The sequence below is a fragment of the Thioalkalivibrio sp. AKL6 genome, from assembly GCF_000376905.1.
GTDB classification, from domain to species: Bacteria; Pseudomonadota; Gammaproteobacteria; order Ectothiorhodospirales; family Ectothiorhodospiraceae; genus Thioalkalivibrio; species Thioalkalivibrio versutus.
In genome coordinates, this window is record NZ_AQXS01000010.1 from 1 (window position 1) to 56,648 (window position 56,648).

A 56,648-nucleotide genomic window follows, 5' to 3' on the forward strand; every position below is an offset into this window, starting at 1 on the left:
TTACGTTCCTGTCGTTAGGATAGTGAATGCCTTGGGGTTTTTCAGGGCGTAGCGAAACCGCGTTCCAGGGTTCCGTTAGAGCGGGGCGAGCAAGGTGGGTTTGCCCGAGGTTCGGGGGACGGGTTGCAGACGCGGGGCTTGCGGCCGATTGCTTTGGCGAATCCGGCTTATGTCAACAAAGTGGGTGTCCCAAGGGATCGCTTACAAACGAAAAGCCCCGGCACGATGGCCGGGGCTCCAGTACTGAGTGGGTGTCCTTACCCTTTGATGTCAACAAAGTGGGTGTCCTAAGGGATCGACAAAGTGGGTGTCCCAGAGGATTGCCGCCGAGCTTCTACAAAGTGGGTGTCCCAGAGGATTGTTAGGTGTCCCAGAGGATTTCTAAGTGGGTGTCCCAAGGGATCGAACGAAAAAAGCCCCGGCACGATGGCCGGGGCTTTAGTCCTGAGTGGGTGTCCTTACCCTTTGGCGATGTCGACAAAGTGGGTGTCCCAGAGGATCGCGCGGCTTATGACAAAGTGGGTGTCCCAGAGGATTCCCACCAACAAAGTGGGTGTCCCAGAGGATTACCAAGTGGGTGTCCCAGAGGATTGGCGCTTCTTGCCACCGTCGCCGATCGGTGTCCCCGAGGTTCGCGGTTAAACGAAAAAGCCCCGGCACGATGGCCGGGGCTCCAGTACTGAGTGGGTGTCCTTACCCTATTACCCTACGGTGAGGAAGTGAGGGGGGGTTAACCCTCTTCGCCGCCGCCGCCGCCGCCGCCGGCATTACCGCGGCAGTTAGCCGGCAGGTAGTTGGGCGCAACGTTGGTGCCGGTGCCGCCGCAGACCCACTCTACGCCGCCACCAGTGGCATCGTTTCCTTCGAACACGAGCGTCTCGCTGCCGGCCTCAATCGGGCCAAAGGTCTGGAAGGTTACGGTGATGAGGCCGGGGCCATCATCAGCATTCTCCGTGGAGATTTGGATTTCGTTCACGATGTCAGTGGAGGGAGTGGTGAAACCAGCAGCTGCATTGCTGGCCGGCCATTCGCCTTCGGTGATGTAGTGTTCGCTAACCGCCGTGCGAGCAGAGGCGGCCAGCGTGATGCCCTCGGAAATCTGCGCCCGAGTCGTATAATCCTGATAAGCCGGCAACGCAATCGCCGCCAGAATCCCGATAATCGCCACAACGATCATCAGTTCGATCAGCGTGAAGCCCTTCTGGACACTCTTCACTTTTTGCATGGTGCTTCTCCCTTGATGTGATAAAAGCTGGGCCTTCGGCCCGGCCACCCCGTGGGCAGCTGTCTGAGTAGATGCATTGGGCGTGCCAAGAGTGCGGGAATGCGTGAAAACGGCGCCCGGGCGCGGTGTGGTCTGTGGCATGGGTCACGCCCACACGCTTCCCGGGTGTGTCACGTGACAAAAATGGTCATGTGATGTGACGCACGTTGTCACTCTGGGGGCTGGGGTGCCCCTGGTTGTCATGGCCGGGGGTCTTGATCTTGGGGTGTTCGAACGGTGGAGATCCCGGCTCTTCGCTGCGCTACGGCCGGGATGACGGGGTTTCGGCGCTGGGGCCGGGATCACACTCTGGCGGGGGCTTCGCGGGCAGGCCCGCTCCCACAGGCGTTGGGGGTGGGGCAGAGTTGATGCGATTCGCTGCGCTCATCGCATCCTACGGGGCCGGGAAGCTAGAGGCCGAGGATGGCGACGGCGGTGGCGAAGTAGATGGTGATGCCGACGACGTCGACGACGGAGGTGATGAGCGGGGCGCTGGCGACGGCGGGGTCGACGCCCAGGCGGGTGAGGGTGAACGGCAGCAGCAGGCCGAACAGGGAGCCGAACAGGACGACCAGGAACATGCCGAGCGCGATGGCGTTGGCGACCTCGAGGCTGCCCAGCCAGTTGCCGGAGAGCCAGATGGCGCCGGCCAGGGTGGCGCCGAGGGCGGAGGCGACCAGGATCTCCTTGCCGCCCAGGCGCCACCAGTCCTGGGGTTTGATGTCGTTGGTGGCAAGCGAGCGCACGACCAGGGTGGAGGCCTGGGCGCCGGCGTTGCCGCCGGAGGCGATGACCATGGGCAGGAAGAAGATCAGTGCGACGACGGTCTCGATGGCGGCCTCGAAGTGGGCGATGGCCAGGCCGGAGAGGATGTTCACGGCGACCAGGATGACCAGCCAGCCGATGCGCTTGCGATAGAGCAGCTGCATGCTCGCGTCGCGCAGCGAGAGCACGACGTCGCCCACCGCGGCCATGCGGTGGAAGTCCTCGGTGGTCTCGGCGCGCAGTACGTCCATCACGTCGTCGACGGTGATGATGCCGAGCAGGTGGCCGTTGTCGTCGACCACCGGGAGGACGTCGAGATCGTAGTGGCTGATGCGGTGGGCGGCCTCTTCGCGGTCTTCCTCCGCACTGATGCTGACGACATCGGTGTTCATGCGCTCGCGCACGCTGGTGGTGGGGCGCGACAGCAGCAGCCCCTTCAGGCGCACCCAGCCGAGCAGCTCGCCGGTGGGCGTGACCACGAAGATGGTGTTGATGGTCTCGGCCAGGTCGCTCTGTTCGCGCAGGTGGTCCATGGCCTCGGCCACCGACCAGTCCGGCTGGACCGTGGCGAACTCGGGCGTCATCAGGCGCCCGGCGCTCTCCTCCGGGTAGCCGAGCAGGGTCTCCAGGGCCTCCTGGTCTTCGTCCGGGAGGGTCTCCAGCAGGGATTCGGCCTGTTCGTCCTCCAGCCCGTCGATCACCGAGACCGCGTCGTCGTAGGACAGGGCCGCGACCAGGCGGCTGGCGTGCTCGTCGTCCAGCGCCTGAAACACGCGGGACTGGTGGTCCGATTCCAGATGGGCGTAGATATCCGCGGTGCACTCGACATCCAGGCGCTGGAAGAAGGCCTCCATCTGTTGGGCCGGCAGGGCCTCCAGCGCGTCGGAGAGATCCGGCGCCGCGTGCTCGGCGCACAGGCTCTGCAGGGCCTCGGCGGTGGGTGCGGTCAGCGCGGTCTGCAGGGCCTGGGGCAGGGTGTCGAGATCCGGTTCCGTGGGGCTCATCCGGGAGGTCCTATGGGATTGCCAGGCCGAGCAGGGCCGTGGCCAGCGTGAAGTAGATGAGGATACCGCCGATGTCGGCGAGCGAGGTGACCAGCGGTACGCTGGCGGTCGCCGGATCGAGGCGGAACTTGTTCAGGACCACCGGCAGCAGCATGCCGAGGATGCTGGCCACGGTAACGATGATGGTCATCGACAGCGCGACCAATAGCGCGATCTCCGGCCCGCCGCGCCACAGCCCGACCAGCGAGACCGCGACACCCATGCTGAGCCCGAGGGTCAGGGACACGCCCATCTCCTTGGCCCACAGCCGGAGCCAGTCCCTGGCCGTGACCTCGCCGGTGGCCATGGCGCGCACCATCAGCGTGGAGCTCTGCGCGCCCGCGTTACCGCCGGATGCGATCAGCAGCGGCAGGAAGAACACCAGCACCACCACCGCCTCGATGATGTCCTCGTACTGCGAGATCATCAGCGCGCCGATGGTGTTGAAGGCGACCAGACCGAGCAGCCAGCCGATGCGCTTGCGATAGAGCAGGAACGGGCTGGCCTCCTGCGGGGACAGCGGCAGGGTGCCCACCGAGCCCAGCTTGTGGAAGTCCTCGGTGGACTCGGCCTCGATCAGGTCCATCACGTCGTCGACCGTGACCACGCCCAGCAGTTCGCCGATCTCGCCGACGACTGGCAGGCTCTCCAGGTCGTAGTGCTGGATGCGGCGGGCGGCCTCCACCGCGTGTTCGGAGACCGCGATGGTGATCGGGTCGGCTTCGCCCAGCAGTTCGCGCACCGGGCTTTCGGCGCTGGCGCGCAGGAAGTGGCGGATGGGGATGGCGGCCAGCAGTACGCGGTCCTGATCGACCACGAAGATCACGTTGTTGGAGTGTTCGTCCGCGTTGCGGCGGATGAAGGCCAGGGCGCGCTTGAGCGTCCAGTCCGGGTCCACCGCGACGACATCCGGCGACATCACGCGGCCGACCGAGTCCTCCGGGTAGTTGAGCTGCTTGAGCGCGCGGCGAATCGCGCGAAACGGCAGCAGGCGCAGGTAGCCGCGCAGGGTGTCCGGATCCAGGGTCTGCAGCAGGGCGGTGAGGTCGTCCGCCTCCATCTCGGAGAGGATGAAGCGGGCGTCCTCGCGCGGCGAGGCCTCCAGCAGGCGGATCTGGTGCCCGGTGTCGAGGTAGGCAAAGACGTCCGCCTTGCGCCCGGGGGGCAGCAGGTTGAAGACGGCGATGAGGTCTTCCTCGCCCAGCTCCATCAGCGCGTGGGCGATATCCTGCACGCGCATGTAGTCGAGCAGTTCGTGGAGCCCGTCGCGGTCGTCCAGACGCAACAGCTCCTTCAACTCGATGATGGACTGCTCGAGGTGAAGCTCCATGCCCTTCTCCCGGCGGCATCGGGGCAGCGCGCGGACTGTGCACGGGCACAGGCCATCGCGGCGCCGCACGAATGCGGTGAATGGTGCAGGTTCGGGTCGGGCGGGGCCCGGCCGTTCCCGGCTCTTTGATCAAAGAGGCCTGACGGGAAGCGACCGGTTAGGGAACGGACGCTTGCCGCTAGGCGCAGATAGATCGGCTGCGTGATCGGCGTGTCAAGGCGCGTTCCCGTGTGTGGAGATGCTGCTTATTCTAACGGATGGCGGCCGTCAATCAACCGCTTGTGCAGGGTTTTGAAACATTCATCTACTCTTCATGGTCTGTGATGGGCCGGAGAGTGTGGGGCGTTCGGTGAGCGCTGTTCGCCTGCGAGCAGGCGCCTACGGTGGGCTTTTCCTGCCGTGTAGAGGCGAAGATTCGTGTGATTGAAAAGGTGTATGCGATGGAGCATCAAGGCTCGGTAGAAGGCGTGGTGCTGTCTCTGACCGATGTGGCGTTTGCCTACCCCGGCGAGGGCGAGGTGCTGCACGGCTTGAACTTCGAGCTGGCCCCCGGCGAGCGCGTGGCGATCGTGGGCGAGAGCGGGAGTGGCAAGTCCACCCTGCTGCATCTGGCGGCCGGGCTGGAGGCGGCGGATCGCGGCGCGGTGCATCTGGCGGGCGAGGCGCTCGCGGGGCTGGACGAGGCGGCACGCACGCGGCTGCGCCGGGCCCGCGTGGGGATTGTGTTCCAGTCGTTCCATCTGATTCCGACGCTGACGGTGCTGGAGAACGTGATGCTGCCGCTGGAGCTGGCAACGGGGGACGCTGCGGCCGCCCGCCGCGAGCGCGCCGGACGCCAGCTGACGGCGGTAGGGCTGGGGGACAAGGGTGAGCGGTATCCGGAGGCGCTGTCGGGCGGCGAGCAGCAGCGGGTCGCGATCGCGCGGGCGCTGGTGCACGAGCCGGCGCTGATCCTCGCCGACGAGCCGACCGGCAACCTCGACTCGCGCACTGGCGAGACGGTGTTCGGGCTGCTGCTGGAGCAAGTACGGGCGACCGGGTGTTCCTTGTTGCTGGTGACCCACAGCAATGAACTGGCGGGGCGACTGGATCGGGTGCTGACGATGCGCGACGGGGTCCTTCAGCCTCCGGAATCGGTGGAGGGGTTGCCGGCGTGAGCGGTCTCGTTCTGCGTGCGTGGCTGCGCGACTGGCGTCGGCGGCCGCTGCAGCGGGTGCTGACGCTGGTCGGTGTGATCATCGGCGTGGCGGTGGTGCTGGCGGTGGATCTGGCGAACCAGTCCGCCCAGCGGGCCTTCGACCGTTCGATGGACGAGGTGGCCGGGGCCGCTACGCATCAGGTGCTGGGGCCTGCGAGCGGCTTCGACGAGGCCTTGTACCGCGACCTGCGCATGGCCGGGTGGCGGGATACGGCCCCGATCGTGGAGGGCCCGGCGCGACTGCCGGATGGGACGACCATCTACGTGCTGGGCGTCGATCCGCTGGCCGAGGGGCCGTTTCGCGGGGCGGCCTCGGATATCGGCGATGCCCCGGTGCAGCGCCTGGTGACCGAACCGGGGACGATCCTGCCGCCCGCGGGCGGGTTCCGGGCGAGCGGGGAGGCGCATGGGGCTCGATTGGCGCTGGAGGCGGCCGGGGGCGAGCGCGAGGTCACGCTGATCGACCGTGCCGCCGAACGCGACGAGGACCCGAGTGATGATGGGGGGGATGGCGCGTCCGAGGATGCGGGCGCCGCGCTCTGGGTGACGGATATCGCCACGGCGCAGGTATTGCTCGACCGGCTGGGGCGGCTGGACCGGATCGACGTGCGGCTGGCCGATGACGAGGTCGAGGCCCTGGCCGACGTATTGCCCGCGGAACTGGAGCTGGTGGCGGTCGAGAGCCGGGGGCAGGCGGCGCGCCAGCTGGCGCAGGCGTTCCGCATCAACCTCACGGCGATGAGCCTGCTGGCGCTGCTGATCGCGGCGTTTCTGATCTACAACACGCAGACCTTTGCGGTGCTGCGCCGGCGCGAGGTGATTGCCAGTCTGCGCCTGGTCGGTGTCGGGCGCCGGGCGATCTTCGGGGTGGTGCTGCTGGAGGCCCTGCTGGTCGGCGTGATCGGCACGCTGCTGGGTGCGCTGCTGGGGGTGGCCCTGGCGCAGATGCTGGTCGCGCAGGTCGCGCAGACGGTGACGGATCACTTCTTCGCGGTGGCGGTGACCGGGGTGACACCGCGGCCATTGGCGCTGGCCGCGGTGCTGCTGCTGGGCGTGGGGCTGTCGCTGGCGGCCGCACTGGCCCCGGCCTGGGAGGCGGCGCGGGCGGCCAGCCCGGCCGGCACCGGGCGCGGGGGGCTGGAACGGCGTGCCCGTGGTTGGGCCGCGTGGCTGGCGCTGGCGTCTATCGTTCTGTTGCTGGCGGGCGTCGGGTTGATCGTGACCGGTGCCGGGGCGCTGGTGGGCGGGTTTGTCGCACTGTTCCTGCTGATTGCGGGCTTCGTGTTGCTGTTGCCCTGGGTGCTGGCGTGGACGCTGCGCGGCCTGGCGGTGCTGGTGCGCGGGGCCGCCCTGCCGCGCATTGCGGTTCGCAGCCTGGAGCGCAGCTTGTCGCGCAGCGCGCCCGCCACCTCGGCGCTGACGCTGGCGCTAGCGGCGGCCATCGGCGTGGCGGTGATGGTGGGGAGCTTTCGCGGAAGCGTCGAGCAGTGGCTGGGGCAGGCACTGACCTCGGACCTGTACGTGGTGCCGGCGGCCCCGGCCTCGGCGCGCGGTGGGGCGCGCCTGCCCGAGGACTGGACGGCCGACCTGGTGGCCCGGTCGGGTGCCGTGTCGGTCAGTTCCGGCACCAGCCAGGAGGTCGTCAGTGACCGGGGACTGGTGGACCTGTACGTGGTGCGTCCGCATGCCGACTGGCTGGACTACCTGCCGCTGCTGGAGGCGGCCGTGCCCCGCGAGGCGCTGGGGGCTCGGCTGGCCGCGGACGATGCCGTGCTGGTGACCGAGCCGTTTGCCGCGCATCACGATGTCGGCGTGGGGGATCGGCTTTCGCTGGCCGCGGCCGGGGGGCGGCGGGCATTCGAGATCCTAGGGATTTATCGCGACTACGGGAACCCGCAGGGCACGGTGCTGATGACGCAGGCGGCGTTCGCGCGCGGGGGCGTGTCCGCGGACGGGGTGGGCTCATTCGGGCTGCGCCTGCCGGATGGTGCCGACGCCGAGCAGGCGGTGGAGCACCTGGAGGCGTGGCTGGCGGCGCAGGACCACGCGGCGTTGGTGACGCGGCCGGGGGATATCGAGCAGGAGTCCATGGCGATCTTCGATCGGACCTTTGCGATCACGCACCTGCTGCGGGTGATCACGCTGGTGGTCGCGTTCATCGCGATCCTGGGGGCGTTGATTGCGTTGCAGATGGAACGGGCGCGCGAGTTCGCCACGCTGCGCAGCCTCGGCCTGTTGCCCGGCGGCGTGCGCGGGCTGGTGGTGCTGCAGGGCGGTGTGCTCGGGGTATTCGCCGCCCTGGCGGCGATCCCGCTCGGGCTGGGGATGGGCTGGTTGCTGATCGAGGTGATCAACCGCGAGGCCTTTGGCTGGGGGATGGACCTGCGCCTGCCCTGGGTCGAGGTCGGGGAGACCGTACTGCTGGGCGTGGGGGCTGCATTGCTGGCGTCGGTGATCCCGGCCTGGCGGATGGCGAGGATGCGGCTGGTGCCGGCGCTTAGGGAGGTACCGTGATGGACTGGATGGGGTATTGGATGACATGTCTGGGAGCCCCTGTGGGAGCGGGCCTGCCCGCGAAGCCCCCGCCCGCGCTGGATTCTGGCGAGAGGCATTCGCGGGCAGGCCCGCTCCCACAGGGGCTCCTACAGGGGCTTCTGGTCATGTTGTTGGTGGGGTTACTGGCCGCATGCGGGGGTGTGGAGCCGCCGGAGGCGGACGATTCGGGGGTGACCGGACTGCGGGTGAGTGAGGCCCTCGGGGGCGAGGACACTACGGGCTTTCGCCGCGCTGACGCGCCGCGGGCGTTCGAGTTTCCGCGCGATCATGGGCCGCATCCGGGGTTTCGCAACGAGTGGTGGTACCTGACGGGGAATCTGGACGGGCCCGAAGGCGCGCGTTTCGCGTTTCACGTGACGTTCTTCCGCGTGGGGCTCGCGCCCGGGCTCGCCGGGGATCCGGCCTGGCACGAGTCGGCCTGGGCCAGCCCCGATCTGTGGATGGTGCATACGGCGGTGTTGGACCGTGACGCGGGGTTTCACGCATCCGAGGAGCGGTTCGTGCGCGATGGCGGCGGGCTGGCCGGGGCCACCGAGCCGGTGGGGCGTGTCTGGGCCGAGGATTGGGAACTGGCCGGGCTGGAGGGGGCGCGCTGGACACTGCGCTTCACGGTCGAGGACTACGTGCTGTCCCTGGAACTGGAGCCGGCGCGCGAGCCGGTGTTGCAGGGCGAGGCCGGCCTGAGCCAGAAGGGGCCGGAGCCGGGCGATGCCTCGTATTACTACTCGATGCCGCGTATCGCGGTGGCCGGCGAGGTGCGCCGTGCTGCCGGGGCAACGCTGGACGTGACCGGGCAGGCGTGGATGGACCGCGAATGGAGTACCAGCGCGCTGGCGGAGGATCAGGCGGGCTGGGACTGGTTTGCGCTGCAGCTGGATGACGGGCTGGACGTGATGTATTACCAGTTGCGCCGCCCCGATGGCACGCCGCATGAGTTATCGAAAGGTCGCTGGATGCCGTTGGATGCCGAGGACGCCCTGCTGGAGCCGGAGCAGGTGCAGCTCGAACCCACCCGCTACGCCACCCAGCCGTCCGGTAACCGCTATCCGGTGGAATGGTCCCTGCGTATCGAGCCTCCGGGTGGCGGGCCTGTGCGCGAGTGGACCGTGGTCGCGGTGCGCGACGAGCAGGAGATGGACACGGTGGTCCGCTATTGGGAAGGGGCCGTGGATATCCTCGACGCGGATGGCGAGCCGGTCGGCCGGGGCTTCGTGGAGTTGACGGGGTATGAGGACGGGTGAGGGCCTTGGGTTGGGGGTGCCTCTGCCTGCGGGGTGATGCGATTCGCTTCGCTCATTGCATCGATGATGTGGGGCGTTTCGGAAATGGGGTGGCGGGGCGCGCCACCCCGGGGGTTACCACTCCAGGGCTTCGTGGGCGGGGGCCAGGTCGAAGTCGTCCTCGAGGTGGGCGCGCAGGGCGCGTTCTTCCATCAGGCGTTCCAGGGCGCGGCGAGCGGCGTGGCGTGCCGGGCCGCGGTCATTGACGAGCTGGTTGTCGAACAGGCTGGCGATTTCGTCGGCACCATCGGCCACGTCGTCGATCGTCGGATCCATTGTCGGGTCTCCTGACAAGCCGGCCGGGCCACCCCGGACTGCGGTATCAGAAAAGCCTTATATATCGTTCCCGGCGCTGCGCAAGCAGAAAATTCTTATTGTTCGGCGGATTGTCTTATGGGCATGGCGCGCCGAACTCGGGACGCTGCTTCTGGTCCATCGTGCACGAGTGGCAGCGCTTCTCACTGTCATCCCAACCAGTCGCGAGGGCAGGCCATGCTGATCCGCACCCGACGTCGTTCCGAGTGTTCCCATAGCGAGATCACCCCGCCGGAGGTCTACGCGCGGCGGCGCGAGTTCCTGCGTGCCGGGGTCGGGTTGGGCGCCGGTCTTGCCCTGGGGGGACTGGGCATGGCGTTGCCGACCTCGGCCGCGCTGCGCGGCTACCCGCTCGAGTTCGAGGGCAGTGATTACTCCACGGACGAGTCGAAGACCGCGTATGACGAGATCACCAGCTACAACAATTTCTTCGAGATGGGGCCGGGCAAGAGTGACCCCAAGACCTACGCCGACCAGCTGAAGACCGACCCCTGGACCATCACCGTGGACGGGCTGTGCGAGAACCCCGGCGAGTATGCGGTCGAGGATTTCATCAGCCCCTGGTCACTGGAGGAGCGGATCTATCGCATGCGCTGTGTCGAGGGCTGGTCCATGGTGATCCCGTGGATCGGCTTCGAGCTGAATCGCATCATCGAGAAGGCGCAGCCGCGCGGCGGTGCCCGCTATGTCGCCTTCGAGAGCATCTACGATCCGGACAACCTGCGTGGCCAGCGCCGCCGCCGCGGCAGTAGTGGCGGGCTCGAGTGGCCCTATACCGAGGGGCTGCGCCTGGACGAGGCGATGCATCCGCTGACGATTCTGGCCGTGGGGTTGTACGACGAGGTGTTGCCGAATCAGAACGGGGCGCCGATCCGCGTGGTGGTGCCGTGGAAGTACGGCTTCAAGAGCATCAAGTCGATCCAGCACATCCGCTTTGTCGAGGACCAGCCGCCGACCCTGTGGAATCAGGCGCAGTCCGACGAGTACGGTTTCTACAGCAACGTGAATCCGGACGTGGACCATCCGCGCTGGTCACAGCGCACCGAGCGCCGGATCGGCGAGTTCCGCCGCCGGCGCACGGAGATGTTCAACGGCTATGCCGATGAAGTCGCCTCGCTGTACGAGGGGATGGACCTGACGCGGTACATCTGACGCGGTGACGGCATGACGGCCTCAACGCGCCGGGCGCGCACCCGGCCACCGCGTGGCGTCTGGTGGGCGGTGCTGCTGGCCTCGCTGGTCCCGGCGGCCTGGATCGGCCTGCGTACGCTGGGCTGGTTCGACGGGCTGGGCGTGAACCCGATCGAGAAGCTGCTGGAACTCTCCGGCACCCACGCGATGATCGCGCTGCTGATCGCGCTGGCGGTCACACCGCTGCGACAGATGACGGGGCTGGCGTGGATCGTGCGGCTGCGGCGGATGCTGGGGCTGGTGGCGTTCGGCTACGTGACCGCGCACGCCCTGATCTGGCTGGGGGTGGATCTGTTCTTTGACTGGGAACTGGTGCTCTACGACCTGACCGAGCGCCCGTTCGTGATGGTCGGCTTCGCCGCCTGGCTGATCCTGCTGGCGTTGACGCTGACCTCCACCGACGGCGCCCAGCGCTGGCTCAAGAAGAAGTGGGTCTGGCTGCACCGTGGGGTGTACCTGGCCGGCGTGCTGGCGGTGCTCCACTTCCTGTGGCTGGCCCGCGCTGACTACGTGGAGGTCGCCCTGTACGCGGCGATACTCGCCTTCCTGCTCGGCTGGCGTGTCGTCTACCGCTGGCGGAGCCGCCGGCGCTTCCATGCCCGCCGCCGCACCCCCGCCTGAGCGTCCGGCTCAATTACCTTTTGTTGACCACGAAGGCACGAAGAAGGGTCGGGTCAAGGGCGTTCCTGATGAGCAACGAGCTTCCGCCCATTGCCGGGAACGTTCGTCCAGGGGTTGGCTCCGTCCGCCGCGGGGAGCTGTTGGGCTCCGCGAGTCGCATCGTTTCCTGCGTCGTGCCAGTTCCTTGATGGGATTCGCTGCGCTCATCCCATCCTACGACTGCGGGAGGGCAGCGGTGCGCGTCATCCCGGAAACCGCGTAGCGGTTATCCGGGATCTCGGCGGCTGGGGTTGCCCCGACGGGGGAGATCCCGGCTCTTCGCTTCGCTTCGGCCGGGATGACAGTGCAGGGGCCAGGGCCGGGGAGGGTGACATTCCCAAAAGGCCCGGATTAGGGCGACCTGCGGCGGGCCATTTACGTCCCCGGATGATCCCCGTGACTGGCTGACTCTCGTCGCTAATCAGGCGATTTTTTAACCCTGGACCTGCTCTGTTTCCTATGTGCCTTTCGTCGTCAACCGCCCTTGCCCTTCTTCGTGTGCTTCGTAGTGGATAAAAGGGGGCCCGAAGAACGTTAGCTGGCGTTAAGGGTGATCAGGAATTCGAGCAGGGCCTTCTGGGCGTGCAGGCGGTTCTCGGCCTCGTCCCAGACGACGCTTTGCGGGCCTTCCAGGACGTCCGTGGAGACTTCTTCTTCGCGGTGCGCCGGCAGGCAGTGCATGAACAGGGCGTCGTCGTTGGCGAGCCGCATCAGGTCGGCATCGACGAAGAAGCCGGAGAAGGCCCGGCGCCGCGCGCTCTTTTCCTGCTCCTGGCCCATGCTCGCCCAGACATCGGTGACGACCAGATCCGCACCCTCGGCCGCGGCACGGGCGTCGCGCGTCAGCTCGAAGTGTTCCTGCGTGGTCTCGACCACGCTGGGCTCCGGGTCGTAGCCTTCCGGACAGGCGGCGACCAGCTGGAAATCCAGCTGGCGGGCGGCGTACATGTAGCTGTGGCACATGTTGTTGCCGTCGCCGATCCAGGCCACGCGCTTGCCGCGGATGTCGCCGCGGTGCTCGACGTAGGTCTGCAGGTCGGCGAGCAGCTGCGCCGGGTGCTCCAGATCGGTCAGGCCGTTGATCACCGGGACCGAGGAGTGCTTGGCGAACAGTTCGATCTTCTCGTGCTCGTAGGTGCGGATCATCACGCAGTCGACCATGCGCGAGAGTACGCGGGCGGTGTCTTCGATCGGCTCGCCGCGGCCCAGCTGGGTGTCGCGCGGGGACAGGAACAGGGCGTTGCCGCCCAGCTGCTGCATGCCCACCTCGAACGACACCCGGGTGCGGGTGGAGGACTTCTCGAAGATCATGCCGAGCGTCTTGCCGCGCAGCAGGTCGTCGTGGTGTCCGCCCGACTTCAGCTGCTGCTTGAGCTCGATCGCCCGTTGCAGCAGGGCACGGGTTTCATCCCCGGAGAGATCGAGGAACGAGAGGTAATGGCGAGGGTTCATGCAGAGACCTCCTTGGGGACAGAGGATGACAGGAAGGCATCCACCAGGTCGGCTACGGTGGCGGCGATCTGTTCCACCTGGTCGTCGTCGATGATGAGCGGCGGCAGCAGGCGGATCACGCGGTCCGCCGTCACGTTCAGGATCAGGCCGCGTTCCAGGGCGGCCATCACCAGCTCGCCCGCCGGGCGGTCCAGCTCGACGCCGATCATCAGGCCGCGGCCGCGCACGGCGACCACGCCCGGGTGGTCGCTCAGGCGGTCGCGCAGGCGACCCAGCAGGAATTCGCCCTGGCGCGCGGCTTGTTCGCACAGGGCCTCGTCCTGCATCACGTCGAGCACGGCCAGCGCCGCCCGGCACACCAGCGGGTTGCCCCCGAAGGTGGTGCCATGCATGCCGGGACTGAACAGATCGCGCGCCGCACCGGCGACCAGATTGGCGCCAATGGGGATGCCGTTGCCGAGACCCTTGGCCAGGCTGACCACGTCCGGCGTGATGCCCTCGTGCTGGAAGGCGAACCAGTATCCGGTGCGCCCGATGCCGGCCTGGATCTCGTCCAGCATCAGCAGCCAGTCCTTGCGGTCGGCCAGCTCGCGCAGGCGGCGCAGGTAGCCAGGGGGCGGGACATGGACCCCGCCTTCGCCGGTGACCGGCTCGACCAGGATGGCGACCACGTCGGGGTCTTCGGTCAGGGCCTCTACCGCATCGAAGTCGCCGTGCGGGACATGCACGAAGCCCGAGACCAGCGGTTCGAACCCGGCCCGCACCTTGGGGTTTCCGGTGGCGGACAGCGTGGCCAGGGTGCGGCCGTGGAAGCTGCCCTCCATCACTACGATCTTGGGCTCGGCGATGCCCCGGGCGCGGCCGTGCAGGCGGGCGAGCTTGATCGCCGCTTCGTTGGCCTCGGCTCCGGAGTTGCAGAAGAACGCGCGGTCCATGCTGGCCAGCTTGCACAGACGCCGGGCCAGCTGTTCCTGCAGCGGGATGCGGTACAGGTTGGAGGTATGCACCAGCGTGCCGGCCTGGTCGCAGATGGCCTGTGCCACCTTGGGGTGGGCATGTCCGAGACCGCACACGGCAATGCCGGACAGGGCATCCAGATAGCGCTTGCCGTCGGTGTCCCACAGCCAGGCGCCTTCGCCGCGTTCAAAGGCGACGGGCAGGCGCTTGTAGGTGTTCTGCAGGGCGTCGTTCATTGGGTTCTCCGAAACCAAAGAGCCGGCGGAGGACCGCCGGCTCGATGAAAGGCGCAGCCGCATCATGCGGCCAAAGGCGCCTAGTATATAAACCCTTTGGGGTTTACTTCATCTGCTGGGCAGCAAAGTCCCAGTTGACCACGGCCCAGAAGTTCTCGAGGTACTTCGGGCGCGCGTTGCGATAGTCGATGTAGTAGGCGTGCTCCCAGACATCGCAGGTCAGCAGCGGGGTCTTGCCGTCGCGCAGCGGGTTGGCGGCGTTGGAGGTGTTGACGATCTCCACCGAGCCATCACTGTTCTGCACCAGCCAGGTCCAGCCGGAACCGAAGTTGCCGACGGCGGATTCGTTGAACTTCTCCTTGAAGGCATCGAACGAACCGAAGGCGCTGTTGATCGCGTCCGCGAGCTTGCCGGAGGGTTCGCCGCCGGCGTTCGGGGCCATACAGTTGAAGTAGAAGGTGTGGTTCCAGACCTGGGCGCCGTTGTTGAAGATGCCGCCGGCCGGGGCCTTCTTGATGATGTCTTCCAGCGAGGCATTTTCGAACTCGGAACCCGGCAACAGGCCGTTCAGCTTGGTCACGTAGGTCGCGTGGTGCTTGTCGTGATGGTATTCCAGCGTCTCGGCGGAGATGTGCGGTTCCAGCGCGTTCTTGGCGTAGGGCAGATCGGGCAGTTCGTAGGCCATGAAAGACTCCTTGTACGGTGTCGTGAGAAACTGAGGCGGCGGCGCACCCGAACCGGGAGCGCTGCTTAACAGGACAACGATAGTCACGTTGCCCGGGCGATGCAATTTCCGATGACGCCGGTTGGTTTTCACCCCGGCGGATTTCCCACAAGACGAGGCGCATGGCGGATACCGACAAGACGGGGCAGGAAGGCGAAGCGGCGGTGGCGAAGCGCTCGACGGTGGACTGGCGGGCCCGGATCGGCCTGATGCTGGGCCCGGCGATCTTTGTGCTGTTCCTGCTGGTGCCGGCGCCGATGGGGTTCGATCCGGCGGCGTGGTGGGTGCTGGGGCTGACGCTGTTCATGGCGACCTGGTGGATCAGCGAGGCGTTGCCGCTGCCGGTCACGGCGCTGCTGCCGATCGCGATCCTCCCGGTCCTCGACATCACCTCGATGGAGAACGCGACCGCGCCCTACGCGAACCCGATCATCTTCCTGTTCATGGGCGGCTTTGCGATCGCCTTGGCGGTGCAGCGCTGGGATTTGCACCGGCGCATGGCGCTGGCGATCGTGGCCCGTTCCGGGAATCGTCTGCACGCCCTGGTGGGGGCCTTCATGCTGGCCACGGCCGGGTTGTCCATGTGGGTCAGCAATACCGCGACCGCGGCGCTGATGCTGCCGATCGCCCTGTCGGTGCTGGGCCTGATCGAACGTGGTGCATCGCCACGGGGTCCGGGGGCGACTGCGGAGTCGCGGCGCCCGGCCCTGGCATTGTTGCTGGGGATCGCCTTTGCCGCGAACATCGGGGGCATGGCGACCATCATCGGCTCGCCGCCGAATGCCCTGACCGCGGCCTATCTCGGGGATCGCCACGGGATGGAGATCGGGTTTCTGGAGTGGATGACCTTGGGCCTGCCGCTGGCGGCGGTCCTCCTGGCCCTCGCGTGGTGGCTGCTGACGCGCTGGGTGTTCCCGGTGCACCGGGTCGAACTGACCGGCCTGCGCGCCCTGCTGGACGAGCAGCGCGCCACGGTCGGGCGCTGGTCGACCGCAGAGAAGCGGGTGGCGGCGGTGTTCGTGCTGGTCGCGCTCGCCTGGCTGACACGGCCGCTGCTGGAGGGCTGGTTGCCCATCTCGCTGACCGATGCCGGCATTGCGATCCTGGGCGCCGGCTTGTTGTTCCTGATTCCCTCGGGTTCCATGGAACAGCGCAGGTTGTTGGCCTGGGATAACACCCGCGAGCTGCCCTGGGGTGTGCTGCTGCTGGTCGGAGGCGGCCTGAGCCTGGGGGCGGCCATCGAGTCCAGTGGTCTGGCGGAGCTGGCGGCCGATGCCCTGGTGATCGCGCAGACCTGGCCGCTGATCCTGATCATGGCCGGGGTGGTGTTGCTGACCATGACGCTGAGCCACGTAACCAGCAATACGGCCACGGCCGCGACGCTGTTACCCCTGGTCACCGCGTTTGCGCTGAGCATGGACGTGCCGGTACTGATGCTGGCACTCCCCGTCGCCTTTGCCGCTTCCGTGGCCTTCATGCTGCCAGTGGCGACCCCGCCGAATGCCATCGTGTTCGCCAGCAACCGCCTGCAGGTGCTGGACATGGTGCGGGGCGGGGCACTGCTTTCCGTGGTGGCGCTGGTGCTGATCAGCCTGGCCGTCTACGTCTTCGCCGAGGCCCTGCTGGTGTAGCCGCGGCGCGGATTCGTTCTGTGATGGCCGTGTCCCCGACGTTCTTGTGGGGATGAAAAGCCTTCCATGCTCAAGTTCTAGGATTCGCCGCCGCTAGGGAGGGCGAACGGCCCATTATTTTGCGAGCTGGCGCTGACCGGCGGACCGAAGGACGCACAGACATGTTCAACAATATTCGAATTGGCGTACGGCTCATGGTGGGCATCATCGGCGTGGTGGTCCTCGCCGTGGTGCTGACCCTGGTCGTGGTGATGAATGCCCTGGGTACGATGGCGGACAGGGCGGAGCAGCGTGAGCTGAACGACTTGGCTGGCCAGTTGCTGGACCGGCTGGACCAGGAGTCGGCGCGCGCGACCGCGATGGCGGAGACCGTGGCGCGCATCCCGGATGTGCAGGAGGCCATGGCCGATGGGGATCGCGATCGGTTGGCCGCACTGACCGTTCCGAGTTTCGAGTCCCTGAGCGCCGATTACGGCGTGCGCCAGTATCAGTTCCACACGCCGCCGGCGACCTCCTTCCTGCGCGTGCATCGCCCGGATCGTTATGGCGACGACCTGTCCGGTTTTCGCCAGACGGTCGTCGACACCAACGACCGCCGGGCCCCGATCTCGGGCCTGGAAGAGGGCGTGGCCGGCCTGGGTATCCGCGGCGTGGTCCCCATCGCTCACAACGGAGAGCATGTGGGTTCGGTGGAGTTCGGGCTGTCCTTCGGCGACCCCTTCTTCGAGCAGTTCACCGAGGAGCTGGGTGCACCGGTCGCGCTCTACCTGCGCGATGAGGGTCGGTTCAACCGCTTTGGCGGGACCATCGAAGGCGAAGCGACTTTCAATGCGGCCGAGATGCGCGAAGTGCTCCAGGGCGAGCGCCTGGTGCGCAACGTGACCTACCAGGGCGAGCCGATGGCGGTGATCGCCCGGCCGGTGCGCGATTTCTCCGGCGATGCGGTGGGTGTGCTGGAACTGATGGTGGACCGCAGCGCCTACGTGACCATGACCCGCAACGCCACCGGCACGGTGGTCATGGTCGGCGTGATCGCGGTGGTTCTGGGCGCGCTGCTGGCCTGGTTCCTGACCCGCAGTATCGTGCGCCCGCTGTGCCAGACGGTGGAGCGTCTGGACGACATCGCCAGTGGCGAGGGTGACCTGACGCGCCAGCTGGAGGTGTCCGGCCGGAACGAGCTGGGCGATCTGGCGGTGGTGTTCAACCGCTTTGTCGAGAAGATTCGCGTGTTGATCCAGCAAGTGGCGGCGGGTTCCGATCAGGTCGCTGCCGCGTCCAACGAGCTGTCCGCGACCAGCGAGGAGACCAACGAGCAGGTGCGCCGCCAGAAGGCGGAGACCGACCAGGTCGCCACCGCGATGAACGAGATGACCGCCACCGTGCAGGAAGTCGCCCGCAATGCCGCGGATGCGGCGGCGGCCGCCCAGGCTACGGACCAGGACGCCGTGGCCGGTCAGCAGGTGGTGCAGAAGACGGTCACCGCGATCAACGGCCTGTCCAGGCAGGTCGACAATGCGGCCGAGGTGGTCACCCGCCTGTCGCAGGATGCCGAGCAGATCAACAAGGTCCTGGAGGTCATTGGGGACATCGCCGACCAGACCAACCTGCTGGCGCTGAATGCCGCGATCGAGGCGGCCCGCGCTGGCGAGCAGGGCCGCGGCTTCGCCGTGGTGGCCGACGAGGTACGCACCCTGGCCAGCCGGACGCAGGACTCGACGCACGAGATCCAGCAGATGATCGAGCGGGTCCAGAGCGGTACGCGCGAGGCGGTGCAGGCGATGGAAGATGGGCGTTCCAAGGCCCACGAGAGTGTCGAGCAGGTGAACCTTGCCGGCGAATCGCTCAACGCGATTACCCAGTCGGTGACCCGCATCAGCGACATGAACACGCAGATCGCCAGCGCCGCCGAGGAGCAGTCCACCGTGGCCGAGGAGATCAACCGCAACGTGGCCAACATCACCGAGGTGCTTGACCAGACCGCGGCGGGCTCCGAGCAGATCCGCAATGCCTCGGAGGAGCTGTCCAAGCTCGCCTCCCAGCAGCAGGAGCGTGTGGGTCAGTTCAAGGTCTGATACTCGACCGGATGGTGTCGAGCCCGCCTCCCTGTTCGGGGAGCGCGGGCTTTTTTATGCGTGTGGGGAAAAGGGCAGACGAAGAAGCCAGGTCAAGGGCGATCCTGATTAGCAACGAGCGTCAGCCAGGCTCAAGGCCCGTGCGGGCCCGGGTCTCCGGGCGCCTCCTACATCGTCATCCCGGAAACCGCGCAGCGGTTATCCGGGACCTCCACGGTATGAGTGACCCGTACGTTGGGGCTAGAACGGCGTGTGGAGATCCCGGCTCTGCGCTGCGCTACGGCCGGGATGACGGGGAGGGGGCCCTACGCCTGGGATCACAATCAGGGTGAGCTCCGCCCGGGATGACAGGGCAGGGGTAAGCGCCCCGGGAGGGTGACACTCCCAGGAAGGCCTGGATCAAAGTGGCCCGGGGCGGGCCATGCACGTCCCCAAATGGGCCCCGCCACTGGCTGACGATCGTTCCTAATCAGGAGGGCGATTGGACCACGGAGGACGCAGAGCACTGGGGGAAGGGCTGGGGAGGAAAAGGTCGGATGATGGCCGTACGACGTCAGACGACACTCCGGTCGTGATCTTTCGACACTGTCCTTGCCGTGCTCTGTGACCTCTGTGACCTCTGTGGTTCAGGCCTTTTGCCCGTCTTCGTGCCTTGGTGGCCTTCGTGGTGAATAAAGGCCCTTACTGAGCGGGAAAGAGGCGTTCGCCGTTTTCGAAGGCAATGGCGCGGGCGACGTTGTCGGGCAGCTGGTCGAGCCAGGCGCGGGTCTCGTCTTTCAGGTGGGTGTACTGTTCCCAGCGCGTGGTGGTGAACGTGTCCACGCCGATCATGAAGCGATCCGGATGGGTGAGGAACAGCTCGAACCAGTCGTCGTCGATCTGGCCACCGGGGTTAATGCGCGGGTTGCGCATGGACAGGTCCATGTTCATGCGCGGGTGGCGCTCGAGGTAGTCCTGCACCAGGGGCGGGTAGGCGTAGCTGCCGGCGTGGGCCCAGAGGATGCGGACCTCGGGGTGGGTGGCGTAGGCATGATCGATCACGGCCGGGTCGCCGTGGATCATGATGGTCAGATCGCGGGCGACGGCCAGGTCCAGCAACTGTTCGAAGCCGGGTCCGAAGCGGTCGTCTGCCAGGATGTGAAACTCGCCCAGCCCGCGCCAGGCCACGTCGGATTCGTCCAGCATGTCGGCAATGCGGGCGCCCAGGTCCTCGACGTGCATCCAGTCCATCTTCTTGCCCAGGCGGTGGGAGACTTCCAGAAACGGCACGATGCGGGTGTCCGAGCCCGCTTGCAGGCGACGAATCAAGCCGCCTTCGGTCGACATGACGATGGCGCTGCGCACGTCATTGGAGGCCAGGGTGCGGCCCACGTCGCTGATGCCAAAGGTTTCGGCCACCGCCGGGCGATAGTGCAGGTGGGCATCGAAGATCGGCGGCTCGGCGCTGGCGACCGTGAAGGGCAGGGCCAGCCCGAGCGTGGCGCCGAGCAGGGAACGGTGGAGGCGATGGTGCATGGACAGACCCTTCGGAAGCCAATTCGACATCAGGAACGCGGCGGACTGTTGGGCGCAGGGGTCGGATCGGTCGTCTGTGCCGGATCGAAGCGCTCGCGCAGGTAGCGGATGATGGCATCGGATTCGTACAGCCAGCGCACCGAGCCGTCTTCTTCCTCGATTCGCAGGCAGGGCACCTGCAGGCGGCCGCCCTCGTTCTGCAGTTCCTCGCGCCAGGGACCGGTGGCCTGGGCGTTGCGCAGTTCGATATCCAGCGACAGGCGCTGCATCGCGCGGCGGGCCTTGATGCAGAACGGGCACGCCGGGAAGTGATACAGGGCAAGGCGTTGCGTCTGTTCGTCGATTCGGGCTTGGTCGGCCGGGTCCCGTTCGATGCCGCGTGGGCGCGAGACGCGCTCACCGATCAGCATGAACGGGGTCAGAATCAGGCGGACGCCACGGAAGAAGGTGCGAATCAGGAATCTCATGGCGAAAGGATGCCACAGGAGCCCGACACCGTTACAGCATCTCGAGCGATGGAGGCGTTAGTTTCACCCTCAAACCCAAGAGCGCTTTTTGCACGCAGCGCAAGAAGGCGCGACCTGATTAGCAACGAGCGTCAGCCAGGCTCAAGGGCCAAGCGGGCCGGGATCTCCACGGTATGGGGTACCCGTACGTTGGGGCTGGACTGACGTGTGGAGATCCCGGCTCTCCGCTTCGCTACGGCCGGGATGACGGCGAGGGGGGCGCTCCGGCCGGGATCACAATCAGGGTGCGCTCCAACCGAGGTGACAGGACAGGGGTAACGGGCCCCGGGAGGGTGACATGCCCAGCAAGGCGTGGATCAAAGTGGCCCGAGGCGGGCCATGCACGTCCCCGAATGAGCCCCGCCACTGGCTGACGCTCGTGCTAATCAGGAGGCGCGAAGAAGATCAAGGGCGGTCTTTCCACGGCGTATTAAAGAGGGCGCGGCGTGGAGTGGGGCAAGAGTGAGCAGAAAAGGGTATCGGCCTACCGATCCGTGCTGTTCAGCCCGCATCAAAGCTCCGATGCCGTTAACCATCCTGCCGTTGTCGGTGTCCGGCCGTGACCTCCATGGTTACAGGCTCTCGACCGTCTTTGCGTCTTCGTGGTGGGGATCTTTGGGAATCGGCAAGCTCAGGGGGTGCCGAAGTCGAACTCCCAAGGGTCTTCCGGGGGCGCATCGAGTAGCGACGGGCGCAGGCGGATCACTTCGAAGCCCAGTTCGCGATAGTCATCGAGGCGGTCCGGGGCGCGGTCGGCGACCTCGACGAAGTCGGCAAATGCCTCCGCGTCCAGGCCGCGCCAGCCGGCAAAGGTGCCGCAGACTGCCACGTTCACACCTTCGTCGCGGACCAGGGCCTCCACCTCGTCGTGCAGGCTGGGGTGCTGCGTCGCCTCGCGGCGCGTTAGGGTGAATTGTTCCGCACCGTGGGAGACGACGGCCACCGGGTAGTCGGGGTCGCGTTCGCGCAGGCGGGCGACACTGGCCCGAATCTCGGGAAGAAGCGCGGATAGCGCTGCGCGGTCGTTCTCGATGATCTCGAAGACCACGCCTTCAGGGAGCTTGTCGCGTTCCAGGAGCTCGAGGACGGCCGCGGAGGGTTCTCCCGGGGCCAGCGGGTCAGAGGAGGTCACGGGGCCCGCGTGCAGGCGGGGCATGGCCAGCATGGCAATGAGGCCGCCCACGAACAGCCAGGCGGGAAGCGGAAATGGGCGAGGGCGTGAGCGGGTAATCCACATGGCCCCATTCAAGCGGGGATCGCCGGACGACGCAAACACCCGCGCACGGGGGCAGCAGAATTGGGGCTCCCGCGCGTGGGCAGAGTCGAGTCGCCGGGGTCAGTGGCGGTCCCCGGTGGCCTGCTCGGCCATTTGCTCGTAGCTGGTGTGGCGCACGTCCTTGCCCTTGACGAAATAGACGACGTATTCGCAGATGTTGCGCGCGCGGTCGCCGATACGTTCCAGGGAGCGGGTGGCCCAGACGATGTCCATCAGGCGCGGGACGGAGTCCGGGGCGGCGGTCATCTGCCGCATCAGTTTGTGGGTGACGGTCTCGTACAGGCTGTCGATCTGGATATCGAGCTGGGCGACGCGCACGGCCTGTTCCACGTCCATACGGGCGAAGGCATCCAGGGCCCCGCGGGTCATCTCGCGGACATGTTCGCCCATGCTGGCGATATCCGACATCGGGGCGCTGTTGCGGTCCTCGTCCAGCAGGTGCAGGCCCATGCGGCCGACCCGCTCGGCCTCGTCGCCCATGCGTTCCAGGTCGGTGATGGTCTTGATGACCGCGATCACCAGCCGCAGGTCGGAGGCGGTCGGCTGGCGTCGGGCGAGGATGTGGGTGCACTCCTCGTCGATCTCGACCTCCTTGGCGTTGACCTCGTAGTCGGAGGTCATGACCTTCTCGGCGAGTTCGGCATCGCCCTCGACCATCGCGTGGACGGCATCGGCGAGCTGCTGCTCGACCAGGCCGCCCATGGCCATCACCTGCTTGATGATGTCTTCCAGCTCGGCGTTGAACTGCTGCGAGATGTGTTGCTTGAAGAAGCTCTTGTCCATGGTGTTTTCCTAGGGAGACACTGATGAATGTACGCGTCCGCGCTCGAGTCGGTTTTGCCCGCTGACAAGGCGCGGTGACTGCCGTGCAGTGACTCTGCACAAGGGAGCCGCAACGCTGGCAGCGGGCAAAAGCGGCCGAGCCCCGACCTCTAAGTGAGGACATACGGGGTTGTTGCCCCATTTCCAGAGTGTTGGTACTGGCAAGGGCCTTGTCGGCCTGTTTGTAGCGCTTGCTCTCGCACAAAATGGGGCACCAACGCGGAGGTGTAGATTCATCCGTGTCTCCCTAGCCGAAGCGGCCGGTGATGTAGTCCTCGGTCTGCTTCTTGGCAGGCGAGGTGAACAGGGTGTCGGTATCCGCGTATTCGATCAGCTCGCCCATGTACATGAAGGCGGTGTAGTCGGATACGCGCGCGGCCTGCTGCATGTTGTGGGTGACGATGACCAGCGTGTAGTCCTTCTTCAGCTCGATCATCAACTCCTCGATCTTCAGCGTGGCCAGCGGATCCAGCGCCGAGCAGGGCTCGTCCAGCAGCAGGACTTCGGGATCGATCGCGATGGCGCGGGCGATGACCAGGCGCTGCTGCTGGCCACCGGACAGGCCGAAGGCGTTCTCGTGCAGACGGTCTTTCACCTCATCCCACAGCGCGGCGCGCTTGAGCGACTTCTCCACCACCTCGTCCAGCTTGCGGCGATTCTTCACGCCCTGCAGGCGCAGGCCGTAGGCCACGTTCTCGTAGATCGACTTGGGGAACGGGTTCGGCTTCTGGAACACCATGCCCACTCGGCGGCGCAACTCGGGGACATCCACGGACTTGTCGTTGATGTCCGCGCCGTCCAGGCGGATGGTGCCCTCGATGCGTACGGAATCGATCAGGTCGTTCATGCGGTTGAAACAGCGCAGGAACGTTGACTTGCCGCAACCGGAAGGCCCGATGAATGCCGTGATGCGGTTCTTCGGGATGCGGATGTCGATGCCCTTGAGCGCCTGGTCCTCGCCGTAGAAAAGTTTTAGGCCCTCCGCGGTCAGGCAGATGTCCTCTCGGTCGAGGCTGAGGCCGCGCGGGGCCTGGTTATTCTGGGCCACGTTGAGGGCGTGGGTCTGGGTGTCACTCATTTCGGGTACTCCATGGGGAATGGGGTTCGACGCATCCCGGCACCGCGAGGGGGCGGAAAAGCACCGTCATTGCGAGGCGCGCAGCGACGTGGCAATCGGTTTGGGTGCCTCCGGCGTGTGGGGTACCGGAAGCCGATTGCCGCGGCCCCTGCGGGGCCTCGCAATGACGTTGCGTGCGAGAAACGTTGTGCATGTCGTGTCTCAGTCACTGTCGGCGCGGTACTTCTCGCGCAGGTAGTTGCGGATCGAGATGGCGGTCAGGTTGAGCACGATGATCAGCATCACCAGGATCAGGGCGGTCGCGTAGACCAGCGGCCGGCCGGCCTCGACGTTCGGGCTTTGAAAGCCGACGTCGTAGATGTGGAAGCCCAGGTGCATGAAGGCGCGATCCAGGTGCAGGTACGGGAAGTTGCCGTCCACCGGCAGGCTGGGGGCCAGCTTGACCACCCCGACCAGCATCAGCGGGGCCACCTCGCCGGCCGCGCGCGCGACGGCCAGGATCAGCCCGGTCATCATCGCCGGCGCCGAAAGCGGCACGATCAGGCGCCACAGGGTCTCCGCCTTGGTCGCGCCCAGGGCCAGCGAGCCGTGGCGGATGCTGGCGCCGATGCGGGTCAGGCCTTCCTCGGTGGAGACGATTACCACCGGCAGGGTCAACAGCGCGAGCGTGAGCGAGGCCCAGATGATCGCCGGCGAGCCGAAGGTGGGCGAGGGCAGGGCGTCGCGGAAGAACATCTGGTCGATGTTGCCGCCAACCAGGTAGACGAAGAACCCGAGGCCGAATACACCGAACACGATGGAGGGCACGCCCGCGAGGTTGTTCACCGAGATGCGGATGATGCGCACCAGCGGGCCCTGCTTCGCGTACTCGCGCAGGTAGATCGCGGCCAGCACGCCGAACGGGGTCACCACGATCGACATGATCAGGACCATCAGTACGGTCCCGAAGATCGCCGGCAGGATGCCGCCTTCGGTGTTGGCCTCGCGCGGATAGCCGGTCATGAACTCCCAGAAGGTGTGCACGTAGTGCCCGAGCTTTTGCGGGATGCTCATGTCGTTCGGCCACCAGGCGTTCACGACATCCGCAAGTGCGATCACGGATTCGGCGCCGTCGGCGGTCTCCATCAGGATGGCGTAGCGGCGCAGTTCGTTGCGCAGCTCGTTACGCTCGTTTTCCAGCTCCGCGTACTGCTCCTCGAGTTCCGCGCGTTCGGCCTGCAGTTCCGCCTCGCGCTCGGCGCGCTCTTCGATCGACAGCTCGGTGGCACGCTCGATACCGCGCAGGGCAATGCGGATCTGCTCGATCTGGAAATTGATCGCGCCGATGTCCACGCGTTCGATGCGTTCGATCTGGCGGACCAGGCCGCGGGTCTCGGGGATAACCGCCTCGAAACGCACGCGGGCCTCGTTGCCGGTGGCCACGGCCTCGCCGTCCACGCGGAACTCGCGAACAAAGCCGTAGAAGTTGCCCCACTGCAGGCGTTCCAGCACCACCGCATCGCGAGGCATCTCGCGCTCGCCCATGAAGTCGTCCAGATACCAGCGGAAGTCTCGCGAGTCGAGGTCACGATTGCCGCGCTTGACCAGGTGCCGTACCACGATCTCCTGGCCTTCGGGCACGTCGAAGCCGGCGTCGCGCATGGCCTGGGCGGTCATCGTCTCGGAGCGCTGGAACTCGCCCATGACCTGGGTAGGCTCGCTTTGCTGCGCCGTCTGGTATTCGAACTGGGCCACGCTGGACGGCCAGAAGAACGACAGGCCGTTGACCGCAATCATCAGGATCAGCCCGAAGACCATCACCAGCGAGGTGGCCACCGCGCCCGCATTCAGCCAGATCCAGGGGGTGCCGGATTTGAACCATTTATTCATCGGATCGAGACCTGTCTGGAATGCGTTTTAAAGGGAGGCGTACTTGTTGCGCAGGCGCTGGCGCACGATCTCGGCGACCGTGTTCACGAAGAACGTGAGCGCGAACAGCACCAGTGCGGCGAGGAACAGGATGCGGAAGTGGCTGCCGCCGACCGCGGCCTCGGGCATCTCGACCGCGATGTTGGCGGAGAGCGTGCGCATGCCCTCGAAGATGTTGAAATTGACCACCGGCGAGTTCCCGGTCGCCATCAGCACGATCATGGTCTCGCCGACGGCGCGGCCGAAGCCGATCATGACCGCCGAGAAGATCCCCGGGCTGGCGGTCAGCAGAACCACGCGCACCACGGTTTGCCAGGGTGTGGCCCCCAGCGCCAGCGAACCCTGGGTCAGGTGCTTGGGCACGTTGAACACGGCATCCTCGGAAATCGAGTAAATGGTCGGGATCACCGCGAAGCCCATGGCGATGCCGATCACGAGGGCGTTGCGCTGGTCGTAGGTGATGCCGTTGTCGGTCAGCCACTGGCGCGCGTCGCCGCCGAACATCCAGATCTCGATCAGGGGGCTCAGCGTCACCGCGAACCAGCCCACCAGCAGGATCACCGGGATCAGGATCGCGGCCTCCCAGCCCGCCGGTATGAATGCGCGGACCTGCTCGGGGAGCACACGGGTCCAGACGAAGGCCATCAGCAGCATGGACAACGGCAGCAGAATCAGGATGCTCGCGACGGCGGGCAGGTTCGCCTCGATGAACGGGGCCAGCCACAGCCCCGCGAGGAAGCCAAGGATGACCGTGGGCAGCGCCTCCATCAGCTCGATCGAGGGCTTGGTGAGCGTGCGCATGCGCGCCGACATGAAGTAGGCGCTGTAGATTGCCCCCATGATCGCCAGCGGGGTGGCGAACAGCATGGCGTAGAAGGCGGCCTTGATGGTGCCGATGGTCAGGGGGATCAGCGAGAACTTGGGTTCGAACTCGTCGGTGGCCGAGGAGGACTGCCAGACGTAGTCGCCACCCGAGCGGCCCTCGTACCAGACCTTCTGCCACAGCACGTGGAAGGAGACCTCCGGATGACGGTTCTCCAGGCGCTGCAGGTGCCAGTTCTCGGCCTCGTCGATGGCGATCAGCAGGCGGTTGCGCGGGTCCACGTACACTCGATGCAGCGCCTGATCGGTAATCTGGCGTTCCACCAGGGTGCGCTGCGAGGTGGGGTAGTGGATCTTGATCTGGCCGGTTTCGTCGGCGGTCAGGAAGCCCTTGCGGATGTATTCGGGCTGGGTGTTGGTGACCGGCCCGGCGTGCGCGGGGAATTCGCGCACGCGGGTGATGCGGTTCACGTTGTCGGCGTCGCGCACCAGCATGTACTGGGTGACCGATCCGTCCGAGCCGCCCACGACGATCGACACCGTGCCCAGGAGGTATTCGAGCGAGGTGACTTCGGCCTCGTCTCCGCGAATGACGCGCTGGCTGTCTTCCAGGGTCGCGCTGGCCGGACGACGGATATCGTAGGAGTGCAGGCGCCCCTGGTCGTCGCCCACGAGCATGATGCGGCCGGTGATGTCGAGGAGGATGCGGGTGGCCGTGCTGCCTTCTGGCAGGGCGGGCATGTCGTAGGCACTGCGGCGCACCTGGGTTTCGCCGGTCATCATCGAGGTGGTCTCCTCGAACTGGACCAGACGGATGTGGCCGTCTTCGGTGGTGGCGGCGACACGAATACCGCTGGACCCGCGCTGGATCCCGACCACGCTGATGGCGGGGCCATCGCCGCCGATATCCAGCAGTGCAGAGTCTTCGTCACCCAGCGGGTAGACCACGCGCGGGTCATATTCGCGGCCCTCGGGGGTGAAGCGTTCGTTGTATTCGTACTCGATGGCGAGGACCTGCCCGTTGTCGAGGCCAAGCGCCACCAGGCGGGTACGCGGCTCGGCCGCGGTGAAACTGGTGACCCGGACGTCATCGGGAATCGGCAAGGTCTGTTCGCGCACGATTTCGCCGGTATTCGGGCGGAAGAACACGGCACGCCGGTCGTCGGTGATGCGCACGGCCATTTCGCGGTGGCGATTCACCGCCAGGTGCACGGTGCGGGTATCGGCGCCGCCGGGGGCGTCGTACTCGGTCAGGGGGTCGAGCTTGGCGCCCTGGAACATCGGCAGGGTTTCGCTCAGGAGGTAGACGAACATGAGGGTGAGGGCACCGACGACGGCGATCCCGAAAAACCCGATCATGTAGCGCGCGGAGCGATCCTTGGTGCGGCGCCAGCGCTGGAAACCGGCGAGACGCGGGGCGATGGTGGCGGTGGACATGAAGTTCCCCTGAGAGCCGCCGCGAAGGGCGTGCAAAACCATTGGATGTCGGGGCGTGATGCTACGGCCGCTATGTGACAGGGACGTGACATCCATGTGACGGCTGGTTGACCGGTGGGCGAGGAAGGCCTGCGCGCAACACACAAAAAAGGCCGGAACCCTTGGGTCCCGGCCTTTGCACCCATTCCCTGGGCGCGGGTACTGCGCCCGGTTTATTCCAGACCGAGGTTCTTGCGCTCGCGCTCGGCGACCGTGGCCGGCAGCGGGATGAAGCCGTCACGCACCACGACCTCCTGGCCTTCCTTCGACAGCACCATCTTCAGGAACTCGGCGGCGCGCGGGGTCAGGCCGTCTTCCGGGTGCTTGTTGACCATCACGTAGAGGAAGCGGGCCAGCGGGTAGTCACCGGAGGCGGCGTTCTCGCCGTTCGGCTCGAAGTAGTTGCCTTCTTCGGTGCCCAGCGGGATGGCGCGCACGCCGGAGGTGGAGTACCCGATGCCGGAGTAGCCGATGCCGTTCAGGGACTCGGAGACGCCCTGAACCACCGAGGCGGAACCCGGCTGTTCGTTGATGGCGTTCTTGAAGTCGCCATCGCACAGGGCGTGCTGGCGGAAGTACCCGTAGGTGCCGGAGACGGCGTTACGGCTGTACAGGGTGATGTCACGGTTGGCCCAGGAGCCTTCCAGTCCGAGCTGACCCCAGCGGGTGATGTCCTCGGCACCGCCACAGCGGCGGGTGGAGGAGAAGACGGCGTCGACCTGATCGATGCTCATGCCTTCGATCGGGTTGTCGCGGTTCACGAACACGGCGATGGTGTCTATGGCGACCGGCACGGCGGTCATCTCGTAGCCGTGGCGTTGTTCGAACTCGGCATGTTCGCTGTCACGCGGCATGCGCGACATCGGGCCGAAGTCGGCGGTGCCTTCGGTCAGGGCGGGCGGGGCGGTGGAGGTGCCGGCACCCTGGATCTGGACGTTCACGTTCGGGTAGAAGCCCTGGAATTCTTCCGCCCACAGGGTCATGAGGTTGTTCAGGGTGTCGGAACCGATGCTCGACAGGTTGCCGGAGATGCCGGAGACCGTCTCGTAGGCCGGGATGTCGGCATCGACTTCAGCCGCGGCGGTCAGCGGGGCGATGGCGAGGGCTGTGGCCGTGGCCAGCGCGAGGATGCTTCGCTTCAACAACATGGGTGTACTCCCTTGGGCTTGCTTGAGGTTTTCAAGGCCGAGTGGCTCGGTCCTTGATGACGAATTATCGGGAGGGGTGCTTGCAGTTACGTGACGCGCATGTGACAGGCGCGTGACATGTGGTTCGGCGTGGACGGGGCCGGGGTTGCGGAGGGCGATTGCTTCGCTGCGCTCGCAATGACGGGTATTGGTACAGGTCATTGCGAGGAGCGAAGCGACGCGGCAATCGGTCCGAAAGGCCCATGGGTTCGGGGCGTTTGCGGACGATTGCCACGGGCCCGGCGGGCCCTCGCAATGACGCTAGTTGGAGGGGCCTGATGGTTCGGCGCGGCGGATACGGGTCAGGGGGAACAGGCAGGTGAAGCGGCTGCCGCGGCCGACCTGGCTCTCGATGGCGAGGTGGCCTTCGTGGCGGGCGAGGACGTGCTTGACGATGGCCAGGCCCAGGCCTGTCCCGCCGCGTGACTGGGTGCGCCCGGCATCCACGCGATAGAAACGTTCGGTCAGGCGCCCGAGGTGATGGCTGGCAATACCCGGCCCGGTGTCCTCGACGCTCAGGCGCCCACCGTCGTCGTCGGCGCGCCAGCGCAGGGTGATGGTGGTCCCGCCAGGGGTGTACTTCACGGCATTGAACAGCAGATTGGCGCAGGCCGAGCGCAGTTCGTCCGGGTTGCCCTGGAACTCCAGTTTGGGGTCGGCGTCCAGTACGATCGCGTGCGCTTCCGTGCCGGAAAGGATGCGCGCCTCGTCCGTCAGCTTCTGGAACAGTGGGAACGGGTTGAACCAGTCCTGCGGGCCGGTGGTTTCGCCGGTCTCCAGGCGTGAGAGCAGCAGCAGGTCGTCCACCAGCAGTTTCATGCGCTCGGACTGTTCGCGCAGCATCTGGACCGAACGCGCGAGCTGAGGCTGGTCCTCCAGTTCGTCTTCCAGGCTCTCGGTGACGCCGTAGAGTACGGTCAGCGGCGTGCGCAGCTCGTGCGACACATTGGCGATGAAGTCGCGGCGCATGACCTCCAGGCGGTGCAGGTGGGTGGTGTCCCGGGCCAGCAGCAGGTACTGCGCGTCGCCATAGGGGAGCATGCGCATCTCCAGTTGGCGCTCGCTGTCCAGCGGGGAGGGCACGGTGACCCGCGCGAGGGACTCGCGAGCACGTTCCATGAACGTCAGGAACTCCGGGTGGCGCAGGAGGTGCGTAATGCGCTGGCCCTCGTCGCGCGGCCAGTGGAGCCCGAGCAGCTGGCAGGACATGTCGTTCAGCCACTCGATGCGCAGGTCATCGTTCAGGACCACTACCGCGTCGGGCATGGCCTTCGCCGAGTCCCGGTAGCGCTCCAGCAGCTGGCGCAACCGATGCACGCGGTTCTCGTGGCGTCTGCGGCGGCGGTAGAGGTGGTCGAAGATCACGCCCCACAGGCCGCGCACGTCCGGTGGGTCGGCACGGCCGCCCCGGCGCAGCCAGGTCTCCAGCCACAGCAGGTTGGCGATGTTCCAGGCCAGTGCAGCCCCAAGCAGAAACGCCAGGGTGGGCCAGAACTGGCCGGTCGCCCAGCCAAGCGCCAGGAGCGGCAGCGCGATCAGCAGGCTGGTAATGAGGATGTCGGGCCAGGTCTTGCGGGGCTGCACGGGGACCGCCGAAGGTCAGGGAAGTTGCGAGAAACGGTACCCTGAACCACGCACGGTTTGCACCAGGTGGTCATGCCCGGTGTCGGCCAGCGCCTTGCGCAGGCGGCGGATGTGTACATCCACCGTGCGTTCCTCCACATAGACGTTGGTGCCCCAGACCTTGTCCAGCAGCTGTTCGCGGCTGAACACCCGATCCTGATGGGTCATGAAGAAGTGCAGCAAGTTGTACTCGGTCGGGCCCATGCTGATGGCCGCGCCATTGCCGGTGATGCGATGCGAGACGGGGTCCAGACGCAGGCCCTCGATCTCGATCGGTTCCTCGCTGGTGGTGGGCGAGGTGCGGCGCAGCACGGCCTTCATGCGCGCGACCAGCTCGCGCGGCGAGAACGGTTTGGTTACGTAGTCGTCGGCGCCGACATCCAGGCCGCGCACGCGGTCTTCTTCCTCGCCGCGGGCAGTCAGCATGATCAGCGGGATGTCCTTGGTGACGGGGCTGGTCTTGAGCGTACGCGCCCAGTCGATACCGCTGATGTCCGGCAGCATCCAGTCCAGCAGGATCAGATCCGGCGGGTCTTCCAGCAGGAGGGATTTTGCCGAGCGGACATCTCCGGCCTCGCGGACCTCGTAGCCCGCCTTCTGGAACGGCACCTGCAGCATCTCGCGGATCGCTGCATCATCTTCCACCAGCAGAATTCGAGTGGCCATGGCCCCGTCTCGTGATTACCTGGTCGGCATTAGATAACAGGCATGTTACAGGCGTGTGAACGGGAGGTGGTGCGGCGGCGACCAGCCTGTGGCGTGTTCGGGCGGCTCGCGACCGATCGCCGCGACCCTGCGGGCCACGTGATGACGAGCGATGAGTAGCCGCTAAGGGTGGGCGCCGAGTTCGAAGCGTTCGTCGCCGTGCAGGAAGATCATGCCGTCGTGGTGCGGCGAGCGGGCGAGCTGCTGGCGGATGGCCTGTTCGTGGCCGGGCTTGAGATGGGTAATGGCAATGCGCGGGCGGTGCTGCAGTTGTGCCAGGTCCTCGCCCAGGTGCTGCGGGGTGTAGTGCTTGGCCAGATCCGCCATGCCCTCCATCTCGTCTGGGAGGCCGGTCTCGATCATCAGCAGATCGAGGTGGGGCAGGGCGTTCAGCGCGGGCCAGAGCAGGTGCGAGGAGGTCGTGTCGCCGCTGAAGGCGAAGGCGGCGCCGTCGCTGTTGGTGACGCTGTAGCCGACCGCGGGCACGGTATGGCGGGCGGGCAGCACCTGGATCTCGCGATGTTCCACCGCGATGCTGTGACCGGGTTGCAGCGACTCCAGGCGGATCAAGGGCTGATCGGGCCGTGGCAGACGGGTGAAGTCCGGCCAGATCACCCAGTTGAAGACGTGATCGCACAGGGCCTTGAGTGTTGCCGGGAGGCCGTGGACGTGGATGGGCGGGGCATCCGGGCTGTAGACCATGTCCGCCAGCATCGGGAGGAAGGCGATATGGTCCAGGTGCGAGTGGGTCAGGAAGACATGGCGGATGCGCCGCAGCTCCTCCAGGGTCAGATCGCCCACGCCACTGCCCGCGTCGATAAGGATGTCGTCATCGATGAGGATGGATGTGGTACGCCGGCCCGGGCCAATCCCGCCACTGGCGCCAAGGATGCGAACGGACAGACTCATGTCGGACAGTATATCGAGCGAGCAGCGGGCCGTCGTGTGGCCAGACCCGCGAGCCAGAGGCTGGGGTCGGTCGCCCCGGGTCGTTGGAGGTGGGTGACGGACATGCCCTAATGCTAGACCGGGTCCAGGCCCAAGTTCCGTGACGTGCGGCGCGAAAAGGTGATCCCGAGGCACGGCGGGGCGTCTCGCGAATCTTGTGCGGGCGGGGCTTCCCGCCACCCGGTGGAGTTGCTAGAATGCGCGTCCTGTTTGGGGCGGTAGCTCAGCTGGGAGAGCGTCGCGTTCGCAATGCGAAGGTCGGGAGTTCGATCCTCCTCCGCTCCACCAAACACCAAGGAAAAGGCCTGCTTTCGCAGGCCTTTTCCTTTTTCAGGTTCAGCTGCGCAGGTGGCCCCGTGGGGCCATGGCGGCCTTTACCGGGGCCCGGCGCGCGAACGGTTCGGGTTCGTGGTGGCTCACGAGCTCGGCCAGGGATGCGGCGGGCAGGGGGCGGCTGCACAAATAGCCCTGCCAGGCATCACAGCCCTCTGCGGCCAGAAATCCGAGCTGATCCTCGGTTTCAACCCCCTCGGCGAGCACATCCAGCCCCAGGTTGTGGGCCATGTCGATGATGGTCATGGCCAGCTCGGCATCGTTGCGGTCCTCCGGCAGGTCGCGCACGAAGGTCTGGTCGATCTTCAGGATGTCGATCGCGAATTCCTTCAGGTAGGCCAGCGACGAATACCCGGTGCCGAAGTCGTCGATGGCCAGCGCGATACCCAGGCCCTTGATCTGCTGCAGGGTGCCACGGGTCGTGTCGGCCTGTTCCATCAGGGTACTTTCGGTGAGCTCCAGGGTCAGGCGTTGTGCGGGGAGCCCGGATTCGTGCAGCACCTGGCGGAGCTGATGGAGCAGGCCCGGTGCGGCGACCTGGCGCGCCGACAGGTTGACCGAGACCTCCAGCGGCGGCAGGCCCTGACGATCCCATTCCACGACCTGGCGGCAGGCCTCGCGCAGAACAAAATCCCCGACGGCGGCGATCAGGCCCGTTTCCTCGGCCAGCGGTATGAACACGTCCGGCGCGATCAGGCCGCGTTCGGGGTCCCGCCAGCGCACCAGTGCCTCGATCCCGGTGATCTTCCCGGACGTCATGTGTACCTGAGGCTGGTAGAACACCTCCAGTTCGTTCTGGGCCAGGGCGTGCCGCAGCCGGTTCTCGATCTCCAGGCGCTGGTTGGCGGCATCGGTGAGGGCGGTACGGTAAAAGCGGAAGGTGTTGCGCCCGGCGTCCTTGGCCTCGTACATCGCCGCATCGGCCTGAGTGAGAAGCTCACCGGCTTCGGTGGCGTCCTCCGGGAACAGTGCAATACCGATGCTCGCGCCTACCTGCAAGTTGGTCCAGCCGCCGACGGCAAAGGGTTCGGCTATGAGCTCCAGAAGCTGGCGGGCGCGGGCCTCGAGCTCTTGATGCTCTGCGGCGTCGTCGATTACCGCGATGAATTCGTCGCCCCCAATCCGGGCCACGGTGCGGGCCTCGAAGCGCGTCTTCAGGCGCTCGCCCAGGATTTGCAGGAGGTCATCGCCGACGCGGTGGCCGAGGCTGTCATTGATGTTTTTGAAGCGGTCCAGATCCACGAACAGGATGGCCACCAGGCCTTGCCGCTGGCGAGCCTGTTGCATGGCCTCGTCAAGGTGCTCCTGCAGCAGCGTGCGGTTGGGCAGTCCGGTCAGCGGGTCATGCCCGGCCTGGTACGCCAGGCGAGCTTCGTGTGCGCGCAGGCGGCCCTCCGCCGCGCGGCGTTGCTCGACCTCCAGTGAAAGCCGCCGCGTCAGACGCCGGTAGTAGAGCGCAGCCAACCCGCTCAGCAGCAATAGCCCCGCCATGAAGCCGAGCAGGACCTCCGGCCGGGCCTCCCAGTAGGCGCGCAGGCTGATTGCCACGGTGCGGTCGTAGGGCGGGTAGCCGAGTTCTTCCAGGAGTTTGTGTACCGCCCCGTAGGACAACGGGGCCGACCAGCCGTGGTAGCCGCCTTCACGCGCCGCGGGGTGATCCGCGGGCAGGCTCAGCAGGGCGATCGTGACGGCTTCGGCCAGTTGGTCAGGGGTGTGTCCAAGACGCGAGAACGGCCATTCAGGGTAAAGCCGGGTGGAGTGGGCAAATGGAAACCCCGCTGTCTTGCGGGGCGCCAGTACGCGCAGGGTGTCGGCGGACAGGTCGCCCGATTGCAGCCGTTCCTCCAGCACGCCGGTGCGCACCATGCCGGCGTCGGCCTCGCCGGTTAGCAAGCCCTCGATCACCCGGTAGTGGGGCATGCCCGTGTAGTGAACCGATGCCAGGTCCTCGAACGGATCCACCCCAGCGTCGCGCAGGGCCCCGTAACCGGCCAGCCAACCGCCCAGAGAGTCTTCTTCCACCGCCAGCAACCGCTGCCCGCGAAGGTCGTCCAGTGACTGGAGGTCATTGCGTTCGTCGAGGACCAGGATCGTCCCTCCGAACTGACGAATGGGCTGGCCTTGCTCCTCGGCGATGAGGGTGGCCAGGCGGGTGATGCCTTGTTGCGCCTCCAGGCGCACGTAATGGCCGGTGTTGGTGAGGACGAAATCAACACCTCCGGTGGCGACGGCCTGCTCCAGGTCCGGATAGTTAAGTGCCTGAATGCGAAATTCGGCCGCGTCGACCTGCGTGCTCAGGTAGTCGGCTGTGGGTTGCCACTGGGCCGTGGTCTCTTCGGCATCGCGAAAGGCCAGCACGCCGATGGTGTATACGCTGGCGTCGTCACTATTTGCCGCCATTGCGGGGGCGGCAACGGACAGGCTGATCAGCAGGATCAGCAGACGGGGCAGGGTGGATGGATGGCACATCGGCAAGAGCCTACTATGCGAAGGGACTTGCCGTACACGTTCGGGCGCGAACGGGCGCTGGGGTACCGGCTCGCGGGAAAGGGCGGTCACGCGGCGCGCCCGGCCGCCGCGTGACCGATGGGGACGCTACCAGCTCTTGTAGGGCAGGAACTTGCCGTTCCAGGTGATCTTCACGCGGTCGCCCTTCGGGTCCTCGACCTTGTCGATGTCCATGGTGAAGTCGATGGCGCTCATGATGCCGTCACCGAACTTTTCGTGGATCAGCGCCTTCATGGTGTCGCCGTAGACGTTGATCGCCTCGTAGAAGCGATAGATCACCGGGTCGGTGGGGATGGTCTTGTCCCAGGTCTTGTGCGGGAAGGCCTGCAGCGCCTGCGAGACCTCCGGGCCGAGCCCGAGGAAGGTCGCCAGCTTGTCGGCCTGGTCGCCCTCCAGGTGGTTCATGCCGTAGCAGGCGGAGGTCACGTAGACCTCGTGCAGCCCGGTGGCCTCGGCGATCGCGGCCCAGGTGGTTCCGCGGTTCTCCTTGGCCTCGAGGATGGTGGTGGTCATGGCGCTCTTGCTGAGACTCATCATGTGCTCCTTGAATGCGATGGATGGACTGGGGGTCAGACCGCGCGAACCATGCGCGGACCGGGTTCCGGGTTGGCCTCGGGCTTGGCCGGGTTGACGATGCGCGGGCTGTGGCGCGGGTTGTCACCGCGGGCGGCGCCCGCCTGGGCCTTGGCCGACATCTCCTTGGCGCCGTTCACGAGGAAGTCGACCAGGTGGTTGCGGATCGGGTAGTAGGCCTCCTGCTGATGCAGGTTGGCGCGCTCCCGCGGCCGGGGGATGTCGATCTTGACCGACTCGGCGACCTGGGCATGCGGCCCGTTGGTCATCAGCAGCACGCGGTCGGCAAGCAGGATCGCCTCGTCCACGTCGTGGGTGATCATGAACACGGTCTGGTGGGTCTCCGACCAGATCTTCAGCAGCTCCTCCTGGATGACCCCGCGGGTCAGGGCGTCCAGGGCCCCGAACGGCTCGTCCATCAGCAGCAGCTTGGGTTCGATGGCGAAGGCCCGGGCGATGCCGACGCGCTGGCGCATGCCGCCGGAGAGTTGCGAGGGCTTGCGGTCCATGGCGTGGTCCAGGCCCACCATGTGCAGGTAGCGCTCGGCGTGTTCCAGGCGTTTCGCCTTGCTCCAGTTCGGCCAGCGGGCGCGCACCGCGAACATCACGTTGTCGCGTGCCGACAGCCACGGCAGCAGGCTGTGGTTCTGGAAGATCACGCCCTGGTCGAGGCTGGGTCCGGTGATCTCCTTGTTGTCCATGATCACGTTGCCGTCGGTGGGTGTGGCCAGGCCGGCGAGCACGTTCAGGATGGTGGACTTGCCGCAGCCGGAGTGACCGATCAGGCAGACGAACTCGCCCTTGTTGATGGTCACGTCGACGCCCTCGAACACGGTCATCAGTTCGCTGGAGTCGGGCTGCGGGAAGCGCTGGCTCAGGTTCTCGATTTCGAGGAATCCCTTGCTCATGATAGGTCTCCTGGTTGGGCTGCGCCGACTCAGTCGGCGTAGCGCACGAATTTGGTGGCCTGGGCGAGGGAGGCATCCAGCAGGAAGCCGACGATGCCGATCATGATGATCGCGAAGATCACGCTGGCGAGATCGAGGTTGTTCCACTCGTTCCAGATGTAGTAGCCGATGCCGGTGCCGCCCACGAGCATCTCGGCGGCGACGATGACCAGCCAGGCGATGCCGATGGAGATGCGCATGCCGGTGAGGATGGTCGGGGCCGCGGCGGGCAGGATCACGGTGAACGCGGTGCGCAGGTTCGACAGCTGGTGGGTCTTGGCGACGTTCAGCCAGTCATTGCGCACCGAGGCGACGCCGTAGGCCGTGTTCACGAGCATCGGCCAGATCGAGCAGATGAAGATCACGAAGATGGCCGACATGTTGGAGTCGCGGATCACGAACAGGGCGAGCGGCATCCAGGCCAGCGGCGAGATCGGCTTGAGGATCTGGATGTACGGATCGAAGGCCTTGTTCAGCAGCGGTGACATGCCAATCACGAAGCCGAGCGGGATGGCGATCAGCGCGGCCAGGGCAAAGCCCAGCAGGACCCGGTAGATCGAGTAGGCCAGCTGGATGCCGATGCCCTTGTCGTTCGGGCCCGCGTCGTAGAACGGGTTGCTCAGTTCGCTGAAGGCGTGGCTGAACACCTGGGTGGGGGCCGGGATGCCGCTGCTGGAAGTGCGGTCGGTTCCGCCCCCCATCAGCCGTTCGTATTCGCTCAGCTCGCCCTGTTGCGGTGCGAGGACCTCCGGGGCGGTGGCCAGCTGCCACACGCCCAGGAAGACCACGAGCATCACCAGCGAGAGAACGGTCGCCCGGAAGTTGAGATTGCTCAACATGGCTTAGCTCCTGCGGATGTCGAAGCTGTCGAGATAGCCTTCCGGGTCGGTGTAGTCGAACACCTTCCCCATGATCTCGAAGTTCTTGTAGGTCTTGCTTGGCGCCTCGTAGCCCAGCTCGGTCATGACCTCGGCGCACTCGCTGGCGAGGAAGACGTCTTCCGCCAGGCGGTTGTAGTCAAAGTCGCGATCCACATAGCCCCAGCGCTTCATCTGGGTGAGGATCCAGGTGGCCATCGAGTGCCAGGGGAAGGGGTCGAAGTCGATCCGGTGCGGGTCGTTCTGGACGTTGCCCAGGCCGTCGGCGTAACGCCCGGTCAGCACCTGTTCCACCACCGATTGCGGCTGGTTCAGATAGGCACGCGGGGAGATGGCCTCGGCGATCTCGGCGCGGTTGTTGATATCCGAGCTGTACTGGGTGGCCTCGATCAACGCGCGGAACAGGGCGCCGAAGGTGTTCGGGTGCTCGTCGGCGAAGGCGGCCGAGCAGGCGAAGGCGCAGCACGGGTGGCCGTCCCAGATCTCCTTGGTCAGCATGTGAATGAAGCCGATGCCGTCCCAGACCGCGCGCTGGTTGAAGGGGTCGGGGGCCAGATAGCCATCGACGTTCTCGGCACGCAGGTTGGCGACCATCTCCGGCGGCGGGACGACGCGGATGCTGATGTCGCGATCCGGATCCAGCCCGTGTTCCGCGACGTAGTAGCGGAGCAGGAAGTTGTGCATGGAGTACTCGAAGGGCACGGCAAAGGTGAAGCCCTTCCAGTCCTTCGGATCGCGCTTGTCCTTGTGCTTGTTGTGCAGGGTGATGGCCTGGCCGTTGATGTTCTCCACCGCCGGCATGATGTAGTGCTCGCGCGAGGAGCCGGAGCCGAGGGTCATCGACAGCGGCATGGGCGAGAGCATGTGCGAGGCGTCGTACTCACCGGACAGCGACATGTCGCGGGCCACCGCCCAGCCGGCGGTCTTGATCACGTCGACGTCCAGGCCATGGCGCTCGTAGAAGCCCATCGGGTGGGCCATGATGATCGGCGTGGCGCAGGTGATCGGGACGAAGCCGACGCGCAGCTTGGTCTTTTCCAGCGGGCCACCGTCCTTGATTGCGGCCTTGACCTTGTCCAGCGGCAGGATGGAGCCCAGGGCCGCGGCCACCGTGCCGCCCCCGATCATCTGCAGGAAGCGGCGGCGGTTGATCTCGTTGTGGCCGAACATGCCGCGGACGATGGCGCTTTCCACGGCGCGATCGACCATGGCCTCGTCGCTCAGGTCTTCGCCGTTGGTGTGGGCGTCGGCCTGAACGGGCTCATGGGTGGCGCGTCGTTCCAGTTTTTCTTCCAGGTCCGGGGACGCGGTGTCGAAGCAGCTGCAGCTGCCGGGACCGGTGTGCCCGTGGCGGCAGCTGGAGCCGTGGCGCAGGTCGGCGTTGGCGTCGAAGGGATCGTGAAGACTCTTGGTCGGCATGGTCGGCTCTCCTCGTGGGTCGAATCGATGCGGGCATCGTTGCCGCGCATGTCGAGGGTCATTGCAGGTGCCATGCCAAGCGTGGGGAATGGGCCGCCAGGGCGGCGCGCGAGTGCCGGGAGATCGGACCATTGGTCGACATTGTCGACGAAGGGGACAAAAGGTCCGCTGGTGTCTGAGTGGTGGGCCTAAGTGGTTTCTATGCCGAGCTTTTTCAGGCGATAGCGCAATTGCCGCGGGGTCAGGCCCAGGTCCATCGCGGCGCGGGTCTTGTTGCCCCCGGTCTGCTCGATCGCGCGCTTCAGGCGCTCCGCCTCGGTGGCGTGCACGCGCTGATATGGGCGCACTGCGCTGGTGCAGGGCGCGCCGGAAGAGGGCAGGGTTCGGGGCTCGTTGTGCCGCGATGGTGCCGGTGCACGCTCGTCGCGGAGGCTGTACCTCTCGCCCTCGAACGGGCTGATGCGGGATTCCTCGTGCAGGATCTCGTCGATCAGCGGCGTGCCGATGCGGCCGTCCGTGGACAGCAGCACGGCGCGCTCCAGCACGTTCTCCAGCTGGCGGATGTTGCCGGGCCAGTCGAAGGCCTCCAGGCGTTCCAGCACGCCCTCGTCGACGACCACGTTCCAGCCGTGCAGGTGGGTGTAGCGGTCGAGGAAGTGGCGGGTGAGCAGGCGGATGTCGCTGGCGCGGTCGCGCAGGGCCGGCATGTGCAGCGGGATCACGTTCAGGCGGTAGAACAGGTCGAGCCGGAAGTTCCCGGCGTTCACCGCGGCCTGCAGGTTCTGGTGGGTTGCGGCGATGATGCGTACGTCCACCGGGAGATCGCGGTTGCCGCCAATGGGCTGGACCAGCCGTTCCTGCAGTACACGCAGGATCTTCGACTGCAACGCCTCCGGCATGTCGCCGATCTCGTCCAGAAACAGCGTGCCGCCGTCGGCCAGGGCGATCTTGCCGGTCTTGGCGCTGGAGGCACCGGTGAAGGCCCCCTTTTCGTGGCCAAACAGTTCGGATTCCAGCAGGTCCGCCGGGATCGCGGCGCAGTTGATGGAGATGAACGGCTTCGCGTTGCGCTGGCTGATCCGGTGGACCATGCGCGCGATCTTCTCCTTGCCAGTCCCGGAGGCCCCGGTGATCAGGACGGTGGCCTGGGTATCCGCAATGCGGTGGACCTGCTTGAGGACGTGCCGCAGGGCCGGACTCTCGCCGAGGATGCCGTACTGCCCGCCCTGGGTATCCAGGGCACTCTTGAGGTAGCGGTTCTCCGAGACCAGCTCGGCGGTGCGCTCGGCGATCAGCTGGTGGATGCGCAGCACCTGGCCGATCATGCTCGCGATCACCCGCAGAAGGTTCAGGTCGTCCTGGAACTGGCGCGAGCGGCGTCGCAGCCGGTGCACACCCAGCACGCCGATGGCGTGTTCGTCCTGGACGATGGGCACGGCGATGTAGGCGACGGTCTCCTGCGGCAGGGTGGAACGGTCAATGGCGCGCGCGAGGTATTCGGGCTCGTTGTCGATGTCCTGGATCAGGGCGATCTGGCCGGTCTTCATGACGCGCCCGGTGACACCCTCGCCGAGGCTGTAGCTGCCGCGGTCGCGCTCGGCATCGGTCAGGCCGTAGGCGTGGCGGATGCGCAGCTGGCCGCTGTTCGGATCCGGCAACAGGACCCGGCCGCGGTTGAGCCCCAGTAGCTGGGACATCATCCCGAGGATGCGGTAGATCGCGGCATCCGGGTCGCCGGAGCGGCCCATGAGCTTGGCAACCTCCAGCAGCAGGGTGATCTCCTGCTCCCGGGTGGCCAGGTCCGGTGGGGTCGAATCGGATATGCGGTGGAGTGCCATGCCGTGGGTTATGCAGAAAGCCTGCCAGTGCGGAAACGACGTGTTGGTGGGGCGTTCGGAGGCGTCTGGCCGGGTCGGGGTGACGCGGTTGCCTCGAGGCGGGGCAGGGCCTTGCACTGTTGGGTCGCGCTTGCCCGCTTTGCGGGCGCACAAAAAGGCCCGGCCAGGAACGGCCGGGCCCGGGCATGGCCTGGAGGGATCAGCCCTCCGCGTGATAGCTGCTGCGCTTGATCAGGCGTACGCAGATGGCGTCGAGCATGTAGCCGATGATGCCGATGACCAGGACAAATGCGGCCAGTTTGTCGTACTCCAGGGTGTCGCGGGCATCGTTGATGGCGTAGCCCAGCCCCGAGGTGACGCCCAGGTACTCGGCCGGCACCAGTACGATCCAGGCCACACCCACCGCCAGGCGGATCCCGGCGAACACATCCTGGGCGATCGCGGGCATCACGATGTAGCGCAGGGTGTGGTACGGATTGGCGCCCAGGTTGTTGCCCACCTTGAGCCACATCGGATCGATGCGTTGCACCCCGTGCGCGGTGGCGTAGGTAATGGGCCAGACGGCCGCGATGGCGATCAGGAAGATGATGGCCGCATCCCAGGTGGCGAAGGCCAGTACCGCGACCGGCATCCAGGCCAGCGGCGAGATCATCCGCAGGAACTGGAACGGGACGTGGGTGACCTGCTTCAGCGTCAGGAAATAGCCGATCATTACGCCCAGTGGCACGCCGATGGCAATGGCGTAGGCCAGGCCCCAGCCCACGCGGTACAGGCTGGACTCGATCGGCGACCACACGGCCCCGGAGCTGACGATGTCCCAGAAGGCCGCCAGCGTGGGCCCGGGGGCGAAGCTGGCGAAGGCCATCGTGTCCTCGTTGTTGCCGATGGCCCAGCCGCCCCAGTACCACAGGGCGAACAGGCCGGCGATGCCCAGTGCCGGGTACTGCAGCGCCCGGCGCGCTTGGTCCGCGAACCGCAGCACCGGCATGAGCCGCTCCACGGTCGCGGTGTCGACGGAGAGTGTGGCTTCGCGGTTCATAGGACCACCACCTCCTCGCGGGCATAGGGCGAATCCATGTCCACGCCCGGGGCGCCCTGCCAGGCGGTGTGTTTTTCCATCGCCTTGCGCACGAAGTCGTAGTTCACTAGGTCGTCGGTGACGAAGTCCGGGTCCAGGCCTTCGAGGAAGGTGGTGTCGCCGCCGACCAGGGTCTCGTTCATGGCGCCGACCAGCATCTTGGTCGCGGACGGGTAGGGCCAGGGCGAGAAGTCGATGCGACCGTTCTCCCATTCGGGGTGACGGATCGCGCCGCTGTCGGCGTAGGTGCTGTCGTCGTGATAGTTGGTCATCGCGCGTTCCACTACGTTGGCGGGCATCGGCAAGTAGCCCTTGCCATCGCGCGAGAGCATGGTGGCGACGCTCTTCTTGTCCTGCTGGATGGTGCCCTGGGCGCGGACCACGGCGTTCATCACCTTCTGGGTCCACTCCGGCTCGCGGTCGGTCAGGCGCTCGTTCATGCAGACCACGCAGCAGGGGTGGTTCTTCCAGATATCGCCGGTGAAGCGCAGCACGTTGCCGCGCGCCAGCAGTTCGCCGGCGGCGTTGAACGGCTCGGCGACGATGTAGGCATCAATGGAGCGCGCGGCCAGGGCCGGCGGCATGTCCGGCGGCGGCATGAGCATCAGGTTGACCTCGTGCGCCTCCAGCGCGTCGCCCTGATCGCGGATCACCGGCGTCAGGCCGGCATCGCGCAGGGCCATCTGCATGACTACGTTGTGCATGGAATACCAGTAAGGCACGGCCACGCTCTTGCCGCCGAGGTCGGCGAAGCTCTGCACGTCGACATGGCGGCCGGTCACCACGGCCGAGCCGTTGGTGTGGGCCCAGGACATGATCTTCACCGGGAAGTCATTCTGGTAGCGCATCCACAGCGGGATCGGCTTCAGCAGGTGCACCAGGTTGAATCGGTTGGCGGCGAAGGACTCGATCAGCGGCGACCAGCCGCGGATCAGCTGGGGATCGGCGACCTCCAGTCCTTCGTCCTCGAAATAGCCCTCGGAGTGGGCGACCAGCAGGGCGGCCGCGTCGGTGATCGGGATGTAGCCGATGCGCACGACGCCGTCGAAGTCGCTGACGACGCCTTCGGGCTCTTCGAGGCTCCCGGGTTCGGCCCCGAACAGGGAACCGGGCAGGGCAAGCCCGCTCCCGGCCAGGCCGCCGACGGCGGCGGTACGCAGGAAGTTGCGACGGGAGAAGCTGCGATCCAGCAGCCGGTCCAGTTCGCTGTCGATGTCGTGGTGGTTGTCGCAGTTGCACATGGTGGCGGTTCCTCGCTTGGGTTCGGGGCAGTGGGGTGGTGGATCAGGCGGCGCGTACGCGCGCTCGGGATTCGGATGAAGAAGACTCGTCTTGTTCGCTTTCGGTATCCGGCGTCGGGGCTTCGGCCTCCGCTGAACCCTTGTCAGCGGCCGGGGTGCGGGTGGCGCCGAAGTAGCCCATCAGTTCGGCCTTGCGGTCGACGAAGGCCTGGCTGTTGCGATCGCGTGGGTGGGCAATGTCGATCGGCAGTTCGGCGGTGATGGTCCCCGGGTTGGAGCCCATGACCAGCACGCGGTCGGCCATGGCGACGGCCTCTTCGATGTCGTGGGTGACGAACACCACCGAGATCCCGCGTTCCCGGGCCAGGCGGGTGACTTCGTCCTGCAGGGCGACGCGGGTAAAGGCGTCCAGGGCCGAGAACGGTTCGTCGAGCAGCAGCAGTTCGGGGTCGGTGGCCAGGCTGCGGGCCAGGGCGACGCGCTGTTGCTGACCGCCGGAGAGCGACTGCACGTTAACCTCGGCCTTCTCGCTCAGGCCCACGGTCTCCAGCAGCTGGTCGATGCGTTCGCGCATGTCGGTCTTGCGGCCCTGGAAGATCAGGCCCAGCGAGGCGTTCTTGCGCACCGTCATCCAGGGGTAGAGCGAGGGCTTCTGGAACATCATGTTCCAGCGCGGGCTCGGCTTGATGACCTGGTGGCCGTTGATGCGCACGCAGCCTTCGCTCGGCAGCAGCAGGCCCGCGAGCATGTGCAGCAGGGTGGACTTGCCGCAGCCGCTCTGGCCGATCAGGGCCACGGTCTCGCCGGGTGCGACGGTGACCTGGATGTCCTGGAGCGTGGGGGCTTCCTGCCCGGGATAGTGGTGGGTGATGTAGTCGATGGAGATGGCGGCGCCCATGGCGTTTCCCTCTTGACCTTCGTTCATGAGCCGCCGGATGGATCGGATCGGCGGCGCGTTCAAGGGGGTTCCTTACAAGGGGCGTGCCAAACCCGTCGTGTTGCCCGGGAATTTCGTCCGGACCGGGGGCGAAACGGCGCGCTGGTGCGCAATACAGGGAGCGGCGAACGAGGCATCGCAGAAGCGGGGGGATCCGGCGTGGGGGGCGAGAAGTGGACAATCCGGACAATGCGGACCAGTTCGAGTGGACAAAGCGGACGGATTGTCCGACGGGGGGATGGGTTGGATTCGGGTGGCCCGGCTGGAAATGGCTTTGTGGTGCGGTCCGCACGGTTTTGGCACGGCTTCTGCACCGGGATGGACGACCCGGTCGAATGCCGGGGATCCACGAATCCCAACTATCAGGAGCACCACCATGTCTGCAGCCGAAGCCACTACCTCCCTGTCCATCAACGCCCTGGAGCCGATCGACCAGGATGGCCTCAATAACCTCGCCGCCAAGGGCAAGGCCAACCCCGAGAACATCGTGACGCTGAAGGCCACCACGGTCTGCGAAGGCAAGTTCCGCAACCTGACCTTCGTGCGCGACCTCGAGGCCCACGTGATCGACGAGCCGCCGCACCTGCTGGGCGACGACACCGCGCCGAACCCCTCCGAGGCCGCGCTGGCCAGTTTGGGTGCCTGCCTGTCCGTGGGGATGCACGCCAACGCCATCGATCGCGGTATCACCCTGACCAAGCTCGAGCTGACCCTGGAGGGCGACATCAACGTGACCGCCGTATGGGGCGTCGGGGATACCGATGTGAACAAGCACCTCGGCTTCTCCGATATCCGCGTCAAGGCGAATCTGGAAGGGGATGCCAGCGAGGAACAGCTGAAGGAGCTGGTCGCCCATGCCGACTTCTGGTCGCCGGTGGCCAACACCATGCGCAACCCGGTCAAGCTCAGTGTAGAGCTGGCCTGATTCCGGTCCTGCTGCCCAACGGGAGTAAACCCCAATGCTTGAAACCCGCACTCACGACGTGACGGGGGTGTCGCCGGCCGCAGGGCCGGCGGATGCCGATGCCGCGCTGCAGGCGCTGGTGGAGCGCGATCTGGCTCCGCTGACCGCCCGCATCGACCGCGAAGGCCTGTACCCCGAAGATTTCCTGCGCGAGGCCGGTCGCCTCGGCGCCTTCAACCGCCACCTGGCCAGCCAGAACGCCAGCGGCACCACGGATATTGCCAGTGCCATCCGTGCGACCGAGGTGATCTCGGCCGAGTGCATGACCACCGGCTTTGTCGCCTGGTGCCAGAACGCCTGTGCCTGGTACGTGGAGAACAGTGCCTCGGACACCCTGAAGCGCGAGGCCCTGCCGAGGCTGGCAAATGCCGAGGCGCTGGGCGCCACCGCGCTGTCCAACCCGATGAAATGGTTCGCCGATATCGAGGACCTCAAGCTGTCCGCCGAGCGCGTGGACGGGGGCTATGTGGTCTCCGGGGCACTGCCCTGGGTCTCCAACCTGGGCGAGGACCACTACTTCGGCGCGATCTTCCGCACCACTGGCGCGAACCCGCGGCCGGTCATGGCGCTGATCAACTGCTCCGACCCCGGCTTCAGCCTGACCCCCTGTCCCGAGTTCACGGCCCTTGAGGGTTCGCGCACGTTCGGCTGCCATTTCGATCGCGTGTTCGTGCCCGATGAGCACGTGCTGGCCGACGCCCTGCCCGAGTACATCCGCCGGATCCGACCGGGGTTCGTGCTGCTGCAGATGGGCATGGGGCTGGGGCTGATCGATGGCTGCATCCAGACCATGCGTGACGCCAACGAGACGCTGTCCCACGTGAATGGCTATCTGGATGACCAGGTAGGCGAGCTGGAAGAGGCACTGGAGGATGGTCGTTCGGCCTGTTATGCCTTGTCGGAGACCCCCTTTGATGAATCCGAGCGCTTCTTTGCCGATGTGTTGCAGATGCGCCTGACCGGTTCCGAGCTGTCGCTGCGCGCGTCGCAGTCGGCATTGCTGCATGCCGGGGCCCGGGGGTATCTGGCGAATGCCGCCGCCCAGCGCAAGCTGCGCGAGTCGTACTTCGTGGCCATCGTGACCCCGGCGATCAAGCACCTGCGCAAGGAGCTGGCGCGGATCCACGCGCACTAGTCCACCACCCACGGTCGGGGCCTACCGGGGCCCCGCACCGAACGAAGGAATCGTCATGCTGGAAACCACTACCCGACTGGACCCCGAGACCGCGGTCGCGACCCTGAAGGAGGCGATTGACTCCCAGGGGCTGAAGCTGGTCTCGCACATCAATGGCCAGGCCAATGCCGCGAAGATCGGGGTCGAGGTCCCGACCGACCAGATCCTGGAGATCTTTCACCCGAGCTACGCGGTGCGTGTCTGGGAGGCCTGCAAGCCGGCCGGCATCGACATCCCGTTGCGCATCCACGTCTCCGGAGATGGCGAGATGCTGCGCGTCAGCGCGCGCTCCGCACGGGACGTGTTCGCGCCGTGGGCCAACCCCGATCTGGACGCCATCGGGTCCGAACTGGACCCCAAGCTGAAGGCCATTCTCGATGCCGTGGAGGCCGCGTGATGAGCACCGAAACCGACGAGTTCAAGCGCTATATCTGCAAGGTCTGCGGGTATATCTACGACGAGGCCAAGGGCGACCCGGATTCCGGTCTGGCCCCTGGGACCCGCTTCGAGGATATCCCCGACGACTGGTATTGCCCCGACTGTAATGTGACCAAGGCGGATTTCACCGCCCTGGAGCCGCGCGCCGAGACCGCGGACGCCGGTGCCGTCGCGATGGCCTGGAGTGCCGGAGCCGGCGCGGCCGATCCGGATGCGGTTGTAATCGTCGGCGGCGGCATGGCGGGCTGGGCCCTGGCCGAGGCCCTGCGCGAGCGGGATCCGCGGCGCACGATCCGCCTGCTGACCGCCGATTCCGGTGATTACTACACCAAGCCGCGGATCTCCAATGCCTTTGCCCGGGGCGTCGCGGTCGCGGATCTGGTGGAGGAGACTGGCGTGGCGCGGGCGGCCCGGCTCGGCATTGACCTGATGCCTTTTGTCCGGGTGCTGGATGTCCAGCGGGCGCAGCAAAAAATCATCACCGCCCGTGGCGGCGTGCCGTACGGCCAGCTGGTGCTGGCCACCGGGGCGCGTCCGCGGCAAATGGCGTTCCCGGGTGGGGCCGGGGCGCCGCTGTCGGTGAACACGCTGGAGGACTACCGCGCGCTGCGTGCGGCCCTCGAGGCGCAAGCCGGGTCACCGGCCCATACCCGTGTGGCCATCATCGGCGCCGGCCTGGTGGGCTGCGAGCTGGCGGACGACCTGGCGGCCGGTGGTTATCCGGTGTCTTTGATCGAGTGTGCGTCACGGCCGCTGCCGAATCTGCTGCCCGAGTCGCTGAGCGGCGATCTGGAGAAGGCGCTGGCGGACCGCGGCGTGCAGTGGCACACCGAGGCGACCGTCGAGCGCATCGAACCGGTGGCGGAGGGAACGACCCGTCTCGTCCTTGCCAGCGGCGAATCGGTAGAGGCCGAGGTGGTCATCAGCGCGCTCGGGCTGGTGCCCAACCGCGAGCTGGCCGAGCGGATCGGTCTGGCCTGCCACGCGGGGATCGAGGTGGACGCACTCTTGCGCACCACCGACCCGGCGGTCTTCGCCCTGGGCGATGGTTGCGAGTTCGACGGCCAGTTACGCCCCTACGTGGAGACCCTGCGCGGGCAAGCAGCTGCGCTGGCGCGAACGCTGTCCGGCGAGCCGACGGTGTACCGGCCGGATGCCGGGATCGTGCAGGTCAAGACCGGGAGCCTGCCGTTGAACGTCTGCCCGCCGCAGACGGACGGGGGCGAATGGGTGGAGATCTCGGGCGACGGCGAAGGGCGTCACCTGGAGTATCACGTCGATGCACGGCTCGAGGGGTTTGCCTTGTCGGGTTGCCATGCACGCCAGGCGCGGGACCTGGAGACGCGCCTGGGCGAGCCGGTGGCGGATACCCGAACCCGGCTGGCGTCCTGAGACGCGTGGCCCGGCCGGTGCCGGGCCCGCGGGGGTGCGGCGATGCGGATCAGAGGGTTCGGGTCATATGACCCCGTCGAGGCGCAAATAGCCGATCAGGAACAGCACTGCCAATACACCGGCCAGGGCGTAGAGCCAGTTGGATAGCGTGGGGTTGTCGGGGCGGCTGAAGAAGGCCGCCCACAGTGCCAGCAGGATCAGGACGAAAAAGAAGAACAGGAAACGCATGCGTCAGGCTCCTTCGGGGACTGCGTAGGGCAGTTCGACGACCTCGGCCTTGGCGCCGTCGGGTGCGTCCCAGCGCAGTTCGCCCTTGGCGGCCGCGACCTGCAGTACCGCCAGGGCGGAGTACAGCCCGTCCGGGTGCAATTCGGCTGCGACGATCTCGCCGTCCGACTGGTCCGGGTTGCCGCCGGCCTGGAACACAGGCGAGCCGGGTTGGGGTGGAGTCTGAGTATGGATCGCCAGGCGGAACATGCGCCGCTTGAGCTTGCCCAGGTAGTGCATGCGTGCCACGACCTCCTGGCCCGGATAACAGCCCTTTTCGAAGCTGACCGCGCCCAGGGCATGCAGGTTGAGCATCTGCGGCACGAACTTCTCGCTGGTTTCCTCCACCACGGTGGGGACCCCGGCCAGGATGTCCAGCAGTGCCCAGTCGCGCGGGCCCACCGGGGCCGCGTGGACGTTCAGGCCGTCCCACGCCTTGCGCATGGCGTCGATCTCGCCGAACAGCTCGAAGCGCGGGTGCACCCCGGGTACCCGGACCACGGTGACGCCGTTTTTCTCGACGACCTCCTCGACCTCGGCGGGACAGACACCCAGCGCGCTTTGCAGCTCCTTCTCGGCATCCGGCCCGGAGCAGCCGAAGTGGATGCGGGAGTCGCCGGCCTGTTCGATGATTACGTTCGCGCGCAGCACGAACATCTGCAGGCGCTTGGCCACCGGCTCGATCCGGTCTGCGGGCATCTCCAGCAGGTAGCCGTCGCGGGTACGCAGCACGCGGAACACGGCGTAGGCGCGGCCCTTGGGACTGGAGTAGCTGGACAGCTGGCTGTGTTGCGCGTCCACCGCGCGGATGTCGTTGCCGAACTGGCCCTGCAGGAAGTCGGTGGCGTCGTCGCCGCGAACCTCCAGCAGGCCGCGATGGGAGAGGTCGCAGATCACCTCGCCGTTGATGGCCATGCGGCGTTCACGTTCCGGGTTGCCGTAGTGCAGGAGGTCGTCCTCCTCGAACTCGGCACCCGCATCGGTGATGTGGTCTTTCCAGTCTTCGCGCATCGGAAATCTCCCGTGGAAGCGCTCGCTGTCGTCCGCCGTCGGGCTCGATTGGCTATCGGTATCCGGGGCGCACGGCCAGGGTTTGAGGTGGTAAGCTGAACCAAGCGGCTCGATAGTAGACGAACCATTTGCAGGGTGTCAGCCCTGTTTTCTTCTCTTCCCAATGAAGGGGGTGGCATGACTCGGCAGGGACGTCCCGTCTTTCTGGATTTGCGCAAGATCCGACTGCCGCTGAATGCCGTGGTCTCCATTCTGCACCGGATTACCGGTGTCTTCCTGATTCTGTCGATTCCCGTGCTGCTTTGGCTGCTGGACCGCTCGCTGGCCAGCCCCGAGGGCTTCGCCCAGGTCGTGGCGGTCATTCATCACCCGATCGGCCTGGTGGCGCTGGCACTGGGGCTTTGGTGGCTGCTGCATCACCTGTTTGCCGGGATTCGCTACCTGCTGATGGAATTCGGCATTGGCGAGGATCGCGCGGGCTCGCTGCGCACGGCGCGCGATGCCCTGTACGCAGGCATCCTCGGCACCGTTCTGGTGTGGCTGGGGCTGGTGCTGTGAGGCTCCTGAGCGGACAGCGCGCCTGGCTGCTGCAACGCATCACGGCGGTGTACGTGGGCGTGTACGTGATCCTGGCCCTCGGATTCTTCGTGCTGGCCGCGCCGGCGGATCATGCCGCATGGCTGGGTGTGGTCGGGCACCCGCTGGTCGGGTTGCTGACGGCGTTGTTCGTGCTGCTGTTACTGCTGCATGCGTGGATCGGGCTGCGCGACGTGGTGATGGACTACGTGCATGCGCCCGGCACGCGGCTCCTGGTGTTCGTGCTGGCCGCCGGCGGGTTGCTCCTGACGGGGCTGTGGGCATTTTTCATTCTGATTCGGGCGGGACTGGCATGAAGGGACTGGCATGAACGTGGCACGGCGCAAGTTCGACGCCCTGATCATCGGGGCGGGCGGGGCCGGGCTGCGCGCGGCGCTGCAGCTGTCCAACGGCGATGCCCAGGTCGCGGTGGTCTCCAAGGTGTTTCCCACGCGCTCGCACACGGTGGCGGCGCAGGGCGGGGTGAACGCCGCGCTGGCCAACGTGCTGCCGGACTCCTGGCACTGGCACATGTTCGATACGGTGAAGGGCTCGGACTATCTGGGCGACCAGGACGCGATCGAATACATGTGTCGCGCCGCGCCCAAGGTGGTCTACGAGCTGGACCACTTCGGCGTGCCGTTCTCGCGCCTGGACAATGGCACCATCTACCAGCGTGCCTTCGGCGGGCAGAGCCAGAATTTCGGCCAGGATCAGGCCGCGCGCACCTGTGCCGCGGCCGACCGCACCGGGCACGCGATCCTGCACTCGCTGTACCAGCAGAACCTGCGCGCGCGCACGCACTTCTTTGACGAGTACTTCGCGGTGGACCTGCTGCGCGACGCGCAGGGCTACGTGCTGGGCGTGCTGGCGTTCGAGATCCTGACCGGCGAGCCGATCGTGATCGAGGCCAAGACCACCCTGATCGCGACCGGCGGGGCGGGACAGCTGTTCCGCACCACGACCAACGCGCTCATCAACACCGGCGACGGCATGGCGATGGCTCTGCGCGCCGGGGTGCCGCTGGAGGACATGGAGTTCGTGCAGTTCCACCCGACCGGGATCGCCGGGCGCGGGATGCTGATTACCGAGGGCGCGCGCGGCGAGGGCGGGTTCCTGATCAATTCCGAGGGCGAGCGCTTCATGGAGCGCTACGCCCCGCGGGCGAAGGACCTGGCCTCGCGCGACGTGGTGAGCCGCTCCATTGCCACCGAGGTGCGCGAGGGACGCGGCTGCGGGCGCAATGCGGATCATGTATTGCTGGACCTGCGCCACCTGGGCGCCGATACGATCATGCAGCGCCTGCCGGGGATCCGCGAGACGAGCATGACCTTTCTCGGGGTCGATCCGATCGAGGCGCCGATCCCGATCTTCCCGACCTGTCACTACAGCATGGGCGGCATCCCGACCAATCGCTTCGGGCAGGTGGTGGCGCCGGAGAAGGACACGCCGGAGGACCCGGTCCCCGGGCTGTACGCGGCCGGCGAGACGGCCTGTGTCTCGGTGCACGGGGCCAACCGCCTGGGCGGCAATTCACTGCTCGACATCCTGGTATTCGGCCGCGCGGCGGCCAATCACATCCTCGAGTACCTGGCCGAGAACCGTTACCACCGCCCGCTGGACGAGTCGGCCGTGGAACAGGCGATGGCGCGGCTCACGCGCTGGGATCGCAAGGACCCGGGCGATGGCTCCGCCGAGCAGGTCGAGCCGCTCAAGCGCGAACTGCGCAAGGTGATGGAAGACCACTGCTCGGTATTCCGCACCGACGAGGTGATGCGCGAGGGCGTGGAGAAGGTCCGCGCGCTCCGCGAACGCCTGAACCACGCGGTGATCGCGGATCACTCCAGCACCTTCAATACCGCGCGGGTGGAGGCGATGGAGCTGGAGAACCTGATGGACTGCGCGATCGCGACCATCCGCTCCGCGCTGGGGCGCGAGGAGAGCCGCGGCGCCCACTCGCGGATCGACTTTCCCGAGCGCGACGACCAGCACTGGCTCAAGCACAGCCTGTACTCGCTGGCGGATGACAGCCTGGACTACAAGCCGGTGCGGACGCAGCCGAATACCGTGGCCTCGTTCCCGCCGAAGGAACGCGTCTATTGATGGCTCGAGGCGACTGCAGGGAAGGATCGTAGGATGCCGATGAGCGCAGCGAATCGCATCACGAGGTGGGTGGTCCCACCGGGATCGGTGCGTTTCGCGATGCTCAACGCACCCTACGACGCAGATGCGCTGGTACAGGTTCGTGGGATGCGGATGAGGCAGCGAATCGCATCAGGGGGCATGGCAGCGCGCGCGTTCAACCCTGGGCATTGTGCCCAATGGGAGACGAGCAATGAGCAACCCTGCCGAACCGGTACCCGAAGCGTGGCTGCACGAGCAGCTCGAGGTGCTGCTGACGGAGCTGGATGCCGCCCTCGCGGGCGCCGCCGACAGCGGCGCGACCGTGGAGCTGGACCAGCAGCGCACCGGACGGCTCTCGCGGATGGACGCGCTGCAGGGCCAGGCCATGGCCAAGGCGAGCCAGCAGCGGCGCGAGGCCCAGCGTGTTCGTGCCCGCCGGGCGCTGAAGCGGCTGGAGGAGGGCGAGGGCGGACTGTGCATCGACTGCCTGGAGCCGATTGCGCGCTCGCGGCTGGAGATCGACCCGTCGGCCGAGCGATGCATTGCCTGTGCCGAGGCGCAGGAACAGGATTGATTGGGGCTTACCGCAGCGTGTGACAACGGTGGCCGCGGTCACCGACAGGAGATACCGATGGAGTTCTCGATCTACCGCTTCAACCCGGAGACGGACACGCTGCCGAAGATGCAGCGCTTCAGCCTGCCCGATGACCAGGTCGAGCCCGGGATGATGCTGCTGGATGCGCTACTGCTGTTGAAGGAACAGGACGACTCCCTGGGCTTTCGCCGTTCCTGTCAGCACGGGGTGTGTGGCTCCGACGGCATGAACATCAACGGCACCAATGGCCTGGCGTGCATCACGCCGCTGGCGGATCTGGACTCACCCGTGACCCTGCGCCCGTTCCCGGGCATGCCGGTGATCCGCGACTTGATCGTGGACATGGACAACTTCTGGGAGCAATACCGCAAGGCCGAGCCCTGGCTGGTCAACGACAGCCCGGAGCCCGAGGTGGAGCGCAAGCAAAGCCCCGAAGACCGCGAACAACTGGACGGGCTCTACGAGTGCATCCTGTGCGGCTGCTGCTCCGCTGCCTGCCCGTCCTACTGGTGGAACCCGGACAAATTCCTGGGGCCGGCGGCGCTTTTGCAGGCCGCGCGGTTCATCCACGACAGCCGCGACGAGGCCACCGAGCACCGGCTGGAACAGCTGGATGATGCCTGGAAGCTTTACCGCTGCCACACCATCATGAACTGCACCCAGGTGTGCCCGAAGGGCCTGAACCCGAGCCGCGCGATCAGCGACATCCGCCGCACCATGCTGAAGAAGTCGCTGTGATCGGCGCGACCCCCAACGGTTGTTCCACCCCCGTAGGAGCCTGCTTGCAGGCGAAGCCCCTGCCCGCGTCCTGCTTTGGCAGGGGCATTCGCCTGCAAGCAGGCTCCCACAGGGGGCCTGGACGGGTGTTTGGGTGATGGAACCGGATAACCGGACACGCTGGCGCTGTCGCCGCGGCATGCTGGAGAACGACTGGCTGCTCGGCCACTTTCTCGCGCAGGGATATGCGCAACTGGACCAGGAGGGTCGCGATGCCTTCGAGCGCCTGCTCGATTACCCCGACAACGTGCTGCTGGACGTGGTCATGGGTCGCCAGACCACGGTGGACGAGGGGATAGCCCGTCTTGTCCCGGCGATCCGCGCCGCCACTCAGGCTTCGGCTCCGGCCTGACCCGGTCCTTCCCCGGCTCGCGCTCGCGGGCCAGATCCTCCTGCTCCTGGCTGTGGCCGGCTATGTGCTGGTGTACAGCCCGTTGTGGACGCTGGCCCCGGTCTTCGGACTGGCCGTGGCCGGCTGGTGGTGGCAAGGGCGCTCGCAACCGCCGGCCTGGGACTGGCTGGGGCAGACGCCCGAGGGTGCAACCTGGCTGGCCACCGCCGAGGGCCTGCGCCAGGAGCAGGTGGACTGGGTCGAGGTGCTGCCCGATACACGGGTGTTGCGTCGGATCGTCATCCTCGTCGTTCGGGTGCCCGCGACCGGCCGGGTATGGCGCCTGTGGCTGCACGCCGGGCGCATGCATCCGGAGGACCTGCGCCGTCTGCGCGTGCGGTTGCGCTGGTCGCCCGCGCGCGAGGTGGTGGATCCCGGCTGGCGGGTGCGGCTTCGCGCGGGGGTAGAGCGCGGCGTTGCTATACTGGCGAAAAGCCGAGTACCCGGAGGCCCGAACATGGCTGGACCCGACAATGCGCAGGTGATGGTGGACGTGTCACACCTGCTGAGTGACGAGCCCGATCACGTGTACAGCGAGGATGAACTGGACGCGATCGAGGAACTCGATCCGGAGCTCGCGCTGCGCCTGGACCGGGCCCAGACCCATGCGCAACGCGAGGCGGCCGACGTGCCGGCCGATGGCCCGATCGACGTGGACGCGGTGCGCGCCGCGATCGAGGAGGCGCGGCGGATCATGATGCAGGACGGTGGCGATATCGAGTTCGTGGAGCTCGATGGGCGCACCGTACGGGTCCGGCTCAAGGGGGCCTGTGTGGGCTGTCCGCGCTCCACGCTGGATCTCAAGAATGTGGTCGAGCGCCTGGTCCGGTCGCGTGCGCCGGGCGTGGCCAGCGTCGCCAACACCTTCTGAATCCGAGTTTTGGCAATCAAGCCTGGCCGGCACCGAGCCTGCGCAGTAGCTGCCGGATGCGCCCCGGCCCGAAACCGTGCACCCGCTTGAAGGCCTTGCGAAAGGCCGCCTCCGAGGTATAGCCCACCGCGTCCATCACGCCCGCGACCGACTCCCGCCCGTCACGTAGCAGGCGTTCCGCCAGGACCATCCGCCACTGGGTCAGGTAGTCGATGGGCGTCTGTCCGACCAGCGCATGAAAGCGCTCCGCGAAGCTGCTGCGCGACATGGCGGCCTCGCTGGCCAGCCCCTCCAGGGTCCAGGCCGCCTCCGGCTGGGCGTGCAGGGCATCCAGTGCCCGGCGGATGCGGTCGTCGGCCAGGGCAGCGATCAGCGATCCCTCCGAGTGTTCGCGTTGCGAGCAGATGTGATGGCGCACGGCCATCACGAACAGGGTGTCCGCGAGGCGGTCCAGCACCGGCCGGTAGCCCGAGGAACGCTCCGCGAGTTCGATGTTCATCAGGTCCGCCAGGTGCGCCAGGCGGTCGCCGGATTCGCGGCGGCGGATGATGATGTGGTCGGGGAGTGCGGCCAGGATCGGGTTGCGCCGGCCTGAATCGAACTCGAAGTGGCCGCACAGGAGCTGGGTGACCGGGATATCCGGCGGATCCTCGCCTTCCACCAGCGTCAGATGGTTGTCGCGGTCGGGTACGGTGTCGCGGCTGGACATCAGGTGCCAGTCATCGTGCGGCAGCAAGAGAAGATCGCCGGCCTCCATCCAGACGGGGGCCATCGCCTCCATGTGCAGATAGCATCCGCCTTCCCCCACCAGGTGAAAGCTGGCATTCCCCGAGCCCGCCGTGCTGAGCTGCCACTCCCCGCACAGGCGCGGGTTGGTGTCGATGCGGGCACGCAGGTTGTAGGCGGCCAGAACCGTCGACAGCACGTCTTCGTGGGGGCTGATGTCCATCGAACCTTCCTTTTGCCTGTTCCTGTTGGTTCTTCACCTTAGACCTTTGGACGCCCGGTTGCCGGGCGTCACGGGCCTCTCCCCGTGGTCCCGGACGATCGGACATAAAAGCCGGCGGATCACCCCGCGTACGGCGCGAGCCCGAGGTCTAGGCTTTATACCCAGTAGAAAGGGAAAAGGAGATCAGGACGATGGCTGCGACTGGAACCTTGGCAGTGCGCTTGCAGGGTTGGCTCGACTGGACGCGAGGCGCGGACTTCCTGGCGCCCCTGCTGTTGCGGCTCTACCTCGCGCCGGTGTTCTGGATGGCGGGGACCAACAAGCTGGACGGGATCCTGCCGAAAGAGAACGTGGTGATGTGGTACGGCAACGCGGACTGGGGGCTGGGCATGCCCTTCCCCTATCTGATGGTGATGCTGTCGGCGTATGCCGAGGTGCTGGGTGCGATCGCGTTGCTGCTCGGACTGGCGACGCGCTGGTTCTCGATCCCGCTGATGATCACGATGGTGGTGGCGGCCTTGACCGTACATATTGAACATGGCTGGCAACGGATCTCCGACCCGATGATGTGCCTGTTCAACTGTTCCGGGATCGCGGAGGCACAGATGCGCCTGGATCGCGCCAAGTCCATTTTGCAGGAGCACGGCAACTACAATTGGCTGACCGAGACCGGAAACTTCGCGATCGTGAACAACGGGATCGAGATGGCCGCGACCTTCTTCGTGATGCTTCTGGTCCTGTTCTTCTGGGGAGCGGGACGCTACGTCAGCATCGACTATTACATCCGTCGGAGGATGATGAGCAGGGGATAACTCCAAGAGCTGTTT

At 66.5% G+C, this 56,648-nt stretch carries 49 protein-coding genes and 1 tRNA gene; 20 read left to right on the top strand and 30 right to left on the bottom strand.

The features are described 5' to 3' along the window. Positions 1–730: 730 nt before the first annotated feature. The 3 genes from D575_RS13725 to mgtE (D575_RS0108005) all read right to left on the bottom strand — a co-directional run bounded on the left by D575_RS13725 (position 731) and on the right by mgtE (D575_RS0108005) (position 4,402). A complete protein-coding gene (locus tag D575_RS13725) occupies positions 731–1,225 on the bottom strand; it encodes a pilin (RefSeq protein WP_018145397.1) in 495 nt (164 codons plus the stop codon). Between the two features lie 449 nt (positions 1,226–1,674). Further along, positions 1,675–3,033, bottom strand: coding sequence for a magnesium transporter (mgtE, locus tag D575_RS0108000; protein ID WP_018145398.1), 1,359 nt, complete (start codon positions 3,031–3,033; stop codon positions 1,675–1,677). A gap of 10 nt (positions 3,034–3,043) precedes the next feature. After that, entirely contained in the window at positions 3,044–4,402 is a 1,359-nt protein-coding gene (mgtE, locus tag D575_RS0108005) for a magnesium transporter (RefSeq protein ID WP_018145399.1), read from the bottom strand. Positions 4,403–4,842: 440 nt separating this feature from the next. Between mgtE (D575_RS0108005) and D575_RS0108010 the strand changes: the two genes are divergently transcribed. The 3 genes from D575_RS0108010 to D575_RS0108020 all read left to right on the top strand — a co-directional run bounded on the left by D575_RS0108010 (position 4,843) and on the right by D575_RS0108020 (position 9,397). Beyond that, entirely contained in the window at positions 4,843–5,559 is a 717-nt protein-coding gene (locus D575_RS0108010) for an ABC transporter ATP-binding protein (RefSeq protein ID WP_026182091.1), read from the top strand. Further along, positions 5,556–8,114, top strand: a complete 2,559-nt coding sequence (locus D575_RS0108015) for an ABC transporter permease (protein ID WP_018145401.1) — start codon at positions 5,556–5,558, stop codon at positions 8,112–8,114. Before D575_RS0108010 ends, D575_RS0108015 begins: the two co-directional genes overlap by 4 nt. Before the next feature lie 146 nt (positions 8,115–8,260). Further along, positions 8,261–9,397, top strand: a complete 1,137-nt coding sequence (locus D575_RS0108020; protein WP_018145402.1) for a lipocalin-like domain-containing protein — start codon at positions 8,261–8,263, stop codon at positions 9,395–9,397. A 114-nt stretch (positions 9,398–9,511) separates the two neighbouring features. Here D575_RS0108020 and D575_RS0108025 read toward each other — a convergent pair whose 3' ends face one another. Beyond that, the gene (locus tag D575_RS0108025) at positions 9,512–9,712 is read right to left on the bottom strand and encodes a PA3496 family putative envelope integrity protein (protein ID WP_018145403.1); all 201 of its coding nucleotides are present in this window, start codon (positions 9,710–9,712) and stop codon (positions 9,512–9,514) included. A 216-nt stretch (positions 9,713–9,928) separates the two neighbouring features. Between D575_RS0108025 and msrP the strand changes: the two genes are divergently transcribed. Together msrP and D575_RS0108035 are read left to right on the top strand one after the other, a co-directional pair. After that, a complete protein-coding gene (gene msrP / locus D575_RS0108030; protein ID WP_018145404.1) occupies positions 9,929–10,903 on the top strand; it encodes a protein-methionine-sulfoxide reductase catalytic subunit MsrP in 975 nt (324 codons plus the stop codon). A 12-nt stretch (positions 10,904–10,915) separates the two neighbouring features. Next, positions 10,916–11,563 carry a sulfite oxidase heme-binding subunit YedZ gene (locus D575_RS0108035; protein WP_018145405.1) on the top strand — a complete coding sequence of 216 codons (648 nt, stop codon included), beginning with the start codon at positions 10,916–10,918 and terminating at the stop codon, positions 11,561–11,563. A 573-nt stretch (positions 11,564–12,136) separates the two neighbouring features. Here the strand turns inward: D575_RS0108035 and argF are convergent. The 3 genes from argF to D575_RS0108050 all read right to left on the bottom strand — a co-directional run bounded on the left by argF (position 12,137) and on the right by D575_RS0108050 (position 14,932). After that, on the bottom strand, positions 12,137–13,054 hold the full coding sequence (argF, locus tag D575_RS0108040) for an ornithine carbamoyltransferase (protein ID WP_018145406.1): 918 nt from the start codon (positions 13,052–13,054) through the stop codon (positions 12,137–12,139). After that, entirely contained in the window at positions 13,051–14,247 is a 1,197-nt protein-coding gene (locus D575_RS0108045) for an acetylornithine transaminase (protein ID WP_018145407.1), read from the bottom strand. The genes argF and D575_RS0108045 overlap by 4 nt, the downstream gene beginning before the upstream one ends. Positions 14,248–14,350: 103 nt before the next feature. Further along, positions 14,351–14,932 (bottom strand): superoxide dismutase, encoded by a 582-nt coding sequence (locus D575_RS0108050; protein WP_018145408.1) that lies wholly within the window; start codon positions 14,930–14,932, stop codon positions 14,351–14,353. A gap of 161 nt (positions 14,933–15,093) precedes the next feature. Here D575_RS0108050 and D575_RS0108055 point away from each other — a divergent pair, with 161 nt between their 5' ends. Beyond that, positions 15,094–16,602 (top strand): DASS family sodium-coupled anion symporter, encoded by a 1,509-nt coding sequence (locus tag D575_RS0108055; RefSeq protein WP_018145409.1) that lies wholly within the window; start codon positions 15,094–15,096, stop codon positions 16,600–16,602. A 161-nt stretch (positions 16,603–16,763) separates the two neighbouring features. After that, complete coding sequence (locus D575_RS0108060) at positions 16,764–18,674, top strand: methyl-accepting chemotaxis protein (RefSeq protein WP_018145410.1); 1,911 nt, start codon at positions 16,764–16,766, stop codon at positions 18,672–18,674. A gap of 681 nt (positions 18,675–19,355) precedes the next feature. Here D575_RS0108060 and D575_RS0108065 read toward each other — a convergent pair. The 11 genes from D575_RS0108065 to D575_RS0108115 all read right to left on the bottom strand — a co-directional run bounded on the left by D575_RS0108065 (position 19,356) and on the right by D575_RS0108115 (position 32,501). Beyond that, on the bottom strand, positions 19,356–20,189 hold the full coding sequence (locus D575_RS0108065; RefSeq protein ID WP_018145411.1) for an amidohydrolase family protein: 834 nt from the start codon (positions 20,187–20,189) through the stop codon (positions 19,356–19,358). Positions 20,190–20,218: 29 nt separating this feature from the next. Further along, entirely contained in the window at positions 20,219–20,656 is a 438-nt protein-coding gene (locus tag D575_RS0108070) for a glutathione S-transferase N-terminal domain-containing protein (RefSeq protein ID WP_018145412.1), read from the bottom strand. 670 nt (positions 20,657–21,326) lie between these two features. Next, the gene (locus D575_RS0108075; protein WP_018145413.1) at positions 21,327–21,932 is read right to left on the bottom strand and encodes a DsrE family protein; all 606 of its coding nucleotides are present in this window, start codon (positions 21,930–21,932) and stop codon (positions 21,327–21,329) included. 99 nt (positions 21,933–22,031) lie between these two features. Further along, positions 22,032–22,754: a phosphate signaling complex protein PhoU gene (gene phoU, locus D575_RS0108080; protein ID WP_018145414.1), complete on the bottom strand. Its 723-nt coding sequence runs from the start codon at positions 22,752–22,754 to the stop codon at positions 22,032–22,034. Between the two features lie 286 nt (positions 22,755–23,040). Continuing rightward, positions 23,041–23,871 (bottom strand): phosphate ABC transporter ATP-binding protein PstB, encoded by an 831-nt coding sequence (pstB, locus tag D575_RS0108085; protein WP_018145415.1) that lies wholly within the window; start codon positions 23,869–23,871, stop codon positions 23,041–23,043. Positions 23,872–24,072: 201 nt separating this feature from the next. After that, entirely contained in the window at positions 24,073–25,740 is a 1,668-nt protein-coding gene (gene pstA, locus D575_RS0108090; protein WP_018145416.1) for a phosphate ABC transporter permease PstA, read from the bottom strand. Between the two features lie 27 nt (positions 25,741–25,767). Next, positions 25,768–28,038, bottom strand: a complete 2,271-nt coding sequence (locus D575_RS0108095; RefSeq protein ID WP_018145417.1) for an ABC transporter permease subunit — start codon at positions 28,036–28,038, stop codon at positions 25,768–25,770. Positions 28,039–28,250: 212 nt separating this feature from the next. Further along, a complete protein-coding gene (locus D575_RS0108100) occupies positions 28,251–29,225 on the bottom strand; it encodes a PstS family phosphate ABC transporter substrate-binding protein (RefSeq protein WP_018145418.1) in 975 nt (324 codons plus the stop codon). Positions 29,226–29,525: 300 nt separating this feature from the next. After that, the gene (gene phoR, locus D575_RS0108105) at positions 29,526–30,848 is read right to left on the bottom strand and encodes a phosphate regulon sensor histidine kinase PhoR (protein WP_018145419.1); all 1,323 of its coding nucleotides are present in this window, start codon (positions 30,846–30,848) and stop codon (positions 29,526–29,528) included. Between the two features lie 15 nt (positions 30,849–30,863). Further along, a complete protein-coding gene (phoB, locus tag D575_RS0108110) occupies positions 30,864–31,553 on the bottom strand; it encodes a phosphate regulon transcriptional regulator PhoB (protein WP_018145420.1) in 690 nt (229 codons plus the stop codon). Between the two features lie 162 nt (positions 31,554–31,715). Further along, complete coding sequence (locus D575_RS0108115; RefSeq protein WP_018145421.1) at positions 31,716–32,501, bottom strand: 3',5'-cyclic-nucleotide phosphodiesterase; 786 nt, start codon at positions 32,499–32,501, stop codon at positions 31,716–31,718. Positions 32,502–32,752: 251 nt separating this feature from the next. Between D575_RS0108115 and D575_RS0108120 the strand changes: the two genes are divergently transcribed. Continuing rightward, positions 32,753–32,828 (top strand) — tRNA-Ala (locus D575_RS0108120). A gap of 48 nt (positions 32,829–32,876) precedes the next feature. Here D575_RS0108120 and D575_RS0108125 read toward each other — a convergent pair. The 9 genes from D575_RS0108125 to D575_RS0108165 form a co-directional block, all read right to left on the bottom strand. Next, a complete protein-coding gene (locus D575_RS0108125; RefSeq protein WP_018145422.1) occupies positions 32,877–35,342 on the bottom strand; it encodes a bifunctional diguanylate cyclase/phosphodiesterase in 2,466 nt (821 codons plus the stop codon). 126 nt (positions 35,343–35,468) lie between these two features. After that, on the bottom strand, positions 35,469–35,915 hold the full coding sequence (gene cynS / locus D575_RS0108130) for a cyanase (RefSeq protein WP_018145423.1): 447 nt from the start codon (positions 35,913–35,915) through the stop codon (positions 35,469–35,471). Positions 35,916–35,950: 35 nt separating this feature from the next. Beyond that, on the bottom strand, positions 35,951–36,862 hold the full coding sequence (locus D575_RS0108135) for an ABC transporter ATP-binding protein (RefSeq protein ID WP_018145424.1): 912 nt from the start codon (positions 36,860–36,862) through the stop codon (positions 35,951–35,953). Between the two features lie 29 nt (positions 36,863–36,891). After that, the gene (ntrB, locus tag D575_RS0108140; RefSeq protein WP_018145425.1) at positions 36,892–37,740 is read right to left on the bottom strand and encodes a nitrate ABC transporter permease; all 849 of its coding nucleotides are present in this window, start codon (positions 37,738–37,740) and stop codon (positions 36,892–36,894) included. 3 nt (positions 37,741–37,743) lie between these two features. Further along, positions 37,744–39,198 carry a CmpA/NrtA family ABC transporter substrate-binding protein gene (locus tag D575_RS0108145; protein ID WP_018145426.1) on the bottom strand — a complete coding sequence of 485 codons (1,455 nt, stop codon included), beginning with the start codon at positions 39,196–39,198 and terminating at the stop codon, positions 37,744–37,746. A 188-nt stretch (positions 39,199–39,386) separates the two neighbouring features. Beyond that, entirely contained in the window at positions 39,387–41,036 is a 1,650-nt protein-coding gene (locus tag D575_RS0108150) for a sigma-54-dependent Fis family transcriptional regulator (protein WP_018145427.1), read from the bottom strand. A gap of 199 nt (positions 41,037–41,235) precedes the next feature. After that, entirely contained in the window at positions 41,236–42,075 is an 840-nt protein-coding gene (locus D575_RS0108155) for an ABC transporter permease (protein WP_018145428.1), read from the bottom strand. Continuing rightward, the gene (locus D575_RS0108160) at positions 42,072–43,355 is read right to left on the bottom strand and encodes an ABC transporter substrate-binding protein (protein WP_018145429.1); all 1,284 of its coding nucleotides are present in this window, start codon (positions 43,353–43,355) and stop codon (positions 42,072–42,074) included. Before D575_RS0108160 ends, D575_RS0108155 begins: the two co-directional genes overlap by 4 nt. 43 nt (positions 43,356–43,398) lie before the next feature. Further along, positions 43,399–44,253: an ABC transporter ATP-binding protein gene (locus tag D575_RS0108165; RefSeq protein WP_026182092.1), complete on the bottom strand. Its 855-nt coding sequence runs from the start codon at positions 44,251–44,253 to the stop codon at positions 43,399–43,401. A 415-nt stretch (positions 44,254–44,668) separates the two neighbouring features. On the opposite strand from D575_RS0108165, the gene D575_RS0108170 reads away from it, so the two are divergent. Genes D575_RS0108170 through D575_RS0108185 form a run of 4 tightly spaced genes read left to right on the top strand, consistent with a single transcriptional unit; the run spans position 44,669 to position 48,260 of the window. Continuing rightward, entirely contained in the window at positions 44,669–45,217 is a 549-nt protein-coding gene (locus tag D575_RS0108170) for an OsmC family protein (RefSeq protein ID WP_018145431.1), read from the top strand. Positions 45,218–45,251: 34 nt separating this feature from the next. Then, complete coding sequence (locus D575_RS0108175; protein WP_018145432.1) at positions 45,252–46,391, top strand: acyl-CoA dehydrogenase family protein; 1,140 nt, start codon at positions 45,252–45,254, stop codon at positions 46,389–46,391. Between the two features lie 55 nt (positions 46,392–46,446). Next, on the top strand, positions 46,447–46,827 hold the full coding sequence (locus D575_RS0108180) for a DUF302 domain-containing protein (protein WP_018145433.1): 381 nt from the start codon (positions 46,447–46,449) through the stop codon (positions 46,825–46,827). Further along, positions 46,827–48,260, top strand: a complete 1,434-nt coding sequence (locus tag D575_RS0108185) for an FAD-dependent oxidoreductase (protein ID WP_018145434.1) — start codon at positions 46,827–46,829, stop codon at positions 48,258–48,260. Before D575_RS0108180 ends, D575_RS0108185 begins: the two co-directional genes overlap by 1 nt. A 63-nt stretch (positions 48,261–48,323) precedes the next feature. Here the strand turns inward: D575_RS0108185 and D575_RS14470 are convergent, their stop codons facing one another. Both D575_RS14470 and D575_RS0108195 read right to left on the bottom strand, forming a co-directional pair. After that, entirely contained in the window at positions 48,324–48,488 is a 165-nt protein-coding gene (locus tag D575_RS14470) for a hypothetical protein (protein WP_018140916.1), read from the bottom strand. A 3-nt stretch (positions 48,489–48,491) separates the two neighbouring features. Further along, positions 48,492–49,538 carry a folate-binding protein YgfZ gene (locus D575_RS0108195; protein WP_018145435.1) on the bottom strand — a complete coding sequence of 349 codons (1,047 nt, stop codon included), beginning with the start codon at positions 49,536–49,538 and terminating at the stop codon, positions 48,492–48,494. A 177-nt stretch (positions 49,539–49,715) separates the two neighbouring features. On the opposite strand from D575_RS0108195, the gene sdhC reads away from it, so the two are divergent. The 7 genes from sdhC (at position 49,716) to D575_RS0108230 (ending at position 54,872) form a co-directional block, all read left to right on the top strand. Then, complete coding sequence (gene sdhC, locus D575_RS0108200; protein ID WP_018145436.1) at positions 49,716–50,096, top strand: succinate dehydrogenase, cytochrome b556 subunit; 381 nt, start codon at positions 49,716–49,718, stop codon at positions 50,094–50,096. Further along, entirely contained in the window at positions 50,093–50,431 is a 339-nt protein-coding gene (sdhD, locus tag D575_RS0108205; protein ID WP_018145437.1) for a succinate dehydrogenase, hydrophobic membrane anchor protein, read from the top strand. The genes sdhC and sdhD overlap by 4 nt, the downstream gene beginning before the upstream one ends. A 10-nt stretch (positions 50,432–50,441) precedes the next feature. Next, a complete protein-coding gene (gene sdhA / locus D575_RS0108210; protein ID WP_018145438.1) occupies positions 50,442–52,217 on the top strand; it encodes a succinate dehydrogenase flavoprotein subunit in 1,776 nt (591 codons plus the stop codon). A 232-nt stretch (positions 52,218–52,449) separates the two neighbouring features. Then, a complete protein-coding gene (locus tag D575_RS0108215; RefSeq protein ID WP_018145439.1) occupies positions 52,450–52,812 on the top strand; it encodes a TraR/DksA C4-type zinc finger protein in 363 nt (120 codons plus the stop codon). 57 nt (positions 52,813–52,869) lie between these two features. Next, a complete protein-coding gene (locus D575_RS0108220; protein ID WP_018145440.1) occupies positions 52,870–53,571 on the top strand; it encodes a succinate dehydrogenase iron-sulfur subunit in 702 nt (233 codons plus the stop codon). A gap of 136 nt (positions 53,572–53,707) precedes the next feature. Continuing rightward, the gene (locus tag D575_RS0108225) at positions 53,708–53,962 is read left to right on the top strand and encodes a succinate dehydrogenase assembly factor 2 (protein ID WP_018938539.1); all 255 of its coding nucleotides are present in this window, start codon (positions 53,708–53,710) and stop codon (positions 53,960–53,962) included. A 52-nt stretch (positions 53,963–54,014) separates the two neighbouring features. Next, on the top strand, positions 54,015–54,872 hold the full coding sequence (locus tag D575_RS0108230) for a NifU family protein (protein ID WP_018145442.1): 858 nt from the start codon (positions 54,015–54,017) through the stop codon (positions 54,870–54,872). Between the two features lie 16 nt (positions 54,873–54,888). Here the strand turns inward: D575_RS0108230 and D575_RS0108235 are convergent, their stop codons facing one another. Next, a complete protein-coding gene (locus D575_RS0108235) occupies positions 54,889–55,821 on the bottom strand; it encodes an AraC family transcriptional regulator (protein WP_018145443.1) in 933 nt (310 codons plus the stop codon). A gap of 191 nt (positions 55,822–56,012) precedes the next feature. On the opposite strand from D575_RS0108235, the gene D575_RS0108240 reads away from it, so the two are divergent. Beyond that, on the top strand, positions 56,013–56,633 hold the full coding sequence (locus tag D575_RS0108240) for a DoxX family protein (RefSeq protein ID WP_038032162.1): 621 nt from the start codon (positions 56,013–56,015) through the stop codon (positions 56,631–56,633). Positions 56,634–56,648 lie beyond the last annotated feature (15 nt).

Coding starts and splice junctions, on each gene's coding strand:
- D575_RS13725 (WP_018145397.1), bottom strand. CDS start 1,225: ATGCAAAAAGTGAAGAGTGTCCAGAAGGGCTTCACGCTGATCGAACTG.
- mgtE (WP_018145398.1), bottom strand. CDS start 3,033: ATGAGCCCCACGGAACCGGATCTCGACACCCTGCCCCAGGCCCTGCAG.
- mgtE (WP_018145399.1), bottom strand. CDS start 4,402: ATGGAGCTTCACCTCGAGCAGTCCATCATCGAGTTGAAGGAGCTGTTG.
- D575_RS0108010 (WP_026182091.1), top strand. CDS start 4,843: ATGGAGCATCAAGGCTCGGTAGAAGGCGTGGTGCTGTCTCTGACCGAT.
- D575_RS0108020 (WP_018145402.1), top strand. CDS start 8,261: ATGTTGTTGGTGGGGTTACTGGCCGCATGCGGGGGTGTGGAGCCGCCG.
- D575_RS0108025 (WP_018145403.1), bottom strand. CDS start 9,712: ATGGATCCGACGATCGACGACGTGGCCGATGGTGCCGACGAAATCGCC.
- msrP (WP_018145404.1), top strand. CDS start 9,929: ATGCTGATCCGCACCCGACGTCGTTCCGAGTGTTCCCATAGCGAGATC.
- D575_RS0108035 (WP_018145405.1), top strand. CDS start 10,916: ATGACGGCCTCAACGCGCCGGGCGCGCACCCGGCCACCGCGTGGCGTC.
- argF (WP_018145406.1), bottom strand. CDS start 13,054: ATGAACCCTCGCCATTACCTCTCGTTCCTCGATCTCTCCGGGGATGAA.
- D575_RS0108045 (WP_018145407.1), bottom strand. CDS start 14,247: ATGAACGACGCCCTGCAGAACACCTACAAGCGCCTGCCCGTCGCCTTT.
- D575_RS0108050 (WP_018145408.1), bottom strand. CDS start 14,932: ATGGCCTACGAACTGCCCGATCTGCCCTACGCCAAGAACGCGCTGGAA.
- D575_RS0108055 (WP_018145409.1), top strand. CDS start 15,094: ATGGCGGATACCGACAAGACGGGGCAGGAAGGCGAAGCGGCGGTGGCG.
- D575_RS0108060 (WP_018145410.1), top strand. CDS start 16,764: ATGTTCAACAATATTCGAATTGGCGTACGGCTCATGGTGGGCATCATC.
- D575_RS0108065 (WP_018145411.1), bottom strand. CDS start 20,189: ATGCACCATCGCCTCCACCGTTCCCTGCTCGGCGCCACGCTCGGGCTG.
- D575_RS0108070 (WP_018145412.1), bottom strand. CDS start 20,656: ATGAGATTCCTGATTCGCACCTTCTTCCGTGGCGTCCGCCTGATTCTG.
- D575_RS0108075 (WP_018145413.1), bottom strand. CDS start 21,932: ATGTGGATTACCCGCTCACGCCCTCGCCCATTTCCGCTTCCCGCCTGG.
- phoU (WP_018145414.1), bottom strand. CDS start 22,754: ATGGACAAGAGCTTCTTCAAGCAACACATCTCGCAGCAGTTCAACGCC.
- pstB (WP_018145415.1), bottom strand. CDS start 23,871: ATGAGTGACACCCAGACCCACGCCCTCAACGTGGCCCAGAATAACCAG.
- pstA (WP_018145416.1), bottom strand. CDS start 25,740: ATGAATAAATGGTTCAAATCCGGCACCCCCTGGATCTGGCTGAATGCG.
- D575_RS0108095 (WP_018145417.1), bottom strand. CDS start 28,038: ATGTCCACCGCCACCATCGCCCCGCGTCTCGCCGGTTTCCAGCGCTGG.
- D575_RS0108100 (WP_018145418.1), bottom strand. CDS start 29,225: ATGTTGTTGAAGCGAAGCATCCTCGCGCTGGCCACGGCCACAGCCCTC.
- phoB (WP_018145420.1), bottom strand. CDS start 31,553: ATGGCCACTCGAATTCTGCTGGTGGAAGATGATGCAGCGATCCGCGAG.
- D575_RS0108115 (WP_018145421.1), bottom strand. CDS start 32,501: ATGAGTCTGTCCGTTCGCATCCTTGGCGCCAGTGGCGGGATTGGCCCG.
- D575_RS0108125 (WP_018145422.1), bottom strand. CDS start 35,342: ATGTGCCATCCATCCACCCTGCCCCGTCTGCTGATCCTGCTGATCAGC.
- cynS (WP_018145423.1), bottom strand. CDS start 35,915: ATGAGTCTCAGCAAGAGCGCCATGACCACCACCATCCTCGAGGCCAAG.
- D575_RS0108135 (WP_018145424.1), bottom strand. CDS start 36,862: ATGAGCAAGGGATTCCTCGAAATCGAGAACCTGAGCCAGCGCTTCCCG.
- ntrB (WP_018145425.1), bottom strand. CDS start 37,740: ATGTTGAGCAATCTCAACTTCCGGGCGACCGTTCTCTCGCTGGTGATG.
- D575_RS0108145 (WP_018145426.1), bottom strand. CDS start 39,198: ATGCCGACCAAGAGTCTTCACGATCCCTTCGACGCCAACGCCGACCTG.
- D575_RS0108150 (WP_018145427.1), bottom strand. CDS start 41,036: ATGGCACTCCACCGCATATCCGATTCGACCCCACCGGACCTGGCCACC.
- D575_RS0108155 (WP_018145428.1), bottom strand. CDS start 42,075: ATGAACCGCGAAGCCACACTCTCCGTCGACACCGCGACCGTGGAGCGG.
- D575_RS0108160 (WP_018145429.1), bottom strand. CDS start 43,355: ATGTGCAACTGCGACAACCACCACGACATCGACAGCGAACTGGACCGG.
- D575_RS0108165 (WP_026182092.1), bottom strand. CDS start 44,253: ATGGGCGCCGCCATCTCCATCGACTACATCACCCACCACTATCCCGGG.
- D575_RS0108170 (WP_018145431.1), top strand. CDS start 44,669: ATGTCTGCAGCCGAAGCCACTACCTCCCTGTCCATCAACGCCCTGGAG.
- D575_RS0108175 (WP_018145432.1), top strand. CDS start 45,252: ATGCTTGAAACCCGCACTCACGACGTGACGGGGGTGTCGCCGGCCGCA.
- D575_RS0108180 (WP_018145433.1), top strand. CDS start 46,447: ATGCTGGAAACCACTACCCGACTGGACCCCGAGACCGCGGTCGCGACC.
- D575_RS0108185 (WP_018145434.1), top strand. CDS start 46,827: ATGAGCACCGAAACCGACGAGTTCAAGCGCTATATCTGCAAGGTCTGC.
- D575_RS14470 (WP_018140916.1), bottom strand. CDS start 48,488: ATGCGTTTCCTGTTCTTCTTTTTCGTCCTGATCCTGCTGGCACTGTGG.
- D575_RS0108195 (WP_018145435.1), bottom strand. CDS start 49,538: ATGCGCGAAGACTGGAAAGACCACATCACCGATGCGGGTGCCGAGTTC.
- sdhC (WP_018145436.1), top strand. CDS start 49,716: ATGACTCGGCAGGGACGTCCCGTCTTTCTGGATTTGCGCAAGATCCGA.
- sdhA (WP_018145438.1), top strand. CDS start 50,442: ATGAACGTGGCACGGCGCAAGTTCGACGCCCTGATCATCGGGGCGGGC.
- D575_RS0108215 (WP_018145439.1), top strand. CDS start 52,450: ATGAGCAACCCTGCCGAACCGGTACCCGAAGCGTGGCTGCACGAGCAG.
- D575_RS0108220 (WP_018145440.1), top strand. CDS start 52,870: ATGGAGTTCTCGATCTACCGCTTCAACCCGGAGACGGACACGCTGCCG.
- D575_RS0108225 (WP_018938539.1), top strand. CDS start 53,708: ATGGAACCGGATAACCGGACACGCTGGCGCTGTCGCCGCGGCATGCTG.
- D575_RS0108235 (WP_018145443.1), bottom strand. CDS start 55,821: ATGGACATCAGCCCCCACGAAGACGTGCTGTCGACGGTTCTGGCCGCC.
- D575_RS0108240 (WP_038032162.1), top strand. CDS start 56,013: ATGGCTGCGACTGGAACCTTGGCAGTGCGCTTGCAGGGTTGGCTCGAC.